Genomic DNA, 53,310 nt, shown 5'->3' on the forward strand with positions numbered 1-53,310 from the left:
TTATTAGTTATTAGTTATTAGTTATTAGTTATTAGTTATTAGTTATTAGTTATTAGTTATTATTATATTCAGGCCAATGACTGGCCTGAAAACGTTAAGTTTAAGATCATACTTCAATACGCATTCCCGCATCTTTCCAGCCTGAGAACCCTTTTTTAAAGCGGCGGGCGCGAACGCCTTTAGCACGCAACAATTCGAGGGCATTGGCAGAGAGAACGCAATAAGGGCCTCGACAATAGGCGATAAGTTCCTGACTGGCAGAAAGTTCGTCCAGTCTGTTTCCCAATTCATCGACCGGAATATTGATGGCGTTCGGCAAATGGCCTTGTTCAAATTCCTCTTTTGGCCTGACATCAAGCAATGTCATGCTTTTTTCTTTGATCCGATCCAGCAGTTCTTCCCATGAAATGGATTCCTGGTTATTGGTATCATCGATCAGCCTGCGCATTTCTGTGCGGTTAAATTCAGCATATTGCAGGAGTGCAGAGATAATATCCGTTATCGGGCCTTCTCCCTGCCGATAAAGGACATGCTTGCCTTCTTTGCGGGACTGAAGCAGCCCCACGCGCTTGAGGTGCTGTAGATGCTGGGAAGTGTTGGCAATAGACAGGCCGGATAAATCCGACAGACGTTCGACGGATTGCTCGGTATTGGCCAAACATTCGAGCAGTGTCAAGCGGTGGGTATTCCCCAGTACTTTGGCAATTTCCGCGATCTCAACGAGAGTTTGTTTATCAAACATTGACATTTGGCTTCCAATATTATTACATTCAATAAATTCATTGAATGCAATAATATCAAAGTTTTTTGGGCGCTGCGAGTGTCAGATAAGTGATTCAACTGTGATGAATAACTAAATTCGGAGGATGGCAACAAATGAATGAAGGATTGGAGTTGATTGTTCGTTCTGTATTGATCGGGGCTGGTGCAACGGTTGTGATGGATCTTTGGGCGGTTTTCATAAAACGCAGCTTTGGAGTGCCATCACTGAATTATTCCATGGTTGGTCGCTGGATTGGGCATATTCCACAAGGGATATTTGTCCATAAAAGCATTGTACAGGCTGAACCCGTGAAAGGTGAAACTGGGATTGGCTGGTTCGCCCATTACCTGATTGGGATTATTTTCGCGGGACTTTTATTATTGATTTGGGGGCTGGATTGGGCGAAAAATCCTACTTTGATCCCTGCATTGATTGTTGGTGTCGTTACTGTCGTTGCGCCTTATTTTATTATGCAGCCCGGTATGGGAATGGGAATTGCAGCATCCAAAACCCCCACGCCTAATATCGCCAGATTAAGAAGCCTGATGGCGCACACGTCTTATGGTGTTGGTCTTTATTTAGCTGCGCTCTTCCTGACATTATTTTCTTAACGTCAATCTTAATAACCGTCGATAAATAACTTTATGTTTATCGACGGTATATATTAATCACTCCTCTTTATCACCTATTTATCTATCCCGTTAATATATTATTAATAATTATTTCATCATGTCTTTTTTTATTATTAATATGTGTCCAATACTTACATCAACATATAAAATGACGTGTCATAAAAATGATATATTAAAATTATCATTATATTCAATTAGTTGTGATTATTTTTTATGATAACCCTCATATAACATTAATTGTTAATTTGATATCGTTATTAGATATAATTTATGGTTATAAAAATGTTGCAATATTGTTGGGCGATCAATATCATCACATTAAATCTGGATATTTAATTATTAATCATTGAGGAGAAATAATAGAAATATGGGATTGTTTTTTTAATCTCGGAATTATTTATTTTTTAGTATTTAATATTAAATTAGTTTAATTGTGTTTCGGAATATTTATCGGAACTGTTTAATTTTGGTTTTAAAAAATTTATTACAAGTAACTAAAAATAATATCACATAGAGAAAACTCGATTTCTCTGCTACACGATAGAGGATAATGTATGCAACATTTTCTCAGGGCATTGCAAGAGTCTGGATTACAAGTTTCTCTTTCTTCTTCTGAATTAGCTGAACTAGAAAATAAAAATACAGAAGCGGGAATATCTCATCTCACACAGCAGATTCACGAAATGCTTTGCAGTGCATTGCCACTGAATATGACTATTCCCAAAACGTTATTTACAAAAGAGTCTACAACAGACGATTTTCCACTGACGGATATTCAATATGCTTACCTGATCGGCCGTAATCCTGGGTTGGAACTGGGCGGGCGGACGAGTTGTCTGTATACCGAATGGGATATCAAATCTTTAGATATCAAGGCACTGAATGACGCACTGAACAAGGTGGTTGAATATCATCCCATGCTGCGGACTGCGCTATCTTCAGATGGTCAGCAGCGGGTTTTGCCTGAATCATTGACCTATACCATTTCTATTCAGGATGGCAGAGCGTGGCCGGCATCAGAAAAAGATAAACAGCTGGCAGATATTCGTCAGAAAATGGAAACACAGTTATTACCAGTGGATAAAATCCCGTCATTTGATATACGCGCAACGATACTCAGTGATGAAATTATCCGTTTGCACCTTTATTTTGATTTGATGTTCATGGATCTTCATAGCGTCAGATTGGTATTGCGGGACTGGGGGCGGGTTTATCAAGGCTGCGAATTGCCTGAATTAGATGACGAAGCGAATTTTCAAAATTATATCAAGGCTGAACGTTATCTACAGGGACAACCACAAGGGCAATATGATAAAGCTTATTGGGAACAACAGTTCGATAACTTACCGCCATCCCCTGAATTGCCATTGAAAAACGCCCCTGAATTGATTTCTCCACCGATGTTCAAGCGTTACAGTCGAAAAATAGCCACAGAAACTTTATCCGCTCTTAAGAAAAAAGCAGAGCAGCAAAAACTGACGCTTGAAACGTTGTTGTTGGGAGCCTATGCAGAAGTTCTCCGTCAGTGGTCAAAACGTCAGACTTTTACGTTGACCATCACGCAACTCGGTCGTCGTCCCTATTTTGCAGAGGTTGAAAATATTGTCGGGAACTTCCTGCAACCTACATTACTGGCAATACAGGGGACAGAAGACGATAGTTTCAATGAGCGGTTAGTACAGCTTCAGACTGATTTGCTGATGAATCGTTGGCATTCTTCCTACAATGGCGTTCAGGTCTTGAGGGAGCTGACTCGTCGCAGTCATGGCAGCCGCGCTGTTTCTGCACCGGTGGTATTCAGCAATACTCTGACAGCCCATTTAGACGATGTTGTTACGGATATGGACTGGGCTGGCACGGTGCAGGTTTATAGCAGTAATCAAACCCCTCAGGTATGGCTGGAAAACCAAATCGTTCGCCTTGATGGCATCGTCCAGATTAACTGGAATACGGTTAATGAGCTGTTCCCCGATGGCATGGTTGAAGCCATGTTGGATAGTTATATGGCGCTCCTCATCGCCTGTGCCGAAGACGATTCTGTGTGGGGCAAAACCGGATCATTGGTGAAGCTTCCTGCGTCCGATATGGCAGAACGTGCCAAGGCTAATGCAACGGATATTGATCTTGCTCCCCAACTTTTGCATGAAATGATTTTGCAGGCCGCAGAGAAATTCCCCCATTCCATTGCCCTTGTGCAGGGCGAAAAGCACTTTACTTATGCCGAAATGGTCAAGGGTGCCAGTGAAGTTGCAAAATCTCTTCGTGCCTCAGTCCAGATTCATCCAAATGATATTGTGGCGGTTTCTCTGCCACAAGGCCCTGCATTGGTGCTTGGGGTATTGGGTATTCTCATGTCGGGAGCGGCCTATGTCGCTATTGATCCTCAGCTTCCCGCAGAACGTCGGATGAACTTGCTCAGGCGCTGCTCCGCCAAAGGTATCGTCACTGAGAGCAGCCTTTTTAACGAGGGTGAACTGGCTGATTTATTCCGGATCAATCTGGATGAGTGCCTTATGTCTGAGGTAATGGATACAGAACAGAAGGTCTCTGCTCATTTCTCTTCCGTGCAAGCGTTGGATGATTTGGCATATGTCATCTTTACCTCGGGTTCAACAGGGGAACCGAAAGGGGTCATGGCTTCCCATCGCAATGCGACGAACACGGTACTGGATATCAATCGCAAATTTCATGTGACAGAAAAGGACACGGTTTTATCCGTTGCACCTGCTGGATTTGACCTGTCCGTATATGATTATTTCGGCGTGCTGGGGGCAGGAGGAAAGGTTGTCTTTTCAACCTCTGAAACGGCTAATGATCCGAAAATCTGGTTTGAAACGCTGGTTAAGCATCAGATTACTATCTGGAACAGCGTGCCTGCTCCCGTCAAGGTTTTGGTAGACCGAAATGGTGCCGATCTGGCTCAGACACAATTAAGACTGATACTGATGAGCGGCGACTGGATCCCTATCGATTTGCCTGAGCGGATTCGGGAAAATCTGCCCAATACGGCGATCATCAGTCTTGGTGGCGCAACCGAAGGTTCTATTTGGTCGATATGTTATCCAATTGAAGATATTGATAAAAATTGGAAAAGTATTCCTTATGGCAAGCCATTGGCAAACCAGAGATTCCATGTCCTGAACAATTGGCTTTCACCTTGTCCCAACTGGGTGACCGGCGAACTCTATATTGGAGGAGAGGGCGTTACTCTGGGTTATCTGGGCGATCTCGAAAAAACGGCGCAGCGATTCATTACCCATCCTGTTACTGGCGAGCGGTTATACAAGACGGGAGATCTGGGACGCTATATGGCTAACGGCCTGATAGAAATTCTGGGTCGTGAAGATAATCAGGTGAAAATCAATGGATACCGCATTGAATTAGGTGAGATTGAAGCCTGTCTTCTGACCCACGAAAACGCCGGTCACGTCGTCATGGATGCCCCCGTCCATGCCAAAACAGGTCAGCGGCATATCGTGGCCTACGTGGTTCCCTCTGTTGCGGATACATCAGAAGATCCTGCCCATTTTCAGGAACAGTTGAGGGAAATTGCCCGCAGTACACTGCCGTCCTATATGGTGCCGAGTTATTACGTGTTGCTGGCTCATATGCCATTAACCAGCAACGGCAAAATTGACCGTAAGGCGCTACCACTTCCTTGGGCTGATAGCGAAGAACACACAGCAATCGCCGTCGATCCGGCCAATGAGATAGAAACGAAAATTTTACAACTCTGGCAGGCACAGCTCCAGCATGATGACTTCGATGTTACCGATGGTTTCTTCGATATTGGTGGCGACTCACTGCATGCCGTTGGTCTGCTCAGTGCTCTGCGACAGGAATTTCATATCACGCCCGCCGGAGAGCAGGACATTATCGAAGGGTTGTTCATGAATTCCAACATTCAGGCATTTTCTCGGATTATCGGGACGATTATGCAATCTCAAGCGGTGAGTGACCTATGACCAAGACATACGATTACATCGTGGTGGGTGGCGGTTCGGCGGGGTGTGTGGCTGCATCGCGCCTGTCTGAGAACGGTACGAAATCGGTGCTGTTGCTTGAAGCAGGTCACGCATCTGATGTTAATGACCCGGCCAGCCCCCTTCGGGATGCGTCAAGGCTGGTGCTGGAGGGATATAACTGGGATTACGAAGCGAATGTACGCAGTGAAGATCGGTTCGCCGATCTCATTTCGCCTTCTCATTACCTGCAAGATGAAAAAAAACAAGAGCGCAAACACCGGGGAAGAAAACCGTTCAATTATCGTGTGGGAAAGGTGCTTGGTGGTTCTTCTGCCGTTAATGGTGCCATTGCCTTTAGAGGATTTCCCAGCGATTTTGAACAATGGGTGAAAATGGGCTGTCCTCGCTGGTCTTGGGAACAAGTTCTGCCGTGGTTTAAACATCTGGAGAATGATGTCGATCGTACGGGTGATGATAACCACGGTTCACTGGGGCCAATGTGTTTGCGCAGACCGCAACATGAGGAAATCCATCCCCTTGACATGGCTTTTGCCCGTGCTTGTGAGCAGTCTGGTGTTCCCTATGCGGATGATCTTAATGCCGGAGAGGCTCCCGCTGTGGGGCCTGTACCTGCCAATGTCATCAATGGGGCAGAAAGAGTGGATGTTTATCGCTCATACCTTGAACCTGTTCTTCATAGAAAGAACCTGCACGTTATGACGGATGTGCTGGTGGCCCAGATCATTTTTAACGGAACGGCGGCGTCCGGTGTAAAAGTGATTCAGGCCGGGGAAGAACAGGTTTATCACGCAGAACACATCGTTCTCTGTGCAGGCGCAATTGGTTCGGCAACCCTGTTACAGCGTTCAGGTGTCGGCGATCCCGAACATCTGCGTGCTTTGGGCATTCCGGTGATTGCGGAATTGCCCGCCGTTGGCCGAAATTTGACTGACCACGCATCAGTCGTGCTCTGGTCATTACCGAAAACTGGCGTGTGTACAACGGGCTTGCCGTGGCGGCAAATTGCTGCCCGCATCAGTAGTGGTTATGACACAAAAGTCGATGTGCAAATCGGGCTATTGAACAATGTTGCCAGTGAGACGGTACCGGGATTCAAAGATCGTGTCGCTTATCCCATGCTGGTTGGGGCTTCCGTGATGCTGATGCGTCCACAGGCTCTGGGGCGTGTTTTTATCAGCACCGCCGATCCTACCGTGCTGCCCCAGATTGACCTGCCACTGACCCGCAATCCTGCGGATATCGCCCGTCTTGTCGGCGGTGTTCGTAAAATATGGGAAGTCCTGCGGCACCCGGAAGTCGATGCGTTTCTGGATGGCATCCAGTTTTGGTCTCATTCCATGATTTACAACGATGAAATCATGAACAGCGCGATTAAGAACCTGGTTAATCCGGGCTGGCATGCTTCAGGAACCCTCAGAATGGGAGCCGACTCTGATCCTGACAGCGCTACTCAAGAGGATGGACAAGTGTATGGCATCACGGGAGTGACCGTAGCCGATGCATCGCTGTTTCCCACCATTCCTTCGATGCCGACCAATCTGACGACCATTATGACGGCTGAGCGGATTGTCAGCTTTCTGATAGCGCGGAGGGAAAATGAACATTAATTGCAGACGGATTATTTATGCCTTTCCACATGCAGGGGCGACAACGGCTATTTATCGTCCTTGGCTGAATGATCTGGCGGCCACGAAAGCCGCGATCTTGCAGCCTGTGGCGATCCCCGGTCGGGGGCATCTAGCCAAAGAGCCTGAAATCCATGAGTTGGAGCCGTTGATTGATCGGTTGGCCTCAGATATTTGGGCGGATTTTCAGCAGAAGCAGGCGCAGGGGATCACGGAGTGGATCACATTCGGTCACAGTTTTGGTGGTGTACTCAGTGTTGCGGTAGGTCAGGTACTGCACGAGCGTTACGGACTTACCCCTCAGTTTGGTGTGGTGTCCTGCTCTGTGCCACCTCAACTTCAACCGTATGATGAACGGCATGAATGGACAGATGAACAATTGATTCAGAAAACCAGAGAAGATCAGGGAACGCCTGAGGCGATTTTGAACGAACCGGCGCTGATAAAACCCATCATCAGGCAATTACGCAATGATTACCTCATACGTAGCCAATTTCCTCAGCTTGGTAACATGCAGGTGGATTATCCACTGGTGCTGGTTTCAGCCAGCCAGGACATACATGTCGGTTTGGCAGATATGCAGGCTTGGAAAAATCACACTTCTCACAAGACTTCACTCATCCGTATTGAAGGGGATCACTTTGCCGTCTATCGGCACTGGGATGTCATTAAACAAATACTGTTGAGTGACAGTGGAACGCAACAATAAAGCTGACAACGAATTTGGAGTGAATATGCGTATTGAGATTGATAATTTTGACGATTACCGGAAATCCTGCCGTGAGTTTCTTGAACGTGAGATCGTTCCTGAGCATCAGGCCTGGGAAGATAATGGTCTGATGGAACGTTCTTTTTGGGAGAAGTTGGGTCAGTCTGGCTTGTTGGGCATCAGTGTCAGCCCCGAATACGGTGGTTTGGGAAAACATGATTACCGTTTTGCCGTGATTCTGACGGAAGAGCTTATCAGAGCTGGGGTTACCGTACCGGGGATCGTCGCCCATAACGATATTATTGCCAGTTACATTTTTGCCCTTGGCAGTGGAGAGCAGAAACAAAAGTGGCTGCCGGAATTATGCCTTGGGAAGCGAGTCGCAGCCATTGCCATGACTGAACCCAGCGGTGGCTCTAATACGGCAGATATCAAAACCGTGGCCAAGCGGCAGGGAGATCACTATCTGGTCAATGGCGGCAAAACCTATATCACCAATGGCATCAATGCTGATCTGATCGTGGTGGCGGTAAAAACAGAGCAGGGTCAGCAAGGTCAGGGGATCAGCCTGCTGGTGATAGAGCGGGATATGGCCGGGTTCTCCAGAGGAGAGCCCATGAAGAAAATTGGCTGGAATGGCAGCGACACGGCTGAACTGTTTTTCCATGATTGCAAAGTTCCCGTTACCAATCTGATTGGCCGTGAAAACCTCGGTAACTATTACTTCATGTCGGCAATGCCACGGGAACGGCTCAGTATCTCAGCGGTGGCGGTTGCCAGCGCAGAACATATTTTACAGAGCACGCTGGCTTACGTGAAAGAAAGAAAAGCGTTTGACCAGCCGATTGGCTCCTTTCAGTACAACCGTTTTATCCTTGCACAGTTGGATACCGAAGTAAAAATTGCCCGCGTCTATCTTGATAACGCCGTTGAGCAATTTAGCAAGGGTCTTTTCAGTTTGGTGGATGCTGCTCGCATCAAATGGTGGACAACGGAACTCCAGATGAAAGTCGCGGATCGCTGCCTGCAATTACATGGCGGGGCAGGTTATATGCGTGATTCTGTTGCGGGTAAAAACTGGCTTAATAGCCGCGCTCAAACTATTTATGGTGGAACTAGTGAAGTTTTGCAGGAAATGATCAGTAAATCGATGGGGCTTTAATAATCAATGGTTCATCATTCAAATAATGAGCACTTGGTTAATTAATATACGGATGCACGGGTAGATAAAAGATGTTCGTCTCCGCATTTATACCGCAATATTGTTGGAAGGATATATTGGATATGAGTGAGAAGAGCAACAAAAAGTGTGTATTTAAGAGGGTAACGGCGAGCGAATGGCGCTCCACTATCTTTCATTGGGCGAATACTGAACAGTGGAATATGGTCGAGAGTGATATTTCACGCTTCTTTAATGTCGATCCTCATGGTTTCTTTATTACTTACCGTAATGGGATGCCTATTTCATCCATGTCAATGGTGAATTATTCAGATACTTATACACACGGTGGGCATTATATCGTTCCCCCTGAATTCCGTAATCATGTCTGTGCAGGGAAAATATGGAAATCGGGTATTGCCTACGCAGAACACCGCACAATTAGCTGCGATGGGAACAGCCATCTCTCATCACTGTATGAAAAAAGGGGGTTTGTTCCTCACTACCGTACTTTCAGGATGTCCGGTGTCATTACTCAAAAGGTTATTCAACCCGCAGGGGTATTACCAATAACTAAGATAAATATCGATGGTGTCATTCATTACGACGCTGAATGCACCGGTGTTTATCGTAGGAGATTGCTTGCAGACTGGTTCTGGGGAGAAGGACGGTATGGCTTCTGTACCCGTTCAGATACCGGGGTCACTGGCATTATTGGGATACGCAAATCGACAGATGGATATCGGCTTGGGCCTTTCCATGCAGATAACGCCGATGTACTGGAAACACTTTTTAGGGCAGCGCTGGCGCAAGTACCGGCAGGTGGAGCCGTGACATTTGATGCACCTGAAACCGATAACAATCAATTTATCCCGCTGGCAAAAGAGTATGGGCTACGGGAATTGTTTTACACATTCAGAATGTACAAGGGCAAGGTCATACCAAAGGGGCGTTTAGAGAAATTAAGAGCCATTGGTTCTCTGGAGTTGGGTTAATTAGTACCAAAGAATCGTCATAGTCAGAATGACGACGTCATTCATGTATTCATATGAGAGGTATGTTATGGCAAATGAAAAGCCAACCTTATTCGAATGGATGGGGGGCAGAGAAAAACTCATGCACCTTATGGAAGTCTTTTACGCCAAGGTTGAAAAAGACGAACTGCTTGAACCCCTGTTTAAAAATATGAAAGCCGATCATCCCGGCCATGTTGGCATGTGGCTGGAAGAAGTGCTCGGTGGAGAAAGTCGCTATACCGATGAGCGTGGTGGTTTCAAAGTCATGCTGAGTCGGCACAGGGGCAGAAGCATCCAGCCTGAACAACGGACGAGATGGGTAGAATTATTGATGAAGTCTGCTGATGAAATCGGTCTTCCGTCAGATCCTGAGTTTCGTTCAGCCTTTGCGGCCTATATCGAATGGGGTTCACGCAGGGCAGAGGCCAATTCCCAGCCGGACGCCGCACCATCACGCCGCGAAACTGTACCAAAATGGGGCTGGGGGGAAGCACCTCCGGGAACGCCCTGATTTTTCCGAGAACTTAGTCATAGTGAGGTGAGACCATGCTGTTGGCTGTCAGTGACTTACATGTATCCCATGCAGCAAATCGGGCGATAGTCGATTCATTCAGACCATCGACACCGGACGATTGGCTCTTGTTGGTGGGTGATATTGCAGAACAGGAGTCAGACTTTACATGGGTCATAAGTACGCTTTCCCAACGGTTTGCACAGGTAATCTGGACGCCGGGAAATCATGAACTCTGGTGCAGTCCCAGAGATCCTGTGAAATTACCCGGTGTACTGCGTTATGAGCATCTGGTAAACATCTGCCGACAGCACAATGTGCTCACTCCAGAAGATGAATTCCATCGTTACCCTATGGGGGATGGCACATTTGTGACCATTGCCCCCATATTTACGCTATACGATTATTCATTCAGAAATGCGACCGATTATACGGCAGATCAGGCTATAGAACGCGCCCGTCGCTGCGGTATCATCAGTTCCGATGAGTTCTTCCTGAAAACCTATCCCCATAAAAATATTATCGAATGGTGTCGGGAACGTATCCAATATACCGAAAAACGCTTGAATTACATTCAGGATGGTGAAGGCATTGTGCTCATGAGTCACTTTCCGATTATCCGAAAACCGACCGAATCCTTGCGCAATACCGAATTTTCGATTTGGTGTGGCAGTGAAAAAACTCGCCAGTGGGCATCAAGAAAAGGGGTACGTATGGTGGTATATGGTCATTTGCACATTCCCAATATCGAATATATTCATGGTGTTGCCCATGTGGAAGTCTCTTTGGGATACCCACGGGAATGGCAGGAGCGTGGCAGACATTTCTGCCTGGTAGAGCTGGATGAGTGGCTGGAATATGCCAATGAATATCGCTAACAACCTATTCTGATCATCAAAAACATTCTGATAATAAAAAGGCCAATTTACCCATGAAATATGATGAAACTAATCAAAAAACAAAACCGAGGATTTTAATTGGAGCCACGGGATCAGTCGATATTGTCCTCCTTCCCAGATATCTTTCGGCTATTAAGGCGGCGATTGATTGTACATTGACGGTATTGATGACCAACAGCGCTATCCCTTTTTTGCCAGCGGAAACCGTTGCTCTTTATGCCGATCGGGTTATCAGCGGAGAAAAACCACAGGATTGGCCAACCGATAAACCTTCTCGCATTGTGGCTGATCATGATCTCATGGCGGTTCTGCCTGCAACGGCAAACACGATGGCGAGTGCTGCTCATGGTGCGACCCCTAATCGTTTGACGACGGTCATTCTGGCTTCCACGTTTCCGGTACTGTTCTTTCCCGTAATGGGTAGCGTTATGTGGGAAAAAAATGCAACACGTCGCAATATCAGGCAGTTGAATGATGATGGCTATCACGTTATTGAACCTGTTTGGCATGAAAACTTTGACGCATCACTGCAAAAGATGGTTGGGCATCCTTCCTTGCCGGATATTGAAACTGTGATTTCATTGCTGAAGCAATATTTGCCTGAATAATTCACTGAAATCGATGGGGTATATATGGGGAGTGCTCAGGTATTCTGACTGTATTTAACATATGGACTGCGTACTCTTCCTCTTTCCCATCTCTTGATTCCCCGCATTAAAGCAAGCATGAATCCCTATGTCATCAGAATAAAATCACTGACAAATTGCAGAATAAATATCTTAAAATATCGAATAAGTCTTATTTTTGTCTGAGTTAAAGTCTGGTAGGGTTATTGGTAGAAATCATGGAATCCCTATTTTATAACTATAAATCGGTAACTTATGTCGCAACATCATAATCGTGCGTTAAATAAACAAGACTACAAAACTCTGTCTTTGGCCGCTCTGGGTGGAGCCTTAGAGTTTTATGACTTCATTATATTTGTCTTTTTTGCCGTTGTGCTCGGCGAGCTATTTTTCCCTGCGGACATCCCTGTGTGGCTCCGGCAACTCCAAACCTTTGGCATTTTTGCGGCAGGTTATCTCGCCCGTCCTTTGGGGGGGATCATCATGGCGCATTTTGGTGATTTGATTGGGCGTAAAAAAATGTTTTCGCTCAGTATCTTGCTGATGGCCTTACCGACATTGATCATTGGGGGGTTGCCTACTTATGATACGATTGGCATTGCTGCCCCTGTTTTATTATTACTGATGCGCATTATGCAGGGAGCGGCAATCGGCGGAGAAGTGCCGGGTGCTTGGGTATTTGTGGCGGAGCATGTTCCTCATAAACGCATCGGTTTTGCTTGCGGGATCCTGACTGCCGGGCTGACCATTGGCATTTTGCTTGGCTCGCTGGTGGCCACGATCATTACCTCCATTTATACCAGGCAGGAAGTTTTGGATTGGGCATGGCGTCTGCCATTCTTTATTGGTGGGGCTTTTGGCTTGTGTGCTATGTATCTGCGTCGCTGGTTACAGGAAACGCCTGTCTTCAAGGAAATGCAGGAACGTAAGGCATTGGCGGAAGGGCTGCCACTGAAATCTGTGATCTTGAACCATAAACATGCCATCATCGTTTCCATGTTGCTGACATGGCTGCTCTCTGCGGGCATCGTTGTTGTCATTTTGATGGCACCGACCTATATGCAGACCGTTTTCCATCTGGAGCAGTCACTCACCCTGAAAGCCAACAGTCTGGCGATTATCATGCTGGCAATCGGCTGTATATTGGCCGGTCATTTATGCGATAAATGGGGCGCCAGTCTGGTTTTAGTGGCAGGCTGCGTTCTGCTCGCTGTAGCCTCATGGTTTTTCTACCATAATATCAGTGATGAACCGGGCAGATTATTCAGTGCTTATGCTGTGGCGGGGTTCTCCGTTGGTGTGCTTGGAGCCGTGCCTTTTGTCATGGTTCAGAGCTATCCGCCGGAAGTGCGGTTCAGTGGAATTTCATTCTCATACAATATGTCTTACGCCATTTTTGGTGGGCTGACCCCGATTTTCGTCACCCTGTTACAGGCCTATACCCAGTTTGCGCCCGCTTACTATGTTCTGGTTTTATCTGCGGTAGGCATACTCTTGGGGTTACATTTGCGCGTCAGAAAAAAGTGACGTAAAAAAACAGGATGAGCGTAATGGCTCATCCTGTTTAATCGGGCTTTGCTAGCGTTGCCTGCCTGATATTATCAGGCGTGCTTCACTTCGCCAATCGGCAGAACAGTACGGCCATATTGTTCATTCAGAACCTCAGCCATAGCCAGATAGAAAGCACTTGCCCCGCAGACAATACCTTCATAACCTGCGAAGGTCAGGAGGCTGGCATTGCCTGTGATGTTGCCAATTGCCAGCAGTGCGAACAACAGCGTCAGGCTGCCAAACACAAATTGCAGAACCCGGTTAGCTTTCAAAGTCCCAAAGAACATGAACAGAGTGAAAATACCCCATAACGCGAGGTAAACACCGAGGAATTCATGACTGGTGGCGTCTGCCAGACCCATTGCTGGCAGGAACAACAAACCGATCAGACTCAGCCAGAACATACCGTAAGAGGTAAATGCGGTTGCGGCAAAGGTATTCCCTTTTTTGTACTCAATAATGCCAGCCAGCACCTGAGCCAAACCACCATAAAAAATTCCCATGCTCAAAATGGCAGATGCCAATGGGAAAAAACCTGCATTGTGCAAATTCAACAAAATTGTTGTCATGCCAAAGCCCATCAAACCCAACGGGCCTGGATTCGCCAACTGATTAGAATGCATATTTCCTCTGGAAAAAACAAATAAAACAAGATATTAAAAAGGCTTTATGGCATCTGACAGCGCCAATAAACCATAAAGGGCGGCGCATAATAATGTGATGGCATAAACTAAACAATGGGCTGGAAAAGAATTTTTTTATTAAACTTAATTTTTTTCAACGCAACCCTTGATGATTGAATGAATGACCCCCATTTAAGTTTCAACCGCGGTTACTAGCGACATTTCGGCGTTTAGCCGAAAGTATAAAAATGAGGAATTTCAGGCAATCAGTGCCATTGAAAAACAAACATCCGTCCTCATATTGTTAAGTAACTTGACTTATATATGAATTCTTTGTGGAGGCGTTTAGATGGGTAAAATCATTGGTATCGACTTGGGAACTACCAACTCTTGTGTAGCAATTATGGACGGCACAACTGCTCGTGTGCTTGAAAACAGCGAAGGTGATCGCACCACACCTTCTATCATCGCGTATACTCAGGATGGTGAAACTCTGGTTGGTCAACCAGCTAAACGTCAGGCTGTAACTAACCCGCAAAACACATTGTTCGCCATCAAGCGTTTGATTGGCCGTCGTTTTCAGGACGAAGAAGTTCAGCGTGACGTTTCTATCATGCCATATAAAATCATTGGCGCAGACAATGGCGACGCTTGGCTGGAAGTTAAAGATCAGAAAATAGCCCCTCCTCAGATTTCTGCTGAAGTTCTGAAAAAAATGAAGAAAACAGCAGAAGACTATCTGGGTGAGCCAGTGACAGAAGCGGTTATTACCGTTCCTGCCTACTTCAACGATGCACAGCGTCAGGCGACCAAAGATGCTGGCCGTATTGCTGGTCTGGAAGTTAAGCGTATCATCAACGAACCAACGGCAGCAGCGCTGGCCTACGGTATGGACAAAGAAGTCGGTAACCGCACCATCGCAGTTTATGACTTGGGTGGCGGTACTTTTGATATCTCTATCATCGAAATCGACGAAGTTGACGGTGAAAAAACGTATGAAGTTTTGGCAACCAACGGTGATACCCACTTGGGTGGTGAAGACTTCGACAGCCGTTTGATCAACTATCTGGTTGATGAGTTCAAGAAAGAGCAAGGCTTCGATCTGCGTAACGATCCACTGGCAATGCAGCGTCTGAAAGAAGCCGCAGAAAAAGCGAAAATCGAGCTTTCTTCTGCACAGCAGACAGACGTGAACCTGCCATACATCACTGCGGATGCGACGGGTCCTAAGCACATGAACGTCAAAGTGACTCGTGCAAAACTGGAATCACTGGTTGAAGATTTGGTTAAGCGTTCCATGGAGCCGCTGAAAGTCGCCCTGAACGATGCTGGCCTGTCTGTATCTGACATCCAAGACGTGATTCTGGTTGGTGGTCAGACCCGTATGCCAATGGTGCAGAAAACGGTTGCAGACTTCTTCGGCAAAGAGCCGCGTAAAGACGTCAACCCAGACGAAGCCGTTGCAATGGGTGCGGCTGTTCAGGGCGGTGTACTGTCAGGTGAAGTGAAAGATGTTCTGCTGCTGGACGTAACGCCACTGTCTCTGGGCATCGAAACCATGGGCGGCGTGATGACTGCGCTGATCACGAAGAACACCACTATCCCAACTAAGCACAGCCAAGTGTTCTCTACTGCGGAAGACAATCAGTCTGCGGTAACGATCCATGTATTGCAGGGTGAGCGTAAGCGTTCCGGTGATAACAAATCTCTGGGTCAATTCAACTTGGATGGTATTCAGCCAGCACCTCGTGGTATGCCACAGGTCGAAGTGACCTTCGACATCGATGCTGACGGTATCCTGCATGTTTCTGCAAAAGACAAAAACTCTGGTCGTGAGCAAAAAATCACCATCAAGGCATCTTCTGGTCTGAACGAAGAAGAAATCCAGCAGATGGTACGTGATGCAGAAGCGAATGCAGAAGCTGACCGTAAGTTTGAAGAATTGGTGCAAATTCGTAACCAAGCGGATCAGCTGATTCACGGTACTCGCAAGCAAGTTGAAGAAGCAGGCGACAAACTGACTGCGGATGACAAAGCAGGGATCGAGAAAGCCGTTTCTGAGCTGGAAGTTGCTGTTAAAGGCGAAGACAAAGCTGAAACCGAAGCGAAGATTCAGGCACTGGTTGAAGCTTCTAAGAAACTTCTGGAAATCGCACAGCAACAGGCTCAGGAAGGTGCTGCTGACGCGGGCACCGCGAAAAAAGATGACGACGTTGTAGACGCTGAATTCGAAGAAGTTAAAGACAAAAAATAATAGCCCTTAGCGGGCAAAGTAACAGGGCGCCTGTTACTTGTTAACTGACACGGGCGTTGAGGTAACTCTACGCCCGTGTGTGCGTGTCAAGGGTAAACAAAACAATGGCAAAAAAAGATTATTACGAGGTTTTGGGCATTTCCAAAACCACAGAAGAGAAAGAGATAAAAAAGGCCTATAAGCGGCTGGCGATGAAATATCACCCTGATCGCAATCAGGGTGATAAAGAAGCAGAAAGTAAATTCAAAGAAATTAAAGAAGCGTATGAGATCCTGACGGATGCACAGAAGCGCGCTGCTTATGACCAATATGGTCATGCTGCCTTTGAACAAGGTGGTATGGGTGGTGGAGCTGGCGGTTTCGGTGGCGGGGCTGATTTTAGCGATGTCTTTGGTGACGTTTTCGGGGATATCTTCGGTGGTGGCCGTCGTCAGCAGCGTCCTAGCCGTGGTTCTGACCTGCGTTACAATATGGACTTGACACTGGAAGAAGCTGTCCGTGGTGTGACCAAAGAGATCCGCATTCCTACCCTGGAATCCTGTGATACCTGTCATGGCAGTGGTGCAAAAGCGGGTACCAGCCCAGAAACCTGCTCAACCTGTCACGGTGCTGGGCAAGTGCATATGCGCCAAGGGTTCTTTACGGTTCAGCAGCCGTGTCCTCAGTGTCATGGACGTGGAAAAGTCATCAAAACGCCTTGTGGCAAATGCCATGGGCATGGCCGTGTTGAGAAATACAAAACCCTGTCCGTTAAAATTCCAGCAGGCGTCGATACCGGTGATCGCATTCGCTTGGGGGGTGAAGGTGAAGCGGGTGAACACGGTGCACCAGCAGGTGATTTGTATGTTCAGGTTCAGGTCAAGGCACATCATATCTTCGAGCGTGATGGCAGCAACCTTTACTGCGAAGTACCGATTAACTTCGCAACTGCGGCACTGGGCGGCGAAATTGAAGTCCCAACCCTTGATGGCCGTGTCAGCCTGAAAATCCCTGCGGAAACTCAGACGGGTAAATTGTTCCGCATGAAAGGCAAGGGCGTGAAATCCGTTCGTGGCGGCGCTCAGGGCGATTTACTGTGCCGTGTCGTGGTAGAAACTCCGGTGAAGTTGAACGACGAACAGAAAGACTTACTGCGCAAGCTGGGTGAATCTTTGGGCGGCAAGAGTGGCGAAACCAATAGCCCACGCTCCAAGACTTTCATCGATGGGGTGAAGAAGTTTTTTGACGACTTGACCAAGTAATTCGGTATCGTTGTAAGATCGAGAATAATCGTTCCCTTGATTATCTTTTTGCTCTGATAATCAGGGGAATATATTCAGCAGTCGTTCTCATCTCAATCTTACCCCTTACTTTTGCCATAGAAGCAGGAAAAATTCTTTTTCACTTTAGATATTCCCCATCTACAAATTAATTTCAAAAATGCGCATACAGATAAGTCAGGAAAATGTAATCTAATCTATAGATAATTTTCTTTTTTTATATAATTACATATGAAAACTTCCGTAACGCACTATTTTATATACTTATTATTAGGAAAATAATAATAAGAAAGAAGTTTAATTATCAAATATAAGTCATTAATTAATTTTTTTCATGGAGAGAGAATTCATGAGAATGTATTAAAATTCTAGTGATTAGTAGTATTTTTCCAGATGAATGAAAATTATAGCATATTGGATAAAACACGATAAAAAATATAATATCAATATAAATAATCTATCAATAATTAATTAAAATATATCAGATAAAAATATTCTATATTTTAGTCAAGTTTACTGATTAAAAGATATATTTTCTGTTTAGAGAGTTGGATAATCGATAGCTAGTTTGTTATAGTTTATAAGCAGAACATCGAGTCAAAAATATTCTACTAAATCCAAATGAGGTCTGAATCATGTTAGAAGATTCCCCAAAAGATGCCCAAAAAGACTCTACTAATCCCCTTAAAGATATGCCCTACGAACAAGGTAAGCTATTGAAATCAAGATGTATCATGATATCTGGCGAAATTAATCAAGCACTAGCCGAAAAGGTAACAACTCAGCTATTAGTTTTACAAGAAATAAATAACGATCCAATAAAGATTTTTATTAACAGTCAAGGCGGGCATGTTGAGGCTGGTGATACCATTCATGACTTGATTAAATTTATAAGACCAGAAGTCTTTATAATAGGTACTGGTTGGGTTGCAAGTGCTGGTATTACCATTTTTCTTGCCGCTAGGAAAGAAAATCGTTATTCTCTCCCTAATACTCGTTTTATGATTCATCAACCTTTAGGGGGATATCAAGGAAAAGCATCAGATATAGAGATTGAAGCTAAGGAATTCTTATTTATACGCAGCCGTATAAATAAACTTATCAGTGATGCTACGGGACAATCGATAGAAAAAGTAGAAAAGGACACTGATAGGAATTACTGGATGCGCCCACAGCAAGCTGTTGAATATGGGATTGTCGGCCGCATAATAACTAAATGGGAAGACATCCAATAATGTAAATGGAAAATAGGGTGGGCAGAAGTTCACCCATTATTTCATGTATAAATTCATTATCGCTTTAAAAATTTTGGTGCTTGCCATTCATTATGCAGAATTGCGTACATATACATGTCACTCCAAATTCCATTAACACGTTCATTTTGTAATAGGTGAGCTTCTTGACGCATTCCGAGTTTTTCAACTAATCGTTTAGAACCAAGATTTAAAACATCTAATTTTGCATAAAGCCGATGGCATCTAAAATATTCAAAACTAATATCAATCAGTGCTCCTAAAGATTCTGTTCCAATGGACTTTCTTTGATATAATGGGTGAAAGATACAACCTATTTCTCCTTGTTGTGACTCTTTATTCGTTAGTCTTAACATTATTTCTCCAGCCAAATCATTATTTTCACGTAGAATGACGGCAAGCCTTACCTCATCTCCATTATTATTAAATGCAGGAGACATAACTCTATTGAATTGGGCATGCATATTCTCATCTGCTGGAGGATAACTATATAGAAACTTGTAAACTTCTGGCAATGAATGATAACTTTGATACTTGGCAAAATCTTTTATTTCAAATTGACGGAGAATCAACCGTGATGTAAAAAATAAAAGAGAATTATCTTCTGAAAACATAAAATCCCCCCTAGATTAATAGCAAAATTATTGATTGTCACCCTCGCTGATTTTCTTATTTATATTTCCTTTCTCTCAAAAGGAAAAAACAGAAAAAACTAGCTAATAGAGTCAAGGAAAATATCATTGTAAAAAGAACTTGGAATGTTTCCCTATAGGCATAACTCACTACTTGATCACTATGTATAATAGGAATAGCATTAATATTTTTTGAATTAAGAATATTGATTAATGAGCCTACAAACGTGATAGCAATAGCTTCACCTGCAATTCGCATAGTATTAAACAATCCAGAGGCTAAGCCAGCTTTTTCTTGAGGAACAACACTGACAGATAGAGCATCCATTAATCCCCAAGGCAAGCCGTTACCAATGCCTATCAATGCCATAGCAAAAGAGACTAGCCAAATTTTTTCATATGTAGAATTGATAAGGATAAATACGCCAATAGAAGCGATAAGAAAGCCAACTCCAGAAATATTACTAACTGGATATTTTTTAGCAAGATAACCAGAAAACAGTGGAATAAAAAGCATCGGAAGAGTCAAAGGTAAAATAATGAGGCCAGTTTCAGAAGCACTGAAACCACCTCCCATTATAAACCACATTGGTAAATATACAAAAAGTGATATATAGCTAAAAGCAGTCAATATAGGTAACAATTGCACACCAAAAAACAAAGGAATCTTAAATAATGAAATATCTACTAGAGGAGAGGTGATACGTGTTTCTACCATATAGAAACCCATGATTAATAAAAATACAACAAACATGAGAACATATATTCCTATATTATTAATCCCATGTTCACCACTCCAAACAAGTGCATATGTAAATAATACTAAAGCTAAAGTAAAAATAATAAGGCCAAGCCAATCCAGACGAGTGGAGTTGACATTTCTTGACTCAGTAATTCTCCATCCTCCCAATGAAATCATAATGATAGAAAAAAAAGATATAATCCAATAAAGTGAGCGCCAACCTAGAAAATCAATAATAAACCAGCGATAAGAGGACCAAATGCAAGTCCTGCTCCGAACGCTGTTCCTAAGAAAGCAAAAGCAATAGTTTTATTTTTGCCATAAAATTCTTGAGCTAACAATGACGTAGCAGAAGTAGATACTAGTGCACCTCCTATTCCTTCAAGCGCTCTCATAATAATTATTATTGGTAGACTATGACTTACTGCAATCCACATAGAGGATAGGCAGAATAAAATCAAACCAACTATGAAACACAGCTTTCTCCCAATATAATCACCTGTAATTCCTGCTGCCATTACAAACCCACCGAATGCAATGACATAAGAATTTATTATCCATGCTAGCATAACATTATCACCTCCAATATCATTTTTCATAGCATGAAGAGAAATTGCAGATCCGGTAAATACTAATGGTATAATAAATGCAGTTAAGCAAATTATTATTAGAACATCATATCGTTTTTCATAAATAGACTTATCATTTTCTATCATTGTATTCTCTAAAATAAAAGCCAAGTCGGGATTGATTTTTATAAGATTGACATATGTGTTAATATCAATATGTCAATCTTGGCTATCGCTAAAAATCAGATGCGAATAATCATTTGAGTTAATTTCAAATTTATCTATAAGATTTTCATTGAGCCATTTCAAAAAAATATCAGAATATTCTGTATCATTTCTATGATCTAGTATTGATATAGCCTTATACGAAAAATCATACATTTCATAGGATTCTGCGAGAATTATTGCTAGAGTACAAAGCTCTTCATTAGACAGAGAGTCCCATTCATTGATGTTTCTAATGAATAATGCATCACTCCATAACCATTGATTGCCATAAATGAAAGGATTTTCATTTATGATCATGGGATTGAGAGGTCTTGTACCATATCCCATGAATTTGACAAAATGAAAGCCTTGTGAACGTAATAAAATCTCTATTTCAGAAAATCTAGGCTGGCCTATATATTGTTCTACAAACTCAACTTCACATTCAATTACAAGAGTACTTTTAAGTTTCTCTAAAGAGTTACTTAAAGCAAGATATTCACATCCTTGAATATCAATTTTAAATAAATCTATATATTTTATATCATCTATATCATCAAGGCGTTTTGTTCTAACGATATGCTTATCAACAACTAACATCCATTCAGAAAAAGATTTATATTTACTCATTTCTTCTATATTAGGCGTTAGGAGAGAGGAGCATCCCGGAATTTGGAAAATAGAAAGCTTATGTATACCTCCATCTCCAATAGCATATGGGAGATATGTAACTTTTGGATCTTTATTTTTTTTAATTTTTCGAATTCATCAGGATTTGGTTCAAAACCATAAATTTTAAACGGGTATGAATTAATGATTGAGTTATAATTGTTTTTTGTTGTGTTAAATTCAGCTGCACCTATGTCTACTATGTCTACTATGTTTATTTCTCTATTATCTTTGATAGTGTTAATATATAGTTCAATAAGAGGTGTGATTGCCATATTTTTATTAGCCTTAATTATATTTATTCGAAAGCCATTTCTTTTGTGCTATTCATTAATTTTTTTCCTAAATCTGTCAATTTTGCATTTTCTAATATTATATTCCAACAATCATAAAATTTATCTTCAAATGAAGCTGGATTGTTGGCATTATTATACGCTGTGTCCACTCGTTCTAATATTGGATCATAATCATAATGAGTACGTAGTTTCTTCAAAGTACGCATTGTTCTAGCGAGAACAAACATTGCATGATATATCCCACTTAACGGTCTGGCTTCGCGACGCAGTGGAGATTTATATGTACCACTATCTTCGTTTAAAATTATTGGGTCAATAAAAAAAAGCATGTTTAAATGGTTATGTCCGGCTTCGTGAGCCAAATTTTCAAAGTATCGTGTCCAAATCTGGCCTTCTCTCAACTGGCTCATTCTTATAATACCAAATGTATTTAGTGATGAGCCTGCGTTCATTGTAGGAGAGTTAAGAATTATAATATCCGAGATTAAAGTATTAAATTCATCAAATAAATCTCTATCAACTTCCTTCATTCTATTTAAAGCTCGTTCTACAGCATATTTAGAATGTTCTAATTCTTTTTTTGAAGGAATACCCCCATCAAAATGATAACCATAAGTGTTCATCATTCCATAATCACATGTATCATAATAAAACTGATGCAACGATTGTGTATATCCATCAGTAAATAAACCTATAGTACGTGGTGTCTGTTCAATATAATCTAAGTCCTTGAAAGAATTCAATACATTTATAATTAATGATTGGTTATCATCCTCAATAGCTTTCAATAACCTATTATGTAGTACATGTATTATTCCACTTATTTTCTTTTTGCTATCTAAATCATTTATTTTCTCTTCAGCTATCTGACAATCAAACCCTGCGATATCACATTGCTCTAATATATAGTAAAGACTATTGATTATGCGTTCGTTTATTTGTTTTCTAATTTCAAGATCTCTTTTTACATCTGGACGAGCATCATAGATATCAAGCATAAGTGACCCTTTTAATAAAATATTATTTATATCAGTTACATATTATATACAACTGCAAAGATTTCATTTTGCAAAAAGGATTGCCGCAAACTTTTTGTTTGCGGCAGTAGTTATGGATTAATTTACCTGATCCATAATCGGTGCTATGCGATTCGCTGATACAGAGAAAATCTTACTGCTATCGAGTTTGATCTTGAGGGGAGGGCTTTTTTTTACAATGCTCATAATACATCTCCTAGGTTTATGATAGTGAATGTACTATTTTAATTAACCAGAAGATACCAATCAATGATAAAATAGATATGATTAGCGCATCTGATAAAGGGAATATTATCAGGTCAAAAGCTAAGATCAATATGTAAAGCATAATATTTTTTTATTTTTTATTTTTTATTTTGTAACCGTCTGGTAAAAACATAGATAACTAAATGTTTTTTAAGGAAATTATTTAATTTTAAAAGAAGTGTAATTATTATAATAATAAAATATATATTCAATTTCATTATTATTAATTTATTCTCTGAATTTTAACTATTAGATATTTCTAAATGATTTTCCAAAATAACAAAATCCGTGGAGGAAACTCAAGCTAAATTGGTCGATCTCCAAAAAGAAAAAATGTAGTAGTAGATGGAAAAATAAGATGAAGGAATGGTATAGAGTGATCCTATTTACAATTACCAATGCCAAAATTCACAAATCTACAGTCTCCTTTCTTCTACAAGCTTTTTCCCTATAAAAAATCGATATATAAGACGATTGCAAATGGCAACAAGAGAGTGTCACATCTGGCTATTGTTAAACTTAATGGCGATGTATTCATAAAAGATTAAATATAATTGTCTAAGTGCCGGTAATTAGAGAGTTTATGCAATGTGGTATTACCCCAATTTAGTGCAAATAACCCCTGCCACAATCACGACACAGGCTAATAACCGCATTTTGCTGAATGGTTCTCTCAGGATAAAGACAGATAATAGCATCGCAAACAGCACGCTAGTTTCACGTAGTGCGGCTACCATCACAATAGAAGCATGACTCATTACCCAAATGACAATGCCATAACTTAGTAATTGCATTAGCCCACCGATTAACCCTTTCTTCCAGTATTGGCGTATGTTGTGTCCGGCCGTTTTCCGGTATTTGAAATAAATAATCACGCCCATTGACCAGCCATGAATAGCGAATAACCACAAGATATAGGTTAAGGCGTTATCACTGGCACGGGAGCCAATCCCATCAGACAAGGTATAGCAGGCAGTAAATACTGAGGTTGTGAGGGCTGCGATTAATGTCCTGCGATCCATCTGGATGGATTTCTTACCGTGAGGAAATGCGATCAAAATAACCCCTGCGATAATTAAACTGACGCCCAACATGGCAAAGGGCGGTAATACTTCCTGCAATATTATCCAACTCAATAAGACGGTAATTAGCGGTGCACACCCTCTGGCGATGGGATATACCTGGCTTAAATCTCCTGTGGCATAAGAACGGCTCAGAAACAGGCAATAACCGATATGCAGGATGGAAGATAGTATTAACCACAGTAGAGAGGCGGGTGTGGGTAATCCAACCCAGAACAATCCGGATGTCGAAATCAGACCGGCAAAAAAGACGATAATTGAAATACCCAAGAATCGATCAGCACTGATTTTGACTAAGGCATTCCAACTGGCATGTAACAAGGCGGCAGCAAGTACAGATAATAATAGGAAAGTTGTCATGGCTATATTTTAGTCATTACGTTAATAGATTGATGATAAAAACATCTTTTGATGCTTATATCAATATACCCGTCACAGAAAAAATGTTACTTTCTCAATGTTATAATTCGATTATACCGATTCATATCGCATAAATAATCGATTTTTTCCGAAGTCATGACTGTCATAACATGAGCGCCCTAATTAACTTCATAGGTTATCTATCCATGACTGCAATCATTCGCCAGTTTTTAAAGTTAGAAGCAGCAGGAGGAATTATTCTCATTATTGCTGCGATTGTTGCACTGGTTATGGCGAATACGCCATTGCAGGGTATCTACCACCAATTTCTCGACCTTCCGGTTGCGGTACAATTTGCCGCATTGGAAATTAAGAAACCGCTGTTGCTCTGGATCAATGATGGCTTAATGGCTGTATTTTTCCTGATTGTCGGGTTGGAAGTTAAGCGAGAATTAATGGAAGGTTCGCTGGCTGGCCGTGACAAAGCCGTTTTCCCTGCGATTGCCGCAGTTGGAGGCATGATCGCACCGGCGCTGGTCTACCTGTTGTTTAACGGTGGTGATGAAATCGCTCGGCAGGGTTGGGCTATCCCCGCCGCTACAGATATTGCATTTGCGCTTGGTGTCATGGCACTGCTGGGAAAACGTGTGCCAACAGCATTAAAAGTCTTTTTGCTTGCTCTGGCGATTATTGATGACTTGGGCGTCATTATTATTATTGCCCTGTTTTACACCAAAACCGTTTCGTTAGCTGCCCTCGGCTTGGCAGGGGCTATGATAGCGCTTCTGGCTTGGATGAACTGGCGCGGAATAGCTAAAACATCTGCTTATCTGATGGTCGGTGCCGTTCTGTGGGTTTGTATCCTGAAATCCGGTGTTCACGCAACATTAGCTGGCGTCATCGTTGGGTTCATGATCCCTTTGCGCTGCAAAAAAGGTCATTCACCTTCTGAATCCCTTGAGCATGGTTTGCATCCGTGGGTAGCTTATTTAATCCTGCCATTATTTGCTTTTGCCAATGCGGGCGTCTCGTTACAGGGGGTAACATTGAACGGGTTAACGGGGATGTTGCCAGTGGGGATTGCCCTTGGTCTGTTTATTGGCAAGCCTCTGGGTATTTTTCTGTTTAGTTGGATCTCAATAAAACTGGGCGTTGCCAAATTACCGGAAAAAATTGATCTGAGGCAGATCTTTGCCGTCTCGGTACTGTGTGGGATCGGTTTTACTATGTCTATCTTTATTTCTGGTCTGGCATTTGAAGGTCTAAATGACGCTTTCAGTACCTACTCCCGCTTGGGCATATTGATTGGTTCAACAGCAGCAGCCGTCATTGGTTATGGGTTATTGAATATACTTTTGCCAGAGAGAAAACATCGCCAAACGCAGATGAATAGATTAATTTAGGATAAAAATTTATGCGGGTTTCACATTTAAACTTTAACCACCTTTATTACTTTTGGCATGTCTGCAAGGAAGGCTCCGTTGTTGGGGCAGCAGAGGCGTTATACCTGACGCCACAGACCATTACTGGTCAGATTAAGGCTCTGGAAGAACGTCTGGGTGGAAAGTTGTTCAAGCGTCAAGGGAGAGGATTGGTTCCGTCTGAGTTGGGGCAATTGGTTTTTCGTTATGCAGATAAAATGTTTATGCTCAGTCACGAAATGCTGGATATCGTCACTTACAGCCGAGAATCAAATCTGCTGTTTGATGTGGGTGTAGCAGATGCGTTGTCCAAGCGCTTAGTCAGCAAAGTGCTGGAAACCACAGTCGTAGAGCATGAGAAAATCCACCTGCGCTGTTTTGAATCAACCCATGAAATGCTGCTTGAGCAACTGAGCCAGCATAAGCTCGATATGATCCTGTCAGATTGTCCGGTTGACTCTTCTCAGCAAGAAGGGTTGTTCTCAGTGAAACTGGGCGAATGCAGCGTCAGCTTTTACTGCCGTCAGCCGATCCCAAAAAAACCGTTTCCAGAATGTCTGGAAGAGCTCCGTTTACTGATCCCCGGTCGCCGTTCGATGCTGGGCAGGAAACTTCTGACATGGATACGTAATAAAAACCTGCAAGTTGAAGTGCTGGGTGAATTTGATGATGCTGCGCTGATGAAAGCATTTGGCATGTACCATAACGCTATTTTTATTGCGCCTTCTTTCTATGCCAGTGATATCTTCGTTGATAGTGATATCGTTGAGATTGGTCGATTGGATGCCGTGAAGGAAGAATATTATGTCATTTTTGCGGAGCGCATGATCCAACATCCGGCGGTTCAACGGGTGTGTAACAAGGATTTTTCTGCTTTATTCAGTGCGCCACTCAAAAAACAACACTGAAAATCATATTGAAACTTAAAACTACGGATACAAAAAAACCGGCACTAAGCCGGTTTTTTCAGCATGATCAAAAACAATAATTACATTGCTTTGATTTGCGCTGCCAGAGCAGATTTATGACGTGCTGCTTTATTTTTGTGGATCAGACCTTTGCAGGAGTGACGATCAACAATTGGTTGCATGTCATTGAATGCTTTCTGTGCAGCTTCTTTATCGCCAGAAGCGATAGCTACGTATACTTTCTTGATAAAAGTACGCACCATAGAACGACGGCTCGCATTATGCTGACGGCGTTTCTCTGACTGTATGGCGCGTTTCTTAGCTGATTTGATATTAGCCAAGGTCCAACTCCCAAATATATTCTAGCGAGGACAATTCAAAGGCCGAGAAATATGCATGTTCAGCCTTCTTTTGTCAATGGATTTGTGTAAATAAGCGCCGTTGTACAGCGACGCTGATTACGTTGTGATGGGGCAGGATTTTATCAGCTTACTGAAAGGGAATACAGTCTTTCGCAACAAAAAACTCAATGAATCACTAAGAAGTGAGATAAATTAAATATTTTTCGGGCATCTGGCCTGTTTTTATTGTAAGAATCAGGTTATTAATTAAAAACCCTTTGTGATCGTGGGTTAACCTTGTGCGCTGTACAAGGTATAATCCGGCAATTTCCACGGTATTGAGCCAGCTATGGAGCTAATTCGCGGTGTACACAATATCCGGGCGCGTCACCATGGTTGCGTGCTGACGATTGGTAATTTTGATGGTGTCCATCGCGGGCACCAGGCTTTATTGAAACATTTGAAACAAGAAGGGCTGCGTTCCGGGTTACCGACGATGGTCATGATTTTCGAACCGCAGCCATTGGAAGTTTTTGCTGTCGATAAAGCGCCAGCCCGCCTGACACGGCTGAGAGATAAAATAAGATATCTATCCCAGTATGGCGTTGATTATCTGTTATGTGTGAAATTTGACCGAAATTTCGCAGCTAATTCACCTGAAGCCTTTGTTTCACGGCTGCTCGTGGAAAAACTGGGTGTTAAGTTTCTGGCAATAGGGGATGATTTCCGTTTTGGCAAAAATCGCCTCGGAGATTTTCACTATTTACAACAAGCGGGTAAACAATACGGTTTTGATGTTGCCAGCACAGACAGCTTCTGTGACAGCGGCCTGCGGATCAGCAGTACCGCTATTCGTCAGGCGCTGCAAGATGATGATCTGGCGTTGGCAGAAACATTATTGGGGCATCCTTACAGCATAAGTGGCAGAGTCGTTCACGGTAACCGCTTAGGACGTACCATTGGGTTTCCTACGGCAAACTTACCGTTGAAACGTCTGGTTGCCCCTGTAAAGGGCGTTTATGCTGTGGAAGTTTATGGATTGGGCGATAAACCCTTACCGGGTGTCGCTAATATTGGTAATCGACCCACAGTTTCGGGTCTGGGCCAGCAACTTGAAGTACATTTGATTGATACCCAAATGGATCTGTATGGGCGTCATATTGATGTGGTATTACGCAAAAAATTGCGTGATGAACAGCGGTTTGCTTCGCTTGATGCGCTTAAACAGCAAATCGCAAATGATGTGGTTGCTGCAAGGGATTATCTTTTGCAGCGATCCGAGTCATGTATCTAGCGGAAAATTGGAACTGAGAATCTATAATGAGTGACTATAAAGACACCCTGAACTTACCGGAAACAGGGTTCCCGATGCGCGGGGATTTAGCCAAGCGCGAACCAGATATGTTGAAACGTTGGTACAAAGAAGGTTTGTATCAGGCGATTAGAAAAGCGAAATCTGGTAAGAAAACATTTATTTTGCATGATGGCCCTCCCTATGCAAACGGCGATATTCATATTGGTCACTCAGTCAATAAAATTCTCAAAGATATTGTTATTAAGTCCAAAGGGTTGTCAGGCTACGATTCGCCTTATATTCCTGGTTGGGACTGCCACGGTTTGCCGATTGAGCTCAAGGTTGAGCAGATTATTGGCAAGCCGGGGGAAAAATTTTCCGCCGCTGAATTCCGTGCTGAGTGCCGCAAATATGCAATGAGCCAGGTCGAAGTACAAAGAGCCGGTTTCATGCGTCTGGGGGTTCTGGGCGACTGGGATAAACCTTATCTGACGATGGATTTCAAAACCGAAGCCGATATCATTCGTGCACTGGGTCGTATCATCGGCAACGGTCATTTGCTGAAAGGCGTTAAACCCGTTCATTGGTGTACTGACTGTGGCTCCTCCCTTGCAGAAGCAGAAGTTGAATATTACGACAGAACTTCGCCTTCCATTGACGTTCGCTTCAAGGCTGTTGATGCGGATGCGGTGTATGCCAAATTTGATATACAGTCTCCTGGCCTATCGGTCTCTCTGGTTATCTGGACAACCACACCGTGGACATTGCCAGCTAACCGCGCTATTTCACTGAATGCCGAAATCACTTATCAGTTGGTCAAAATAGAAGATGAGTGCCTGATCCTGGCGGCCGAATTGGTTGAATCCGTCATGCAGCGTGCGGGCATGACTTCATGGCAAGTGCTGGGTGACTGCACTGGCGCGGATCTGGAACTGCTGCGCTTCAACCACCCATTCATGGGCTTCGACGTTCCTGCAATTCTGGGCGATCACGTTACGCTTGAAGCAGGTACAGGTGCGGTACATACTGCGGGTGGTCACGGTCCGGACGACTACTCTATCAGCCTGAAATATGGCCTTGAAATTGCGAATCCAGTCGGGCCGAATGGCTGCTATATCTCTGGCACTTATCCTTCACTGGATGGCGTATTTGTCTTCAAGGCGAACGATATTATCGTTGAACTGCTGCAAGAAAAAGGCGCTCTGCTGAATGTGGCAAAATTACAGCACAGCTACCCTTGCTGCTGGCGTCACAAAAAACCGATCATCTTCCGTGCGACTCCACAGTGGTTCATCAGCATGGATCAGAACGGTCTGCGTGAACAATCACTGAAAGAGATCAAAGGCGTTGAGTGGATACCGGGCTGGGGGCAGGCACGTATTGAATCAATGGTAGAAAACCGTCCGGATTGGTGTATCTCCCGTCAGCGTACATGGGGCGTACCAATGTCCCTGTTCCTGCACAAAGAAACGCAGGAGTTGCATCCACGTACACAAGAGTTGATCGAAGAAGTTGCCAAGCGTGTTGAGGTAGATGGTATTCAAGCATGGTGGGATCTGGACACCGCAGAATTACTGGGTGCTGATGCCGCTGATTATGTCAAAGCGCCGGATACGCTGGATGTTTGGTTTGATTCAGGAAGTACTCACTCCTCTGTTGTAGATGCTCGTCCAGAATTCCACGGCAACTCAGCAGATATCTATCTGGAAGGCTCCGATCAGCACCGCGGCTGGTTCATGTCCTCATTAATGCTGTCTACAGCGATTAAAGGCAAGGCACCTTACCGTCAAGTTCTGACTCATGGGTTCACCGTGGATGAGCAGGGACGCAAAATGTCCAAATCCATTGGTAATACCGTCAGCCCGCAAGATGTGATGAACAAACTGGGTGCGGATATTCTGCGTCTGTGGGTGGCATCCACTGATTATTCTGGTGAAATCGCGGTTTCTGACGAAATCCTGAAACGCTCTGCCGATGCGTACCGCCGTATTCGTAACACCGCTCGTTTCCTGTTGGCAAACCTGAATGGTTTTGACCCGGAACAACATATGGTGAAAGCGGAAGATATGGTTGCGCTGGATCGTTGGGCAGTGGGCCGAGCTCAGGCAGCACAGGCTGATATCCTCAAATGCTATGACGAATATGATTTCCACTCTGTCGTTCAACGTTTGATGCAGTTCTGCTCCGTAGAAATGGGTTCATTCTATCTGGATATCATTAAAGACCGCCAGTATACCGCGAAGAGCGATGGTCTGGCTCGTCGTAGTTGCCAGAGCGCCCTGTTCCATATTGCAGAAGCACTGGTTCGCTGGATGGCGCCGATCCTTTCCTTCACCGCTGATGAAGTCTGGAATGAACTGTCGGGCAACCGCGCCCAGTATGTCTTTACTGAAGAGTGGTACGACGGGCTGTTTGGTCTGGCAGATGGCGCAGATATGAACGATACTTTCTGGGCTGAATTGCTGGAAGTACGTGGTGAAGTGAACAAGGTTCTGGAACAGGCTCGTGCTGATAAACATATCCGCAGTTCACTGGAAGCCGCAGTTACCCTCTATGCTGACGAAGCGCTGGCAGGAAAACTCAACAAACTTTCTGACGAATTGCGTTTTGTTCTGCTGACTTCTCAGGTTGACGTTGCCACTTATGCCGCAGCGGGTGACGATGCACAGCAGAGTGAACTTAAAGGTTTAAAAGTTGCTTTCCGCAAAGCGGATGGAGAAAAATGCCCACGTTGCTGGCACTATGCTAAAAACGTGGGGCTGGTGGCGGAACATGCAGAACTTTGCGGCCGCTGTGTGACTAACGTTGCCGGTAACGGCGAAGAGCGTAAATTTGCCTGATGAATAAACCCATTTGTTCCACTGGACTTCGCTGGCTTTGGCTGGTTGTAGTGGTATTAATACTGGATTTAGGAAGCAAACAGTTAGTGTTGCAGCATTTCACACTGTATGAATCCACGCCATTGATACCTTATTTCAATCTGACTTATGCTCAGAATCCGGGGGCTGCGTTCAGTTTTCTCGCTGATAAGGGCGGCTGGCAGCGCTGGTTCTTTGCATTGGTGGCTATCATCATCTCTGCTGTACTGCTGGTGATGATGTACCGCTCTAGTGCCAAGCAGAAACTGAGTAATGCTGCTTACGCCTTGGTGATTGGTGGGGCATTGGGGAATTTGTTCGATCGGCTGGTACATGGCTTTGTTGTCGATTTCATCGACTTTTACGTCGGGGAATGGCACTGGCCTACTTTTAATATTGCAGATTCTGCGATCTGCATCGGGGCAGCTTTCATCATCATAGAGAGCTTTATCAGCCCGGATGACAAGAAAACAGCATCGATATCACAATAAGAAATCAGCCCCGGTCAATGGTACTGGGGCTGATAATTTCATCTATACCCAATCAGTTTCAACGGGTATATGTGCAATCATTTTTTGAGTAATAGGTGTGAGCAATATGTCAACGCAGGTGCAAGTGCACAGTGCAGTTTTATTACACTTCACATTAAAGCTGAGTGATGGCTCAACGGCAGACTCGACTTACAGTCAAGGTAAGCCTGCATTATTCCGCTTGGGTGATGGCAGCCTCTCCGCGCCATTGGAACAGCAACTTCTTGGCTTGAACGTGGGTGATAAACATCAATTCACGCTGGCGGGAGAAGCCATTTTCGGCAAACCCAACCCTGATTTGGTGCAATACTTTACACCCCGTGATTTTGCCGATGCCGGTATTCCTGAAGTGGGAACCATCATGCTATTTACTGCCATGAATGGCAGTGAAATGCCGGGTTTAGTCAAAGAAGTGGCTGAAGGTTCCATCATCGTTGATTTTAACCATCCGTTGGCTGACCAAAACATCACTTTTGACATTGAAGTGCTGGAGATTGACCCTCAGTTGGAGGAAAATCATGCAAATATTGCTGGCTAACCCTCGTGGTTTCTGTGCCGGTGTTGATCGTGCCATCAGCATCGTTGAGCGTGCGTTGGAACTGTATGGCGCACCGATTTATGTTCGTCATGAAGTGGTTCACAATCGCTATGTGGTTGACAATCTCAGGGAACGTGGCGCTATTTTCATTGAAGACATTGCAGAAGTTCCTGATGGTGCGATCCTGATCTTCTCAGCACATGGTGTTTCTCAGGCTATTCGGGCGGAAGCCCGCTCCCGTAATTTAACCATGCTGTTTGATGCCACTTGCCCACTGGTGACAAAAGTGCATATGGAAGTGGCACGGGCGAGTCGCAAAGGCAAAGAAGCGATTCTGATCGGTCATGCAGGCCATCCTGAAGTGGAAGGCACGATGGGGCAATACAATAACCCTGAAGGCGGCATGTATCTGGTGGAATCACCGGCAGATGTGTGGAAACTGCAGGTTAAGGATGAAAATAACCTCTGCTTTATGACTCAGACGACGCTTTCTGTGGATGACACATCAGAAGTGATCGATGCGCTGAATGCACGTTTTCCGAACATTGTTGGCCCACGCAAAGATGATATCTGTTATGCCACGACTAACCGTCAGGAAGCAGTTCGTGACTTGGCATCAGGTGCAGATGTGGTCTTGGTGGTTGGCTCGAAAAATTCATCAAATTCAAACCGTCTGGCTGAACTGTCACAGCGGGTAGGCAAACCTGCTTATTTAATTGATTCGGCGGATGATATTAAACCAGAGTGGATCAAAGGTGTGAACGCCATTGGTGTGACTGCGGGAGCATCGGCGCCGGATATCTTAGTTCAGCAGGTTATTGAACGTTTGAAGGTCTTTGGCGCGGATACCGTCACCGAACTGCATGGCCGTGAAGAGAATATTGTCTTTGAAGTGCCAAAAGAATTGAGAGTTGAGGTGAAAGAGGTTAATTAATCTTTCTCTTTCAATATGAAATGGGTCTACCATAAATTAATTTGTTAATGGTAGACCTTATAATCTGTATGTTAAAAAATTACTTGTTCTTTCTATGAAGGGCACTTATTTTTATAGCTAGTTAGTAATAATGACTTCTATTTCCGTGACCATGTCCATAAATTTGTGTAATTTCCTGTTTTTGGTATGTTTGATTTATTAACTAAAACAGATGAAAAGATGGACGAGAAACAATGACACGCTTTGGCGACTAAACCGGCTAAAAACCTCAAAACCCCTTCCTGTTTACGCACGAATCCTTACCGTCCGCCAATAACGTTGAAGTAACCTTGGAGAATTGCCATTCTAACAAAAACTCCGTTCTCAGCCTGAGAAAAATAAGCACAATGTACTGAATTATCTAACTCATAAGGAAGCTCATAACCTCGCGGAAGAGGATGCATAATTATGGCGCGGGGATGTAAGTATGAAAGTAAATCAGGAGTGAGCATCAAATTGGAATTGGGTAAATGATCTGCTGTTTCTTTATAACCCGCCATATAAATAACATCCGCACTACACAACCCCTCTTTTATGTTATGGAGGTATTCGTAGGTGACACCAGCTTGACGAAGGTACGCTTCGTCTTCTTGAAAAAGCTTACAATTTTCTTCAGTACAAAGTAATAATTTTATATTGTGAAACAGGGCGATACAAAAGAGAAGGGAGCGCGCTGATCGGGAAGAGGGGTGACAGCATAATAATAAAGTGAATGATTTATGAAGAGGGAAAGATTGATGAATGGTAAAAATATCAAGCAAAGCCTGCGTTGGATGTTCTGCATTTAATCCTTCACCATTTCCCGCATTTATAACAGGAAGGCGGCTTTTTGTACAATAGTTATGCACAGACTCAACTTCTGCATGGCGCATAACGGCAATATCGGCGTACGCATTGATCATTTGTGCAGTATCCGTAAATTGTTCATTCCAGCTTGAACCAGAACGGCTTGACTCACCATTAGCAAAACCTATCACTCTTGCACCAAGACGGTTGGCTGCGCTTTCAAAACTGAGGCGAGTTCTTGTACTCGCCTGAAAAAAAAGTGAAGCAACAAGGATATCTTCATTTCTTTTTTTTATTTTTTTATCAGGTTTTGATACTTTAAAATTCTGAGCCAGATCTATAATATTCATTATAGTGTCTAAGTCTAATGATTTAATAGAGAGAAGGTTATCCTTTAGAAAAAAATTTTGCACTGATATCATAACTCACCTCCGGATTTTCATATTAATGATAGATATAAAAAGAACGATAATGAAAAGACCACTAAGCAAAATGGTGTAGGCAGAGTTTTGATAGTCCATAGCTGCACCTATAATCGGAGCAGTAATAAAACTACCAATCCCCAAAATAGACCGACAGCCGAATTTTCTGTAAGAAGCATGCTATTGTGAAAGTTATTGCTAATATTACCGTTGAACTGAGCGACATTTTTATCAAAAAACCAAACCTTCTAAGCTCATTTAGAATGAATAAGAGATAAAAAAGAAAAATCCTTATGCTCAATTAACTTTTTTAAATAATCATTATTATCTCAATGAATAGGAGTAACTTCATTAAATGCCTCTCGTGCTAAGACAGTATAATTTTTTGTTTCTGACATATCAATTCCTCTTTTTGTTATAACTGATTAAATTATGAATAAATTTAAAGGGCGGATTCGACTAATAAGTGAAATTTTTATTTCCCTCTATGTGCATTATAGTTTTTATATCTTTTTCATTATTATTATTGGAGCACGACAATGTGCCTTAGCTAGTTTATTTCATGAAGCTGCACACAGTAATCTATTTCGTAACAAGTGGATGAATAATTACCTTACCCATGTATTATGGGGCTGGGGTATTTTACAATCTTTCCATGCCTATAAAAAATCCCACGTGCATGAACATCATTTACAAATAGGTGATCATGAGAAAGATCCTGACTATAAATATATGTTGGAAGCATCGCCTTTCACCCAACTCTGGTAGCAGTCTGCTGCTATTTTCAAGTTCTACTCTTGCTGCTGTTCTGGTGGATACCACTGCTGGCCATTCATCCAATTATCGGTTGGTACAGTGAGCTGGCCGAGCACTATTCCCTAAATGCGTGCTTGCGCAGATGAATAATCCTTTTCAGCAGCACCGAGTGTAGACTGTTCTCAATGGCCCAATGCTGGCGGATGGCTTTTGCCAGAATCTCTGGGGATGCGGTGCAACTCAGAAACCACCGGATTTCGCATTCGGTTCCAGCGACGCCGTTAATGCTGGCGCTGCCAGTCCTCGCCAGTTAAGCTGTTAAACAATTTGCTTTATCACCTCAATTAAAAACGATCTATAGCGAGGGCCTTATGGCTGATACAGATATTCGCGTTGCTGTTGTAGGCGCAAGTGGCCGTATGGGGCGTCATCTCATTCAGGCTGTCCAACAGTTGGATGGTGCTACGCTTGGTGCGGCGCTGGAGCGTTCAGGCTCTTCATTGGTGGGAACAGATGCGGGAGAACTGGCAGGTATCGGCAAGAATGGTATTACCATCAGTGATGATTTGCATGGTGTTATTGCGCATTTTGATGTCCTGATCGATTTTACCCGACCAGAAGGTACACTAGCTTACCTCGCAATCTGCCGCCAGTATCGCAAGGCAATGGTCATCGGCACGACAGGGTTTGATGACGCAGGCAAACAGGCGATTGAAGACGCTTCTCGTGATATTCCTATCGTCTTTGCTGCTAATTTCAGTGTTGGTGTCAATCTGGTGCTGAAACTACTGGAAAAAGCCGCCACGGTTATGGGGGAGTATACGGATATCGAAATCATTGAAGCCCATCATCGTCACAAAGTGGATGCTCCGTCAGGAACGGCGTTGGCAATGGGGGAATCTATCGCTCATGCTTTAGGGCGTGATCTTAAAACCTGTGGGGTCTATACCCGAGAAGGTCATACTGGTGAGCGTGACCCGAAAAGCATCGGATTTGCGACTGTGAGGGCGGGTGATATCGTTGGAGAGCATACCGCGATTTTTGCAGATATTGGTGAGCGTGTAGAAATAAGTCACAAAGCTTCAAGCCGTATGACCTTTGCTAATGGAGCTATTAAAGCTGCAATATGGTTGAATGCTAAAAACAATGACCTTTATGATATGAAAGACGTCCTTAATCTTGAAAATTTATAATTATTTATTGTTATAACTAATTGTAATTACGCAATTATTTTAGATTAATTGCGTAATTACTCGATTTTTTTAGTTTTTATTTTAATAATCTGAATTTTTATTTGTTTTTATGGTAATAATCTGACTTTTTTTTACTTTTTTGCCATTGGAATGGAAAAACCACACTGTTTTTCTGTTTTAAAATTTAATTTCACATTAATCGACTGTTTTAACCTACTTTTTTGTTCTTTTTAGGTGTATTCACTCAATGTAGGGCTGAGGTTTGTAAAAAAGCCAACAAAAAAGGTATTTTTTGTAGACAAGTCCCTCTCTCATCATTAGAATGCGCGCAATTTGCCAAAATTTTGACAAAAATCATCAATTGGCATTGATTCAAAGGATTAATTCTGAATTAATATGCATCGGATGCGACTTGTTATTCATTCTGGAGGGCGTTTTGATTAAGTCAGCTATATTGGTTCTCGAAGATGGAACCCAATTTCATGGTCGCGCCATTGGTGCAGAGGGTGTGGCTGTTGGAGAAGTGGTCTTCAATACCTCAATAACCGGATATCAAGAAATACTTACCGACCCTTCCTATTCCCGCCAAATTGTTACTCTTACTTATCCCCATATTGGTAATACCGGCATCAATGCCGCTGATGAAGAATCCCCCGCCATTCAAGCCCAAGGCTTGGTCATTCGCGATTTACCTTTAGTGACCAGCAACTTCCGCAGTGAAGAAAATCTGTCTGATTACCTGAAACGCCACAATATTGTTGCCATTGCTGATATTGATACACGCAAGCTGACCCGCCTGTTACGGGAAAAAGGTGCTCAGAATGGCTGTATCATTGCGGGTAATGAGGCAGATGCTCAAGTTGCTCTGGAAAAAGCGAAAGCTTTCCCTGGTTTGAAAGGCATGGATCTGGCGAAAGAAGTGACCACCGCACAATCTTATCCGTGGTTACAGGGAAGCTGGACATTGGCAGATGGGCTACCGGAAGCTCGCAAAGAGCAAGAATTACCGTATCACATTGTGGCTTATGATTTTGGTGTCAAACGTAACATCCTGCGTATGTTGGTGGATCGTGGCTGTCGCGTAACCGTTGTTCCTGCTCAAACACCCGCGGATGAAGTGCTGAAAATGGCACCGGATGGCATTTTCCTGTCTAATGGCCCCGGCGATCCAGAGCCTTGTGACTATGCTATTGAAGCAATCCAGGCTTTCTTGAATACCGAGATCCCAGTATTTGGTATCTGTTTGGGGCATCAGTTACTGGCGCTGGCCAGTGGCGCAAAAACAGTGAAAATGAAATTTGGCCATCACGGCGGCAACCATCCTGTTAAGGACTTGGAAAACAATGTCGTCATGATCACCGCACAAAACCACGGTTTCGCCGTTGATGAAAGCACCTTACCAGCGAATCTGCGTGTGACTCATAAGTCACTATTTGACGGCACACTGCAAGGCATCCATCGCACTGACAAACCTGCATTCAGTTTTCAGGGGCATCCTGAAGCAAGCCCTGGCCCACATGAAGCCGCTTCACTGTTCGATCACTTCATTGAATTGATTGAACAGCATCGTCAGAACAATGTTCAGAACACCAAGTAATCAGGAGCAGAAGAAAAATGGCAAAACGTACTGATATTAAAAGTATCCTGATCTTGGGTGCGGGTCCGATTGTTATCGGTCAGGCTTGTGAATTTGACTATTCCGGCGCTCAGGCTTGTAAAGCGTTGCGGGAAGAAGGTTATCGCGTCATTCTGGTGAACTCCAACCCTGCTACCATCATGACCGACCCGGAAATGGCGGATGCGACCTATATCGAGCCAATCCATTGGGAAGTGGTGCGCAAAATCATTGAAAAAGAGCGTCCAGACGCAATTTTGCCAACTATGGGCGGGCAAACTGCTCTGAACTGTGCACTGGAACTGGAACGTCAGGGCGTACTGACAGAATTTGGCGTGACCATGATTGGTGCAACCGCTGACGCGATTGATAAAGCAGAAGATCGTCAGCGTTTTGACAAAGCGATGAAAAAAATCGGTCTGGATACTGCGCGCTCTGGTATCGCCCACACGATGGAAGAAGCGCTGGCAGTGGCAGAAGACGTTGGCTTCCCTTGTATCATCCGTCCTTCTTTCACCATGGGCGGAAGCGGTGGCGGTATTGCTTATAACCGTGAAGAATTTGAAGAAATTTGTGAGCGCGGTCTGGATCTCTCCCCAACCAACGAATTATTGATCGATGAATCACTGATTGGCTGGAAAGAGTATGAAATGGAAGTGGTGCGGGATAAAAATGACAACTGCATCATCATCTGTTCGATTGAAAACTTCGACCCAATGGGTATCCATACGGGTGACTCCATCACCGTAGCGCCAGCACAAACATTGACTGACAAAGAGTATCAGATCATGCGTAACGCTTCGATGGCGGTATTGCGTGAAATTGGTGTAGAAACTGGCGGCTCGAACGTTCAATTTTCAGTGAACCCGAAAAATGGTCGTTTGATTGTGATTGAGATGAACCCACGTGTATCCCGTTCATCTGCGCTGGCTTCCAAGGCGACGGGCTTCCCGATCGCAAAAATTGCGGCAAAACTGGCGGTGGGTTATACCCTTGATGAATTAATGAATGACATCACGGGCGGCCGCACACCGGCATCTTTCGAGCCATCCATCGATTATGTCGTTACCAAGATCCCGCGTTTTAACTTCGAAAAATTTGCTGGCAGCAATGATCGCCTGACAACCCAGATGAAGTCTGTCGGTGAAGTGATGGCGATTGGCCGTACTTTCCAAGAATCCATGCAGAAAGCGTTGCGTGGTCTGGAAGTCGGCGTGACGGGGTTCGATCCTAAAGTCAATCTGGATGATCCACAATCACTGACCAAGATCCGCAGCGAATTGAAAAGCGCCGGCGCTGAACGCATCTGGTATGTCGCCGATGCTTTCCGCGCGGGTATGTCTGTTGATGGCGTTTTCAACCTGACTAACATTGATCGCTGGTTCTTGGTACAGATTGAAGAACTGGTACGTTTGGAAGAGCAAGTGGAAGAACAGGGCATTAATGGCCTGACGTTCGATTTCCTGCGTCACCTCAAGCGCAAAGGCTTTGCGGATGCACATTTGGCGAAACTGGTCGGTGTATCTGGCAAAGAGATCCGCAAATTACGTCACGATTACAGCCTGTATCCGGTTTATAAACGTGTTGATACTTGTGCGGCGGAATTTGCGACTGATACTGCTTACATGTACTCCACGTATGAAGACGAATGTGAATCTAACCCGAACCATGACAAGCCGAAAATCATGGTATTGGGTGGCGGCCCGAACCGTATCGGGCAAGGCATTGAATTCGATTACTGTTGTGTACATGCGTCACTGGCGCTGCGTGAAGATGGTTACGAAACCATCATGGTGAACTGTAACCCCGAAACCGTTTCAACGGATTACGACACTTCCGACCGCCTCTATTTTGAACCCGTGACACTGGAAGACGTGCTGGAAATCGTCCGTGTTGAAAAGCCAACAGGTGTGATCGTCCAGTATGGCGGCCAGACGCCGTTGAAACTGGCGCGTGAGCTGGAAGCGGCCGGTGTACCGATTATCGGCACCAGCCCGGATGCTATTGACCGTGCAGAAGACCGTGAACGTTTCCAGCAGGCTGTTAATCGTCTCGGCTTGAAACAACCTGCGAATGCTACCGTCTCCACCATCGAACAGGCGGTTGAGAAAGGTAATGGGCTTGGCTATCCGCTGGTGGTTCGCCCATCCTACGTGCTGGGCGGACGTGCGATGGAAATCGTCTATGACGAAACTGACCTGCGCCGTTACTTCCAGAATGCTGTCAGTGTATCCAATGACGCCCCCGTATTGTTGGATCGCTTCCTTGATGATGCGGTTGAAGTCGATGTTGATGCTATCTGTGATGGTGAGCGTGTCTTGATTGGCGGCATCATGGAGCATATCGAACAGGCAGGGGTCCACTCCGGCGACTCAGCGTGTTCACTGCCAGCTTACACGTTGAGCCAGGAAATTCAGGACGTGATGCGCCAGCAAGTTGAAAAACTGGCCTTTGAATTGCGTGTCCGTGGCCTGATGAACGTACAGTTTGCAGTGAAAAATAACGAAGTGTACCTGATTGAAGTGAACCCGCGTGCGGCACGTACCGTCCCCTTTGTTTCCAAAGCGACCGGTCTGCCGTTGGCAAAAGTGGCTGCACGGGTGATGGCGGGTCAATCTCTGCTGAAACAGGGCGTTACTAAGGAAATCATTCCTCCGTACTACTCTGTGAAAGAAGTGGTTCTGCCGTTCAATAAATTCCTTGGTGTTGACCCCATTTTGGGGCCGGAAATGCGTTCTACAGGTGAAGTTATGGGTGTTGGCCGCACTTTCGCTGAAGCCTTCTCCAAAGCGATGCTGGGCAGTAGCTCCACGATGGGCAAGCACGGCCGTGCCCTGTTGTCTGTACGTGAAGAAGATAAAGAGCGCGTTGTTGATTTGGCCGCCAAACTGCTCAAGCAGGGCTTTGAATTGGATGCGACCCACGGTACAGCGATTGTGTTGGGTGAAGCGGGGATCAATCCACGTCTGGTGAACAAAGTTCATGAAGGACGTCCGCATATTCAGGATAGAATCAAAAATGGTGAATATAACTATATCGTTAATACCACCGCAGGCCGTCAGGCCATTGAAGATTCAAAACTGCTGCGTCGTAGCGCACTGCAATATAAGGTGCACTATGACACCACCCTGAATGGCGGTTTTGCGACTACCATGGCACTCAGCGCAGATCCCACTGAGCAGGTGATTTCTGTACAGGAAATGCACGCAAAAATTATAGGATAAAATACCGTCAGCTTTGACAGTATCCTGCTGAAAAGACGGCTTCCCCAAAGTTGATTATCCAACGAGTAGGGAAGCCGATTTATTAATCACTCCTTGAATGGTCATCATAAGATCCCTTGTCAAAATACAGTCTGAAGCAGACGGAATAGATCATGCCATGTAACAGTGCAATCACGATAGAGCCGTAAGCGACGATATTGGGAATGGAAACGCTGACAATCGGGACTCTATCGAAGCGAAAGATATACATATGAACAGCAATCGCAACTACCGTCAGAATAATGCCAGATACATTATGATGAACATGATTTGATAATAGGAACCATTTCACCAAAAAGAAAAAAGGGATCAGCATTAATAAAGAAATTATGATGTAAGTCATTATCATTTACCTTAAATATTATTTAAGTTTAACCTTGTGAATATTAATATAGGTTACTATCATGGTGGTCGCATTTTTTATGCATGTCACTTATATTAATGTTGTTTGAAGTAATGAAATAAGCCTAGACCAGACAATATAAATAAATAATCAACATGGTTATTATTTATAATATCGATTTTTCTAATGATTTTTGGTGTTTGAATGGTGGTTTGTTCGTGAGATGCGGATGAGCATTTGCATGGCCTGAACTCTATTTTTGCGAGTTCAGGCCTTATATGGATTAAACAATGGGATATTTATTCAAGTGAATCTTATCCGTATTTATATTATTTGACGTGATCGCCAGTATAAATATCGGGGTTTGGCCCTATGCGTTTTCCAATATCCAATTCAGCCATAGCCGTTAAATCTTCTTTTTCCAGTCTGAAATCAAATACATCAAAGTTTTCTTTGATACGAGAAGGCGTGACAGATTTGGGAATAGCAATCATACCGCAGTCAAGGTGCCAGCGAATCACGATTTGCGCAGGGGTTTTTTCATATTTAGTGGCCAAATGTTGAACCAATGGGTTGTCAAAGACGCCTTTTCCGCCATGTGACAATGGGCTCCAGGATTCAGTCGTAATATGGTGAGTTGCATTCCATGAATGCAGTTGTCTTTGCTGCATCAGAGGGTGCAATTCGATTTGGTTGATCGCGGGAACGACGCTCGTTTCTGACATCAATTTCTGTAAGTGTTCAATGTGAAAATTACATACACCAATACTACGAGCCAGCCCCGATTCTTTCAGTTCAATAAGTTGCTTCCAGGCTTCAACATATTGATCCTGATGAGGAACAGGCCAGTGAAGTAAATAGAGATCGATGTAATCCAGTTGCAGCTTATCCAAACTTTCTTCTAATGCTGCTTTGGCATCTTGGTGGCGATCATTCCAGAGCTTAGTGGTGACGAAAATTTCTTCACGCGGGATATCGATTTCCTTTAATGCTTTTCCGACTCCGCTTTCGTTGTGATAAATCGCCGCAGTATCAATGGAACGATAGCCAACCTCCAGGGCAGTGTGAACAGCTTTAACAACCTGCTCATTACTTGTTTGCCAAACGCCTAGCCCCAATTGTGGCATAAGATTCCCATCAACGAGCTTAATAATTGTCTGCTGATCCATTTTTTATCTCCTTTAGGTTACGTCACTTCTGGATCGAGTATAACGACTTCGGGATAAATAAAACGTGATGCAACTTATTGTTTATCATCAGTTTCACGACGACTGACAACCGAAATATTGTTAGTGAAATAGGTAAATTTTTGGCTATATCGACAGTATTTTAAATAGAGGTAAGCGACAAGTATGTTCACTTACTTTTTTTTGATGATGTCTTTTTGTGACGCCAGTACATCAACAGAGAAGCGAAAAGCCCGCTGAGCAACAGAATGACAGGCAGGATCATCAAAATATTCATGACCAGATCCTGATGTGCTTTAACGAAGGGGATCTGATTCAAGATATAGCCAAAACTCACGATAATCATGACCCATAAGAAGCCACTTAACCAATTAAAAAATTGAAAACGTTTATTATTTAGACCAGAAATACCGGCAAATGTTGGCAGGAGAGTGCGGACAAAGGCTAAAAAGCGTCCGACAAGCAAAGCGGCCAAGCCATGTTTAGCAAACAATACGTGGGCACGCTCGCGATATTGCACAGGAAGCTGGGCAAGCCAGTTTTTGACAATTCGAGTATGGCCGAGCCAGCGCCCCTGTAAGTAACCCAGCCAGCATCCCAGACTGGCGGCGATGGTCAGCAATATAACCGTAGGGATGAAGCTCATGACGCCTTTGGCAATCAGGGCGCCAGAAAGTACCAGCAGGGTATCGCCGGGTAAAAAAGCGGCTGGCAGCAAGCCGTTTTCCAGAACCAGAGTGACAAAAAGGACACCATAAATAATCCAGATGACCTCGGGATTGGCGAGTTGGGTAAAATCATGTTGCCAGAGTGCATGCATGATCTCGCTTAACTTTTCCATTATTTATCCTGTAATCTCTGCGAGTCATTAAAAATACATGCCAACCAGTGTACCGCAAAAACGCGGAAGGGGAGTTGATTTGATTCAGCATCGGGTTTGATTCAGTTTATGAAGAGAGGAAATCAACCGTGGCTATCTGCAATAGAAAGACAGCCATGATTTTTGTAAAGATTTCTGGAGTACGGTCTTTTGGGGCTAAAGAGGTGCAATACGGGCAAAACCGGCTGACAGATCATCAATCAGGTCTTGTGGGTTTTCCAACCCAATATGCACGCGGAATAATGTTCCCGTCTTTTTGAGGGGATTGTATCGACGCAGCGCAGTGAGCATGTCAGGCTGAATACCCAGAATCAAGGATTCAAATCCGCCCCATGAAAATGCCATTTTGAAATGATGTAAATTATCCAGATACTCAGCGAATTGCTGAGGGGTTAGTTCGACTTTCAGCAGGAAGGAAAATAGCCCGCTGGCACCGGTGAAATCACGCTGGAAATAATGATGCCCCGGACAAGAAGGTAAAGCGGGGTGATAAACTTCGGCGACTTCTGGCCGCTGGGCGAGCCATTTGGCGATGTGCAGGCTGCTCTCTTCATGATGTTTTAAGCGAATTGCCAGTGTACGCAATCCACGGGTTGCCGTATAGACAGTATCGGGATCGGCAATTTGACCCAGTAGATACGAACTTTCTCTGAGTTGATCCCAGCAGCGTGCATTAGCGACCGCCGTTCCCAGCATGCCGTCTGAATGGCCAATGATATATTTTGTGGCCGATTGGATGGAAATATCGATGCCAAAATCCAGCGCCTTAAAGAGAATGCCGGCCGCCCACGTATTATCGATGATAATGACAATCTCAGGATTGATCTGGCGGATAGCACGCACAATGGCCGGAATATCCTGCACCTCCATAGTGAGGGAGCCGGGGGATTCAAGAAAGACGACTGTTGTGTTTGGCTTAATCAGTGATGCAATCCCTTCTCCAATCATCGGGTCAAAATAATCAGTGGAAATGCCCATCTTTTTGAGAATGTGATTACAGAAATCTTGCGTCGGTTCATAAGCACTCCCTGTCAGCAGAACATGATCGCCTGTTGCCACAAAGGCCAGAATCGCATTGGTGATAGCAGCTGCGCCGGAAGGATACAGAGCACAGCCTGCGCCGCCTTCTAGCTCCGCCATCGCTTCCTGAAAGGCGAAATGAGTCAGCGTGCCACGGCGTCCATAGAATAACTCACCCTTAGCCCGGTTTTTTAACGCATGTTTCAGGTCTTCGACGGTGTCGAAAATGATGGATGAAGTGCGTTGGATGAGGGGATTGACAGCACCCTGAGTATATTTTTTCTTTCTGCCTGCACTGACTAATAAGGTCTCCAGTTTCTTTTCGGTCATATGATTTTCCCTTAGCTGCCGGTCGCTGATTGTTCAAATAATGATTAGCAACTTAAAAGATTTAGGGCAGTTTGTGCAAAGAGATTCGAACAACTTGACGAAAATTCAAGGTGATCTGAAATGGAAACAGAAGAACACTTTGATGAAATTATTCCTTTAATTATCACTTTTTTGTTAAATAGTAATGATAATTACTATCAAATCGCTCAATGTCTGATATCATTTGCGTCGGACTTTTTCCCCTCGTAATGGGAAGCCTGATTCAGGGCATATTAGGATTAGCAAGATGCGTAAATGCAATTCATTGCTAAGTAACAGAATTCACAAGAAAGAGAGTAAGGCTAACTGATGCGTAATTTGACAGCTTCTATTCTATTGGCACTCGGATTAACCGGTTCAGCATGGGCTGATACAGTACCAGTCACAACAGCGACTTCGCCAGAAAATCAGGCAGCCGCCCAGGTAGCCGCTCCGGCAACACCAGCACCCGCACTTTCTACCGCTCCGCAGGTAGATGTTCCAAAAACTGAAGCACAGCAAGCGGGTGAACCGAAAACTGATGCCCAGAAAGCTGATGTTCAACCCGCGACTGAAACGAAATCTACTGAACCTGTGGACGAATCTGAAAGCCTGTCCGGTGGTTTTGCAACGGATCTTTCCGTTTGGGGCATGTATCAAAATGCTGATGCGGTAGTAAAAACCGTTATGTTGGGGTTGGTGATCGCTTCTGTCATTACATGGGCGCTCTTTTTCTCCAAAGGTACTGAACTTTTAATTGCTCGTCGCCGTTTACGCAAGGAACAATGGGCATTGGCTGATGCAGCCAATCTGGATGTGGCAGCGAAAATTGCTTCAGATTTCGGCAAGCAAAGTATCAGCCGTCTGTTGTTGAGTGAAGCTCAGTCTGAACGCGCTCTGTCTGCGGCAAGCACTGATAAAGCAGGCACCAAAGAACGTACTTCATTCCGCATGGAGCGTGCGGTTGCTGCAATCAGCCGCCATATGGGGCGTGGTAACGGCTATCTGGCGACCATTGGTGCCATTTCACCGTTTGTCGGCCTGTTCGGTACAGTGTGGGGGATTATGAACAGCTTCATCGGTATCGCCCACTCACAGACCACTAACTTGGCCGTTGTTGCTCCGGGTATTGCAGAAGCATTGCTGGCGACCGCACTGGGTCTGGTGGCAGCAATCCCAGCGGTAGTCATCTATAACGTTTTTGCCCGTGTTATTTCGTCATACCGTGGTCAAGTAGGGGATATGGCGGCACAGGCAATCTTGTTGCTGGGTCGTGATCTTGATCTGGCTGACAGCAAAGCAGAAAAAGCAGAAGCAAGGTAATCAATTATGGCGATACGTCTTAATGAAGATTTGGACGATAGCGGTGAATTGCATGAGATTAACGTCACGCCATTTATTGACGTGATGTTGGTGCTGCTGATTATTTTCATGGTGGCAGCACCCTTGGCAACGGTAGATATTAAGGTAGATTTACCGGCATCGTCAGCTAAACCACAACCGAGACCAGAGAAACCCGTCTTTCTGACCGTGAAAGCGGATCATCAGTTATATGTCGGTGAGCAGTTGATTGAGCGTGACAAGCTCTCTTCAGTATTGGATCAGACAACTCAGTCCAATAAAGAAACCACGATTTTCTTCCAAGCGGATAAGACGGTGGATTATGAAACCTTGATGAGTGTGATGGATTCCCTGCGTAAAGCGGGCTATCTCAAAGTTGGCTTGGTAGGAATGGAAACCGTTGCCGCTCAATAAGTTTCATTAGCGCCTTATCTGAAAATGGAATTAAACTGCCCGAATAGTGATATCGGGCAGTTTAATTTTTTTATCCAGAATTCAGATTAAGTCATCATGACTCTTATATTATGAGAATTTATTGGTTATTAAATTAATATTTAAAATAAACTATTGGTGATATTTATATAATAAATAAAGAATCATTAAATAATAATTTAGTCCTTGCCATTTACCCAATTAAATTAGACTTTATATAAAAACAGGTTTGTTGAAAATACCAAATATGGAGTTGAATAATTCTTTATTGGAAAAATCATTCTATATCCTTATATCGAGGTATTATTTTACTAATTACCTATATTATATCCACTTTAACTATATGGAAATTGTGAGTGATAACCCTTGCTATAATATGATTTAAAACCACTAAAAATTTAGTAATAATAAAACAAACCAATAATTCCAGTTAAGCAAACAATAAATAAATATAATTTTATTTATATTGAAATGCTTATTTAATAAAAATAAATAAAACAAAACTACCAGATTAAAGTATATTTGTGGATAAAAAGACTGCCTTTTCGTATTAACGGCAACGTAAATACTCATTTAATAACATATTGAAATAAAATTATTTCCAGATGGAAAAATACAAAGGTATATTAACCCTCAATTAAGGTAACTCATGAAGAAACAATACTAACTTAATTGTTATGGATATTGGTGTGCTTTGTTTTTATCTTAATATATTGACCATTTTCATTTAAATAATCATCACTAATGGAGAACGATATGTCATTAAGTCAGTTTTCAGCAGAGAGTACGATAAGTGGAGCAGAGCTTCCCGCCATCACCTTAAAATTATTGACGAGCCAAATCGACGGTGCAGCCCGTCCTGGTGGAATCTTTACTAAAGAAGACCTTATTAGTATTAAATTATATGTTAAACACAGTTTGTCACTCCCTTTTACTTTGGAAACCGTAAAGAGTTATATCGGTTACAATGATATTGATATCGCTGGATTGAAACCTGCAGATATTACCGATTTGTTTAAAGAAATTCATAACCATGCACTTAGCTGGAGCGGCGTGGAAGAGAATGTTCAGCAGCAGAGTATCAACCTGGAAAGCGCGGGAAAACAAATTACCGGAACGGGAGAAGATATAATCAGCATTATTAACGAGATGCCGATTATTCAACGTGTAAAAACGAAGCTGGGAGATTTAACAGAGAAGCAATTGGCTGAAATAACTTATACCAGTGACGATAAAGAAATATCAGTCGAATTGGGGAATATCCTCACTAGCATGGCGAAAGATATTGAGAGTCAACAGGTAAAAACTCAACAGGTCAAAACAGCGGTATCTGATTTTAAGCGCACACTGATTGGTGGCACGTTATCAAACGGCAAGAAAGCTGATGGATTACAGCCACAGGTCAATAATAAGAAAAAACTGATGGAAGATAATAATCTTTCTACCACGATCAAAGATTTGAATACGAAAATCACTGAGAAAAATAACGAGATTGATCAACTCAAAAAAGACTACGATAAATACGTTGGCTTGTCATTTTCCGGTGCACCGGGCGGTATTATCGGGCTGGCTATTACCGGCGGCATTTTTGGTGACAAAGCGGAAAAAGCCCGTAAACGGAAAAATGCACTGATTGATGAAGTCAGCGGTTTGCAAGATCAAGTTAAAGGTAAAAGCGCATTACAAACGTCTATTCAAAATTTGGTCTTACAGTTTGGTGACATTGATATCCGTATGCTGGATGCGGAAGTTGCCCTAAACCACCTGGACTTTATGTGGAGCAACATGCTGACTCAAATTAATACCTCTAAGGATAAGTTTGCCGAAATTAATGATGCACTGAAACTCACCTCTTTCGTGACAGCATTCAAACAAGTGATTAGTCCTTGGACAGAAGTTCAAGGTTCTGCTGCGCAATTAGTTAAAACTTTCGATGAAGCCTTGGCAGAATATAAAAAGCTCAATAGCTAATCTCCTCTCAAAATTGCTTATAAAATAAAAAGGAATTGTAAAATGTCTGAAAATATCATCTCACAAAAAGAAATCGTGTATCCAGAAATCAATATAAAAGCCCTGAATCAAGCGGTAAATAATATCTGGCGTCTGGCGCAACGACAAACATCGGGTATTGCAATTATCGAGGAAAAAACCAAGCGGATAAGTCTTTATTGCCGTGATTTCGATGAAGCTGTACGCAGTTCTCTATCACAATTGGAACCCACTCTAAAACAGTTGGCCACGCAAGAATATTTTCAAACGATTACTGAAATTGATGAGGCTTTGGCAGACCCCGATCTGAATGATGACGATCGCAGTGCTCTGCTGGAAGAACGCGAGCAATTGATTCAGAATTTGGCGAAAGATATCGATCATGTTATTTCCAATTTCCGTGATGAAACGAATCAACTGACTGGCAAAATTAACGACATTCGCAATATGGTGATTTCAGAGCGTCTGGGAGACCTTCTGGCGCAAGCTCAATCACAAAAAACGGAATTGCAGAGCGCTATCGAGCAGAAAGCAGCAGAACAAAATAAACTGGATACGGATCGGGCTAAAATTATCGAAAGTCAGGATATTATCCGCCAGAATAATATTGCGGATATGTTTAAAGATTTTATCCCCAGCGCCAGCGACATCGATAAATTGGATTTCACCCAGCCTAAAAAAGAAGCCATCAAACAGGCGATTAAACAAGGTGTGGAGATAGCCAGAAAAATACTGGGCAAAGTCTCCGAAGGGCTGAAATATGCGGAGCTAGCTGACGTTCGAGTTAAACTCAGTGAACAAATAGATCAGTTGACCAAAGAATCTGACACTCTGAAAACCACGTTACAGGAAACAGAGCAACGTCTTTCTGGCATCACAGACACGATACAAATCGACGAAGAGCGCACAATTCTCCTCGCTGAAGCGGTCAAACTGGAACAAGCGTGGAATTTATTCGCCAATCAACTACGAAATTTATCGGGCAGCCAAATCAATCAGAAAGATCTAACCAGCCTGATCAACAGCCAATTGGATTTTCTTGATAATCTGGCATCGCAATACAATATGTTGAAATAAAAGATGTTGAAATAAAAAATATTTCTTCATCAGACGGTAAAAACAGGGCTGAGAACAGAGTTTCTCAGCCTTTTTCATAACAGATTTGATCTTTACTCTTTACCTGATTAATCAATCAGTTTGGCGATCCAGATAATTAAGCAGTTTTTCCAGAGGATATACTGCCCGTATTATTACTTCATCACGCATCTGTGCGCCTTGTACTAACAAATTTCGCGCATCCTGCCGCTGTTTGAGCGTCAAGGTTTTTCCCGCTTTCAGGTGATCCAACATGAGTAATCCAAGCCCGGCGATGGCGCTGACATCGTTGGCAACCGGAACCAGATCACGCATCATATAATTCGATTTGACGATTTTCATGACAGAATCATGATTATTCCGCCAACGAACCCAGTGATCACGTAATGATTGCTCTGCTTGTTGATCTTGCTTATTCGCCAATAGACGATCGATCAGCGTATCTATTTCCCTGACGGTATGGCTTTCTGGCCCCAGTGCATCGGCAAAACGGTAAATGGGTTCATATTGATGGTAATTACCGGCCTGAAATTTGGCATGATGGCGGGAGTAATACTGAGCCGGCTCCACCGCCTCAGCCAAAATCTGCAATGGTGTAATATCCGTACTGTTTGTCAAACGGGTCATCAACCGCTGGCTATTTGCCTGCTGCTGCAAACCGACAGAAACGGTTGTCCACGTATCTATCGCCTGCAAGCGTTGGTACATGTTCTTTTCATCGGTGATATTCTTGGCAGACCAAAGTCGCTCGGCGATGGCAAAGGTGCGAGGCCAGAGTTTAATGTCCAGTACTTCAGCGGTCACGTTCTCTGACCACAACGTAGCTTCAGCCCCCAGAATATTTGTCTGATGGCGACTTTCTGGCACGACAGGAAGTTGACCCGTTGGAACACTGTCCAGCTTTTCTCCTGTGACCGGATAGCGCACATTGCCCACCAAAATATAGCCGTCTGCGGTTTTCTGTTTTTGATTGAGATCCATCACTGGCGTAGTTTCCCCCATCCAACTATCCAGCGTAAACCTGACGACGTTCCCTTGCCAGACAATGCCATTGACGGCACGACGCGATTTTCCCGTAAAATCAATAAAACCGCGCCATTGACCTTGGCCATCCTCAATCAAAGTAAAACTGCCCGTAATCGGGTTGCCTTTTAAACGGGGCATATTGAATGACCAGCTTTGCGCCGTTTCCTCTTTTTTCACGCGCTCATCAATACGGGGTACCTGAGGTAAAATTTCATTTCGGTAGTGATATGCCGTACTTTGCGGTTGGTCGAGATAAAATCCCGTGGATAAGATCCCCTGATAGCCATCATCTGCGGTTTTCCCCAGCGAATCCTGTCCCTGCCATGATTGAATGACGATGGTATGAGGCAGTGCCGGATGATAGATTTCATCCCAGCCCACCATCTTGCGGCCATGTTTCTCAAGGATCTTTTCCAACGCTTGATTGAACCATGCGTGTAGGGCATGAGGATCTTTCAGGCCTTTTTCCTGCATGAATGCCTGTATCTTGGTGGAAGCCTGCCATTGAGAGGCATTCACTTCATCACCACCAATATGAATATAAGGATCAGGGAAGATGTCGGCGACTTCAGCAATTAATCGATCGGCAAACTGATGAACTTGTGGATTGCTCGGATCAAGTGTGGGTTTGTGGACTCCCCATTGGCGCTGCATCTGATAAGGCCCGTCAGCGCTGATTAATTCTGGATAGGCAACAGCAATGGCAGAAGCGTGGCCGGGGAAGTCAATTTCAGGTACAACCCGGATGCCCAAGCGGGCGGCATGAGCGACGACATCACGCATCTGGGTTTTGCTGTAAAACATGCCATCGCTGGCGAGCTGTTGCAATTTAGGGTAATAGTCAGAAGCAAAACGCCAGCCTTGATCATCGGTTAAATGCCAATGAAAGACATTCATTTTGGCTGCTGCCATACCATCCAACTGACGTTTTATCGCGTCTACAGGCAAAAAATAGCGAGCTGAATCGAGCATCACGCCCCGCCATGAAAAACGTGGATTATCGGTAATATTGACCAACGGCAGGTAAGTGCCTCTGGCATCGTTTTGCAGCAATTGCAGTAAGGTTTCCATCCCCCGCATGGCACCAAATCGGCTCTCTGCTTGCAGAGTAGCCCCTCGGTTATCAATGATCAGTTGGTAGCGTTCATCGCTGTCGGGTTGGGGAATCGGGGGTGTTTTATTGGCGATGATGATTTTGATGGTGGGAAACGAAGAGGTAACGGAATGGGCTGCCCTGATAGAAGGAAGACGGTTATTGGGTGGCAAGATCCAACCTGTTTGGGCTTCAATCCGGCCTCGCCATAGGGATATGGCATCCTGCATGTCATCTCCGGTTATTTCGATATTCAGTTGTCCGCTGAGATCAAAACGCCCTTGTTGCATGGAAATCTGTTGTGGCCACGGCATAAGGGGAAGATTTTTCGTTGAAACAGCCATTGATGAAAAACTACAGGTCAAAGTGGTGAGAAATAGTAGATGGCGCAAGGGGAATTTCATAGGTTTCCTCTTCTGATCTCAAGATGAACAATGATTCTGTTCGTTAATATCCTATCTGATTAGATTTTTCCGCATAGAAAAATAAATAAATCCTATGAGTATGAAATGGAACTGAGGTGATAATTTTTCAGTGGTGTAATCCGGTTTTTCTATTCTGACAAACCAAATGAAAAAGTAATTTATATAATTTAATATTTACTATATAAAATATAACACTAATAAATTATATAAATAATTTTAGTTATTATTTCTTGTTGTTAATATTGAAATTAGAATTTAAAAGGATTGTTGGTTTTATTTTGTTTATTTTACTTTGATTATGTCAAATAATATTAATGTTAAATATTAATTGGGTGATTTCTATTTTGTTTTCCTGATATTGATTAATGATTTTTTCTTAACGTAATTGATGTGATGCCATAATGAAATAATCATTTTATTTATCATGAATGTGAATAGACAGCATGTTAATTTGCGGCTAGTCTTATTTTTATTATTACTGAAACGTTTTTTGTTTGTCATTGATCTGATTTTTTATAAATGTGGTG

Annotated in this window: 42 protein-coding genes and 1 pseudogene; 28 read left to right on the forward strand and 15 right to left on the reverse strand. The window is 43.6% G+C overall.

The window, feature by feature from the left end; translation table 11 throughout:
* Positions 1-106: 106 nt before the first annotated feature.
* The gene (locus PSI22_RS13925) at positions 107-748 is read right to left on the reverse strand and encodes an ArsR/SmtB family transcription factor (protein ID WP_273580266.1); all 642 of its coding nucleotides are present in this window, start codon (positions 746-748) and stop codon (positions 107-109) included.
* A gap of 128 nt (positions 749-876) precedes the next feature.
* Between PSI22_RS13925 and PSI22_RS13930 the strand changes: the two genes are divergently transcribed.
* The 10 genes from PSI22_RS13930 (at position 877) to PSI22_RS13975 (ending at position 13,453) form a co-directional block, all read left to right on the forward strand.
* Positions 877-1,374, forward strand: a complete 498-nt coding sequence (locus tag PSI22_RS13930; protein ID WP_273580267.1) for a DUF2938 domain-containing protein — start codon at positions 877-879, stop codon at positions 1,372-1,374.
* Between the two features lie 575 nt (positions 1,375-1,949).
* A complete protein-coding gene (locus PSI22_RS13935; protein WP_273580268.1) occupies positions 1,950-5,360 on the forward strand; it encodes a non-ribosomal peptide synthetase in 3,411 nt (1,136 codons plus the stop codon).
* On the forward strand, positions 5,357-6,988 hold the full coding sequence (locus tag PSI22_RS13940; RefSeq protein WP_273580269.1) for a GMC family oxidoreductase: 1,632 nt from the start codon (positions 5,357-5,359) through the stop codon (positions 6,986-6,988). The genes PSI22_RS13935 and PSI22_RS13940 overlap by 4 nt, the downstream gene beginning before the upstream one ends.
* Positions 6,978-7,715: a thioesterase II family protein gene (locus PSI22_RS13945; protein ID WP_273580270.1), complete on the forward strand. Its 738-nt coding sequence runs from the start codon at positions 6,978-6,980 to the stop codon at positions 7,713-7,715. Before PSI22_RS13940 ends, PSI22_RS13945 begins: the two co-directional genes overlap by 11 nt.
* Before the next feature lie 25 nt (positions 7,716-7,740).
* The gene (locus PSI22_RS13950) at positions 7,741-8,877 is read left to right on the forward strand and encodes an acyl-CoA dehydrogenase family protein (protein WP_038205109.1); all 1,137 of its coding nucleotides are present in this window, start codon (positions 7,741-7,743) and stop codon (positions 8,875-8,877) included.
* Positions 8,878-8,999: 122 nt separating this feature from the next.
* Positions 9,000-9,869 (forward strand): GNAT family N-acetyltransferase, encoded by an 870-nt coding sequence (locus PSI22_RS13955; RefSeq protein WP_273580271.1) that lies wholly within the window; start codon positions 9,000-9,002, stop codon positions 9,867-9,869.
* A gap of 67 nt (positions 9,870-9,936) precedes the next feature.
* The gene (locus PSI22_RS13960; protein ID WP_012988245.1) at positions 9,937-10,401 is read left to right on the forward strand and encodes a group II truncated hemoglobin; all 465 of its coding nucleotides are present in this window, start codon (positions 9,937-9,939) and stop codon (positions 10,399-10,401) included.
* A 35-nt stretch (positions 10,402-10,436) separates the two neighbouring features.
* Positions 10,437-11,279 (forward strand): metallophosphoesterase family protein, encoded by an 843-nt coding sequence (locus PSI22_RS13965; RefSeq protein ID WP_273580272.1) that lies wholly within the window; start codon positions 10,437-10,439, stop codon positions 11,277-11,279.
* Between the two features lie 53 nt (positions 11,280-11,332).
* The gene (locus tag PSI22_RS13970) at positions 11,333-11,908 is read left to right on the forward strand and encodes a flavoprotein (protein ID WP_273580273.1); all 576 of its coding nucleotides are present in this window, start codon (positions 11,333-11,335) and stop codon (positions 11,906-11,908) included.
* Between the two features lie 273 nt (positions 11,909-12,181).
* A complete protein-coding gene (locus tag PSI22_RS13975) occupies positions 12,182-13,453 on the forward strand; it encodes an MFS transporter (protein WP_273580274.1) in 1,272 nt (423 codons plus the stop codon).
* A 74-nt stretch (positions 13,454-13,527) separates the two neighbouring features.
* Here the strand turns inward: PSI22_RS13975 and satP are convergent, their stop codons facing one another.
* Positions 13,528-14,100, reverse strand: coding sequence for an acetate uptake transporter (gene satP, locus PSI22_RS13980; RefSeq protein WP_038197950.1), 573 nt, complete (start codon positions 14,098-14,100; stop codon positions 13,528-13,530).
* A 349-nt stretch (positions 14,101-14,449) separates the two neighbouring features.
* Between satP and dnaK the strand changes: the two genes are divergently transcribed.
* The 3 genes from dnaK to PSI22_RS13995 all read left to right on the forward strand — a co-directional run bounded on the left by dnaK (position 14,450) and on the right by PSI22_RS13995 (position 18,848).
* A complete protein-coding gene (dnaK, locus tag PSI22_RS13985; RefSeq protein WP_273580275.1) occupies positions 14,450-16,354 on the forward strand; it encodes a molecular chaperone DnaK in 1,905 nt (634 codons plus the stop codon).
* Between the two features lie 104 nt (positions 16,355-16,458).
* A complete protein-coding gene (dnaJ, locus tag PSI22_RS13990; protein ID WP_273580276.1) occupies positions 16,459-17,595 on the forward strand; it encodes a molecular chaperone DnaJ in 1,137 nt (378 codons plus the stop codon).
* 710 nt (positions 17,596-18,305) lie between these two features.
* Complete coding sequence (locus PSI22_RS13995; RefSeq protein WP_051894616.1) at positions 18,306-18,848, forward strand: ATP-dependent Clp protease proteolytic subunit; 543 nt, start codon at positions 18,306-18,308, stop codon at positions 18,846-18,848.
* 56 nt (positions 18,849-18,904) lie between these two features.
* Here the strand turns inward: PSI22_RS13995 and PSI22_RS14000 are convergent, their stop codons facing one another.
* The 6 genes and pseudogenes from PSI22_RS14000 to PSI22_RS14030 form a co-directional block, all read right to left on the reverse strand.
* Complete coding sequence (locus PSI22_RS14000; protein WP_273580277.1) at positions 18,905-19,480, reverse strand: GNAT family N-acetyltransferase; 576 nt, start codon at positions 19,478-19,480, stop codon at positions 18,905-18,907.
* 55 nt (positions 19,481-19,535) lie between these two features.
* Positions 19,536-20,956: pseudogene (locus tag PSI22_RS21525) on the reverse strand (MFS transporter).
* A gap of 72 nt (positions 20,957-21,028) precedes the next feature.
* Entirely contained in the window at positions 21,029-21,781 is a 753-nt protein-coding gene (locus PSI22_RS14015) for an FkbM family methyltransferase (RefSeq protein WP_370689033.1), read from the reverse strand.
* Positions 21,664-21,960: a hypothetical protein gene (locus PSI22_RS14020; protein ID WP_273580280.1), complete on the reverse strand. Its 297-nt coding sequence runs from the start codon at positions 21,958-21,960 to the stop codon at positions 21,664-21,666. The genes PSI22_RS14015 and PSI22_RS14020 overlap by 118 nt, the downstream gene beginning before the upstream one ends.
* 23 nt (positions 21,961-21,983) lie before the next feature.
* Positions 21,984-22,979, reverse strand: coding sequence for an aKG-HExxH-type peptide beta-hydroxylase (locus PSI22_RS14025; protein ID WP_273580281.1), 996 nt, complete (start codon positions 22,977-22,979; stop codon positions 21,984-21,986).
* Positions 22,980-23,860: 881 nt separating this feature from the next.
* On the reverse strand, positions 23,861-24,706 hold the full coding sequence (locus PSI22_RS14030) for an EamA family transporter (protein WP_273580282.1): 846 nt from the start codon (positions 24,704-24,706) through the stop codon (positions 23,861-23,863).
* 206 nt (positions 24,707-24,912) lie between these two features.
* Here PSI22_RS14030 and nhaA point away from each other — a divergent pair, with 206 nt between their 5' ends.
* The gene (gene nhaA, locus PSI22_RS14035; protein ID WP_273580283.1) at positions 24,913-26,109 is read left to right on the forward strand and encodes a Na+/H+ antiporter NhaA; all 1,197 of its coding nucleotides are present in this window, start codon (positions 24,913-24,915) and stop codon (positions 26,107-26,109) included.
* 11 nt (positions 26,110-26,120) lie between these two features.
* Complete coding sequence (nhaR, locus tag PSI22_RS14040; protein WP_273580284.1) at positions 26,121-27,035, forward strand: transcriptional activator NhaR; 915 nt, start codon at positions 26,121-26,123, stop codon at positions 27,033-27,035.
* Between the two features lie 80 nt (positions 27,036-27,115).
* Here nhaR and rpsT read toward each other — a convergent pair whose 3' ends face one another.
* Positions 27,116-27,376: a 30S ribosomal protein S20 gene (gene rpsT / locus PSI22_RS14045; protein WP_038197938.1), complete on the reverse strand. Its 261-nt coding sequence runs from the start codon at positions 27,374-27,376 to the stop codon at positions 27,116-27,118.
* A gap of 349 nt (positions 27,377-27,725) precedes the next feature.
* Between rpsT and ribF the strand changes: the two genes are divergently transcribed.
* From ribF to ispH, 5 genes are all read left to right on the forward strand, one after another.
* Positions 27,726-28,670, forward strand: coding sequence for a bifunctional riboflavin kinase/FAD synthetase (ribF, locus tag PSI22_RS14050; protein WP_038197937.1), 945 nt, complete (start codon positions 27,726-27,728; stop codon positions 28,668-28,670).
* A 26-nt stretch (positions 28,671-28,696) separates the two neighbouring features.
* Entirely contained in the window at positions 28,697-31,510 is a 2,814-nt protein-coding gene (gene ileS / locus PSI22_RS14055) for an isoleucine--tRNA ligase (RefSeq protein WP_273580285.1), read from the forward strand.
* Positions 31,510-32,019, forward strand: a complete 510-nt coding sequence (lspA, locus tag PSI22_RS14060) for a signal peptidase II (protein ID WP_273580286.1) — start codon at positions 31,510-31,512, stop codon at positions 32,017-32,019. Before ileS ends, lspA begins: the two co-directional genes overlap by 1 nt.
* A gap of 106 nt (positions 32,020-32,125) precedes the next feature.
* Positions 32,126-32,596 (forward strand): FKBP-type peptidyl-prolyl cis-trans isomerase, encoded by a 471-nt coding sequence (fkpB, locus tag PSI22_RS14065; protein ID WP_273580287.1) that lies wholly within the window; start codon positions 32,126-32,128, stop codon positions 32,594-32,596.
* Entirely contained in the window at positions 32,577-33,530 is a 954-nt protein-coding gene (gene ispH, locus PSI22_RS14070) for a 4-hydroxy-3-methylbut-2-enyl diphosphate reductase (protein ID WP_273580288.1), read from the forward strand. The genes fkpB and ispH overlap by 20 nt, the downstream gene beginning before the upstream one ends.
* 299 nt (positions 33,531-33,829) lie before the next feature.
* Here the strand turns inward: ispH and PSI22_RS14075 are convergent, their stop codons facing one another.
* Positions 33,830-34,777: an aspartate/ornithine carbamoyltransferase family protein gene (locus tag PSI22_RS14075; RefSeq protein ID WP_273580289.1), complete on the reverse strand. Its 948-nt coding sequence runs from the start codon at positions 34,775-34,777 to the stop codon at positions 33,830-33,832.
* Between the two features lie 432 nt (positions 34,778-35,209).
* On the opposite strand from PSI22_RS14075, the gene PSI22_RS14080 reads away from it, so the two are divergent.
* The 4 genes from PSI22_RS14080 (at position 35,210) to carB (ending at position 41,565) form a co-directional block, all read left to right on the forward strand.
* Entirely contained in the window at positions 35,210-35,545 is a 336-nt protein-coding gene (locus PSI22_RS14080; protein WP_273580290.1) for a fatty acid desaturase, read from the forward strand.
* A 359-nt stretch (positions 35,546-35,904) separates the two neighbouring features.
* Positions 35,905-36,726, forward strand: a complete 822-nt coding sequence (gene dapB / locus PSI22_RS14085; protein ID WP_273580291.1) for a 4-hydroxy-tetrahydrodipicolinate reductase — start codon at positions 35,905-35,907, stop codon at positions 36,724-36,726.
* Between the two features lie 436 nt (positions 36,727-37,162).
* The gene (gene carA / locus PSI22_RS14090; RefSeq protein ID WP_273580292.1) at positions 37,163-38,323 is read left to right on the forward strand and encodes a glutamine-hydrolyzing carbamoyl-phosphate synthase small subunit; all 1,161 of its coding nucleotides are present in this window, start codon (positions 37,163-37,165) and stop codon (positions 38,321-38,323) included.
* A gap of 17 nt (positions 38,324-38,340) precedes the next feature.
* Positions 38,341-41,565, forward strand: coding sequence for a carbamoyl-phosphate synthase large subunit (carB, locus tag PSI22_RS14095; RefSeq protein WP_273580293.1), 3,225 nt, complete (start codon positions 38,341-38,343; stop codon positions 41,563-41,565).
* Between the two features lie 82 nt (positions 41,566-41,647).
* Here carB and PSI22_RS14100 read toward each other — a convergent pair whose 3' ends face one another.
* The 4 genes from PSI22_RS14100 to metC form a co-directional block, all read right to left on the reverse strand.
* Positions 41,648-41,947 (reverse strand): hypothetical protein, encoded by a 300-nt coding sequence (locus PSI22_RS14100; protein WP_273580294.1) that lies wholly within the window; start codon positions 41,945-41,947, stop codon positions 41,648-41,650.
* Between the two features lie 329 nt (positions 41,948-42,276).
* A complete protein-coding gene (gene dkgA / locus PSI22_RS14105) occupies positions 42,277-43,116 on the reverse strand; it encodes a 2,5-didehydrogluconate reductase DkgA (protein WP_273580295.1) in 840 nt (279 codons plus the stop codon).
* A 187-nt stretch (positions 43,117-43,303) separates the two neighbouring features.
* Positions 43,304-43,975 (reverse strand): DedA family protein, encoded by a 672-nt coding sequence (locus PSI22_RS14110; protein WP_273580296.1) that lies wholly within the window; start codon positions 43,973-43,975, stop codon positions 43,304-43,306.
* A 195-nt stretch (positions 43,976-44,170) separates the two neighbouring features.
* Positions 44,171-45,364 (reverse strand): cystathionine beta-lyase, encoded by a 1,194-nt coding sequence (gene metC, locus PSI22_RS14115; protein WP_273580297.1) that lies wholly within the window; start codon positions 45,362-45,364, stop codon positions 44,171-44,173.
* 348 nt (positions 45,365-45,712) lie between these two features.
* Here metC and exbB point away from each other — a divergent pair, with 348 nt between their 5' ends.
* The 4 genes from exbB (at position 45,713) to PSI22_RS14135 (ending at position 50,221) form a co-directional block, all read left to right on the forward strand.
* Positions 45,713-46,705 (forward strand): tonB-system energizer ExbB, encoded by a 993-nt coding sequence (gene exbB, locus PSI22_RS14120; protein WP_273580298.1) that lies wholly within the window; start codon positions 45,713-45,715, stop codon positions 46,703-46,705.
* Positions 46,706-46,711: 6 nt separating this feature from the next.
* On the forward strand, positions 46,712-47,137 hold the full coding sequence (gene exbD / locus PSI22_RS14125) for a TonB system transport protein ExbD (protein ID WP_038205042.1): 426 nt from the start codon (positions 46,712-46,714) through the stop codon (positions 47,135-47,137).
* Positions 47,138-47,911: 774 nt separating this feature from the next.
* On the forward strand, positions 47,912-49,126 hold the full coding sequence (locus tag PSI22_RS14130) for an alpha-xenorhabdolysin family binary toxin subunit A (protein ID WP_273580299.1): 1,215 nt from the start codon (positions 47,912-47,914) through the stop codon (positions 49,124-49,126).
* Between the two features lie 42 nt (positions 49,127-49,168).
* Complete coding sequence (locus PSI22_RS14135; protein ID WP_273580300.1) at positions 49,169-50,221, forward strand: alpha-xenorhabdolysin family binary toxin subunit B; 1,053 nt, start codon at positions 49,169-49,171, stop codon at positions 50,219-50,221.
* A 111-nt stretch (positions 50,222-50,332) separates the two neighbouring features.
* Here the strand turns inward: PSI22_RS14135 and PSI22_RS14140 are convergent, their stop codons facing one another.
* Positions 50,333-52,762: a beta-N-acetylhexosaminidase gene (locus tag PSI22_RS14140; RefSeq protein WP_273580301.1), complete on the reverse strand. Its 2,430-nt coding sequence runs from the start codon at positions 52,760-52,762 to the stop codon at positions 50,333-50,335.
* Positions 52,763-53,310: the final 548 nt, after the last annotated feature.

It is taken from the genome of Xenorhabdus aichiensis (assembly GCF_028598775.1).
In the GTDB taxonomy this organism is placed as follows: domain Bacteria; phylum Pseudomonadota; class Gammaproteobacteria; order Enterobacterales; family Enterobacteriaceae; genus Xenorhabdus; species Xenorhabdus bovienii.

Coding starts and splice junctions, on each gene's coding strand:
- PSI22_RS13925 (WP_273580266.1), bottom strand. CDS start 748: ATGTCAATGTTTGATAAACAAACTCTCGTTGAGATCGCGGAAATTGCC.
- PSI22_RS13930 (WP_273580267.1), top strand. CDS start 877: ATGAATGAAGGATTGGAGTTGATTGTTCGTTCTGTATTGATCGGGGCT.
- PSI22_RS13935 (WP_273580268.1), top strand. CDS start 1,950: ATGCAACATTTTCTCAGGGCATTGCAAGAGTCTGGATTACAAGTTTCT.
- PSI22_RS13940 (WP_273580269.1), top strand. CDS start 5,357: ATGACCAAGACATACGATTACATCGTGGTGGGTGGCGGTTCGGCGGGG.
- PSI22_RS13945 (WP_273580270.1), top strand. CDS start 6,978: ATGAACATTAATTGCAGACGGATTATTTATGCCTTTCCACATGCAGGG.
- PSI22_RS13950 (WP_038205109.1), top strand. CDS start 7,741: ATGCGTATTGAGATTGATAATTTTGACGATTACCGGAAATCCTGCCGT.
- PSI22_RS13955 (WP_273580271.1), top strand. CDS start 9,000: ATGAGTGAGAAGAGCAACAAAAAGTGTGTATTTAAGAGGGTAACGGCG.
- PSI22_RS13960 (WP_012988245.1), top strand. CDS start 9,937: ATGGCAAATGAAAAGCCAACCTTATTCGAATGGATGGGGGGCAGAGAA.
- PSI22_RS13965 (WP_273580272.1), top strand. CDS start 10,437: ATGCTGTTGGCTGTCAGTGACTTACATGTATCCCATGCAGCAAATCGG.
- PSI22_RS13970 (WP_273580273.1), top strand. CDS start 11,333: ATGAAATATGATGAAACTAATCAAAAAACAAAACCGAGGATTTTAATT.
- PSI22_RS13975 (WP_273580274.1), top strand. CDS start 12,182: ATGTCGCAACATCATAATCGTGCGTTAAATAAACAAGACTACAAAACT.
- satP (WP_038197950.1), bottom strand. CDS start 14,100: ATGCATTCTAATCAGTTGGCGAATCCAGGCCCGTTGGGTTTGATGGGC.
- dnaK (WP_273580275.1), top strand. CDS start 14,450: ATGGGTAAAATCATTGGTATCGACTTGGGAACTACCAACTCTTGTGTA.
- dnaJ (WP_273580276.1), top strand. CDS start 16,459: ATGGCAAAAAAAGATTATTACGAGGTTTTGGGCATTTCCAAAACCACA.
- PSI22_RS13995 (WP_051894616.1), top strand. CDS start 18,306: ATGCCCTACGAACAAGGTAAGCTATTGAAATCAAGATGTATCATGATA.
- PSI22_RS14000 (WP_273580277.1), bottom strand. CDS start 19,480: ATGTTTTCAGAAGATAATTCTCTTTTATTTTTTACATCACGGTTGATT.
- PSI22_RS14020 (WP_273580280.1), bottom strand. CDS start 21,960: ATGGCAATCACACCTCTTATTGAACTATATATTAACACTATCAAAGAT.
- PSI22_RS14025 (WP_273580281.1), bottom strand. CDS start 22,979: ATGCTTGATATCTATGATGCTCGTCCAGATGTAAAAAGAGATCTTGAA.
- PSI22_RS14030 (WP_273580282.1), bottom strand. CDS start 24,706: ATGACAACTTTCCTATTATTATCTGTACTTGCTGCCGCCTTGTTACAT.
- nhaA (WP_273580283.1), top strand. CDS start 24,913: ATGACTGCAATCATTCGCCAGTTTTTAAAGTTAGAAGCAGCAGGAGGA.
- nhaR (WP_273580284.1), top strand. CDS start 26,121: ATGCGGGTTTCACATTTAAACTTTAACCACCTTTATTACTTTTGGCAT.
- ribF (WP_038197937.1), top strand. CDS start 27,726: ATGGAGCTAATTCGCGGTGTACACAATATCCGGGCGCGTCACCATGGT.
- ileS (WP_273580285.1), top strand. CDS start 28,697: ATGAGTGACTATAAAGACACCCTGAACTTACCGGAAACAGGGTTCCCG.
- lspA (WP_273580286.1), top strand. CDS start 31,510: ATGAATAAACCCATTTGTTCCACTGGACTTCGCTGGCTTTGGCTGGTT.
- fkpB (WP_273580287.1), top strand. CDS start 32,126: ATGTCAACGCAGGTGCAAGTGCACAGTGCAGTTTTATTACACTTCACA.
- ispH (WP_273580288.1), top strand. CDS start 32,577: ATGCAAATATTGCTGGCTAACCCTCGTGGTTTCTGTGCCGGTGTTGAT.
- PSI22_RS14075 (WP_273580289.1), bottom strand. CDS start 34,777: ATGATATCAGTGCAAAATTTTTTTCTAAAGGATAACCTTCTCTCTATT.
- PSI22_RS14080 (WP_273580290.1), top strand. CDS start 35,210: ATGAATAAATTTAAAGGGCGGATTCGACTAATAAGTGAAATTTTTATT.
- dapB (WP_273580291.1), top strand. CDS start 35,905: ATGGCTGATACAGATATTCGCGTTGCTGTTGTAGGCGCAAGTGGCCGT.
- carB (WP_273580293.1), top strand. CDS start 38,341: ATGGCAAAACGTACTGATATTAAAAGTATCCTGATCTTGGGTGCGGGT.
- PSI22_RS14100 (WP_273580294.1), bottom strand. CDS start 41,947: ATGACTTACATCATAATTTCTTTATTAATGCTGATCCCTTTTTTCTTT.
- dkgA (WP_273580295.1), bottom strand. CDS start 43,116: ATGGATCAGCAGACAATTATTAAGCTCGTTGATGGGAATCTTATGCCA.
- PSI22_RS14110 (WP_273580296.1), bottom strand. CDS start 43,975: ATGGAAAAGTTAAGCGAGATCATGCATGCACTCTGGCAACATGATTTT.
- metC (WP_273580297.1), bottom strand. CDS start 45,364: ATGACCGAAAAGAAACTGGAGACCTTATTAGTCAGTGCAGGCAGAAAG.
- exbB (WP_273580298.1), top strand. CDS start 45,713: ATGCGTAATTTGACAGCTTCTATTCTATTGGCACTCGGATTAACCGGT.
- exbD (WP_038205042.1), top strand. CDS start 46,712: ATGGCGATACGTCTTAATGAAGATTTGGACGATAGCGGTGAATTGCAT.
- PSI22_RS14130 (WP_273580299.1), top strand. CDS start 47,912: ATGTCATTAAGTCAGTTTTCAGCAGAGAGTACGATAAGTGGAGCAGAG.
- PSI22_RS14135 (WP_273580300.1), top strand. CDS start 49,169: ATGTCTGAAAATATCATCTCACAAAAAGAAATCGTGTATCCAGAAATC.
- PSI22_RS14140 (WP_273580301.1), bottom strand. CDS start 52,762: ATGAAATTCCCCTTGCGCCATCTACTATTTCTCACCACTTTGACCTGT.